Genomic DNA, 45195 nt, shown 5'->3' on the forward strand with positions numbered 1-45195 from the left:
CCCACACCCCGACGGCACCACCCTCATCACCGGCGGAACCGGCGGCCTGGGCAGCATCCTGGCCCGCCACCTGGCCACCCACCACCACACCCGACACCTCCTGCTGGCCTCCCGGCGCGGCCCCCACGCCCCCGGCGCCGACCAACTACGCCAAGACCTCCACACCGCAGGCGCCCACGTCGACATCATCGCCTGCGACCTGTCCGACCCCACCCAAATCGCCGCGCTCCTCCAACGCATCCCGGCCCGGCACCCGCTGACCGCGATCTACCACACCGCCGGCATCCTCAACGACGCCACCCTCACCACCCTCAACCCCGCCCAGACCGACCAGGTCCTGCAACCCAAAGCCGACGCCGCCTGGCACCTGCACCAAGCCACCACCAGCCTCGGCTTGGACCTGGCCCAGTTCGTCCTGTATTCCTCCTCCGCCGCCACCCTCGACAGCGCCGGCCAGGGCAACTACTCAGCCGCCAACGCCTTCCTGGACGCCCTGGCCGTCCACCGCACCCGCCTGGGCCTACCCGCCCAATCCCTGGCCTGGGGCATGTGGGACCCCCGAACCGGCGGCATGACCCACCAACTGGCCACCCACGACCTGCAACGCCTGACCCGCTCAGGCTTCACCGCCATGGACGCCCACCACGGCATGAACCTGCTGGACACCGCACAAGCCACCCCAGAACCCTTCCTGATCCCGCTCCCCATAGACCGACGAGCCCTCGCCACACGACCAGACGGCGTCCCCGCGATCCTCCGAGCCCTGACACCCGCCCCCAAACGCCGTACCGCCGAGGCTGCGCCCGCCCCTGAGACCCGCACACCACTGGAACAGCGGCTGGCGGGGTTGCCGGTGGCCGAACAGGAACAGATCGTGCTCTCCGTGGTGCGCTCGGAGGTCGCCGCCGTGGTCGGGCACGCCTCCGGAGACCAGGTGGACCTGGACAAGTCCCTCAGCGAACTCGGCTTCGACTCGCTGACCTCGGTCGAGCTCCGCAACCGCCTCAGCCAGGTCACCGGACTACGACTGTCGGCGACGCTGGTCTTCGACCATCCCACCGCGGCCGCCATCGCCGAGCACGTCGGCGACCAGGTGCTTCCCAAGAAGGAATCGGTCGAGTCGCGGGCCATGCACAACCTGGATGAGCTGGGCCGGCTGCTGAAGGAGATCTCCGCCGACGGAGAGGCGGCGACCGCTCTCACGGTGCGCCTCCAGAAGCTCATGGACGACTGGCGCGGAGGCCGTCCCCAGGCGAACAAGGACGGCGATGTGCGTACGGCCGATGCGGACGAGCTCTTCACGATGATCGACGAGGGCCTGTGAGGTCTCACGACTCCGCCGGCACTCAGAGGCCGCACCCCGGCACCATCCATCCGGCAGAAGCGGGAGTCCTAGTGAGCGGCTTGAATCCAACGGTGGCCCCTCCGGCGCCGCGGCTCGTGCACCACCTGCTGGACGACGCCGAGGCCGCGAACCCCGACGGCATCGCGGTGCGCGACGCGAAGGGCGGCTGGAGCTACCGGCAGGTGGCCGAGCTCAGTCACGCCGTCGCCGCCTGGCTGGCGGACGCGGGTGTGGAACCGAGTGACCGGATCATCGTGCGGCTGCCCAACGTGCGCGAGGTGGTCCCGCTGCTCTATGGCGCCTCCCGCCGTGGCGCCGTCTTCGTGCCGCTGAATCCCGGGATGAAGGCGTATCACCTGCGCTCGGTCCTGGAGGACTCCGAGCCCAAGCTGGTCATCGGGGGCGGGGAGGCCATGCGCGCGATCACCGACCTGCCGGTGTACGAGATCGACGACCTCTGGCAGAAGGTGCGGACGCTCGCGGACCAGGGCGGGTCGGCCGAGTCCGCGCAGGTCCGCGCGCAGGACGTCGCCGTCCTGATGTACACCTCGGGCAGCACGGCCGCGCCCAAGGCGGTGGTGTGCCCGCACGCGCAGGTGACGTTCGCGGCCTCGGCCATCAACGCGATGCTCGGCTACGGGCCGGACGACGTGGTCTTCTGCCGGTCGCCGATGTCCTTCGACTACGGGCTCTACCAGATCTTCCTGTCCGCCCTCGGGAACGCCGAGCTGGTGCTGGCCGGCGACGGGCCCGACCTGACGGTGCTGAGGCGGATCCAGGAGTGCGGCGCGACCGTCGTGCCCGTCGTCCCTTCGCTGGGCTCCATGCTCGCCACCCTCGGCAGGCGCGCTCCCGGCGCCGCGTCGGCGGTGCGCATGGTCACCAGCACTGGCGCCGCGCTTCCCGCCGCCACGATCGAGGGGCTGCGCGAGTGTTTCCCCGGCGCGCGCGTGGTGCGGATGTACGGCGTCACCGAATGCAAACGGGTCACGATCATGGAGCCCGAGCTGGACCGGGAACGCCCCGACTCGGTCGGCCGCGCCCTGCCCGGAACGCGCGTGCTGATCCTCGGCGAGGACGGCACGCCGTGCCCTCCCGGCACGACGGGGGAGATCGTGGTGATCGGGCCCAACGTGATGGCGGGTTACTGGCGCGCCCCCACGCTGACCGCCCGCACCTACCGGCCGGACGGGTCCGGCGGGACGCGCCTGCACACCGGCGACTACGGGCACCTCGACGAGGACGGTTACCTCTACTTCGAGGGCCGGCGCGACGACACGTTCAAGCGCAGGGGAACGCGGATGAGCACCACCGAGATCGAGGCCGCCGCGCTGGACATCCCGGGCGTCCGGGCCGCCGCGGCACTGCCTCCACACGGCCGGCACGATCTGGCGCTCCTCGTCGAAGGCGATCTGGAGCCGCACATCGTCCTGCGCGAGCTGGCGGAGCGGCTGGAGTCCGCGAAGGTGCCCGCGCTCTGCCGCGTCCTGCCCGCCCTACCGCTGACGCTCAACGGCAAGAACGAGCGCACGAAGCTCGCCCGGCTCCTGGAGGAGGGGCGGGAGTAGATCAAGAAAGCGGCGGCAGGGCCAGGCGAGCGCGCACGGGTTCCAGCGAAGCCAGGCTGACGGGTGCGGCCGACCAGGGGCGGTGCAGATGGTCGGCGTCTTCGCGGGGGACGAGATGAAGATGGAAGTGGAAGACGTCCTGCCAGCCGGCGGCGCGATTGGCCTGGAAGAGGGTCATGCCGTCGGGAGCGAGCACCTGCTTGATGCGCGCGGCCATCCGGTGGGCGGTCCGCATCACCGCCGCCGCGTCCTCCGGTGAGATGTCCCAGATGTCGGCTGCGTGGGCTTTGGGGATGACGAGGGTGTGGCCCTCCGTCACCGCGGTGATGTCGAGGAAGGCCATGGTCGACTCGTCCTCGTACAACAGGGCTGCCGGGAGGCGGCGGCCGGCGATGTCACAGAAGACACATCCGGCACCGGAAAGGGTACTCGTCACCGGCCGGCCTTCCGCAGCAGCTGATCGGACAGCTCCCGCAACGCCCGCGCGGTCCTCGACAACGGGAACCGCGCGGCGTTACGGAACCCGGCCGCACGCAGCTCGTCCAAGGCCGAGCCGTCCTTCGCCAGCCGCATGACGGCCTCCGGCAGCGCGGAGCGGTCCGAGAAGGTGAGAGCCGAGTCGCCCAGCACCTCCGCCAGCCCCGGGACCGGCTGATGGAGCACCGGAAGACCGCACGCCTGAGCCTCCACGGCGACCAGCCCGAACGCCTCCAGCCTCGTGGAGGGGACGACCAGCAGGTCCTGCTGCGCGAAGGCCCGCCACAGCTCCGGGCGGGTCAGCCAGCCGAGGTATCGCACGCCGGACATGTCCGTGACGCGCTCCAACGCCCGGTACTCCGCCACAGGTGCGGCGACACTCAACCGAACGCCCTCGACGCCCGCGACCGCTTCCAGGAGCGCCCCGCCCTTCTCGTCCGTGAGACGCCCCGCGTAGAGCACGCGGAACTCCTCTCCTCCGTACGGCGTGCGCTCGGGAGGGGCCGTGAGCAGGTGATCGGGAATGCCCCACGGGATGTGCACGACGCGGGAGCCGTCGCAGGGGAGCAGCCCGGCCATGGCCGCCGTGGGCACCACGATCGCGTGAGCGGCGGCGACGGCCTCGCGGAGAACGGCCTCCTGGCTCGGATGGTCCATGGCGAACAGCAGATCCGTCCCGTGCACCAGCGCGACCGACGGCAGATCGGGAAACGCGCGCAGCAGTGCGGGCGTCGCCCCGAACGCCAGATGTTGCAGGTGCAACAAGCCGTGCTCGCCCGCCGGGAACCGTTTCCGGATCGCGTCGGCCAGGTCGTCGACGTACGCCCAGAACCCCGGACCGTCCAGCTGCTTGCCGGGGACGTCGAGCAGGACGGGCGACCGCGCGCCCGGGTCGCCGCCGAGCATGAACACGTCGGCCGCGATGAGCGGCTCCGGCCCCAGATAGAGGTCGTGCAGCAGTTCGACGCTCCCGCCCGGGCTGCCGTGCGGCAGGTCCAGCCCGGTCAGGATCGCACCGCCGCCGCGGGCGGCCGTGCCCTGGGTCACTGGAACTCCTGGTACAGGTGCGAGATGTCGATCCCCCGGGTCTGCCGGTACTTCGTTCCCATGTGCTGATAGCTGGCCATGGCCCCGTGCGCCACCAGAAAGATGATCTTACCGAACGTCATGTACGGGTAGACGCGCACCGGCCGGGCCACGCGGATCTCAAGGGTCCAGTTGATGGAGTGGCCGGCGTGCCCCAGCGGCGCGGAGACGTGCACCCAGACGCCCAGCCCGCCCACGGTGTGGTTCCCGTTGATCATCTGCGCGTAGCGTTCGGAGGAGGTCCGCTCGTAGGTGACCCCCAGGTAGAGCCGTTCCGGCCGCAGGACCATGCCCTCGGGCGGTATCGGCTCCTCCACGTACGTGGTGACGGCGGCGGCGTCGAACTCCCGGTCGCAGACCCGGATGCGGTCGCCCAGCCGCCAGTCGTAGGCGTTGGGGGACAGGCGCCCGGGGTCGAACGGCTCGATGACGATGTCACCGCAGCGCACGGCGGCGGCGATCGCCTGCCCGGTGAGGATCACAGCGGAGCCATCCGGTCGTGCCAGTAACGGGAGGCCTGAGGGCCCGAGGCCGCCTGGTACTTGCCCGCGTAGAGATCGATCTCCCCGCAGGACACGAAGAACATGATCTGACCGATCTTCATGCCGGGGTACACGCGCAGCGGGCGGACCGGGGACAGCATGAGCGTCCACTGACCGTGGAACCCGATGTCCCCGATGGGGGCGGTGATCTCCACGAAGAGGCCGAGCCGCCCGACGGAGGAGCGACCGAACAGCAGCGGGACGTAGACGTCGGAGCCGACCCGCTCCACGGTGTGCCCGAGGTAGAGCTCGTCGGGCTGGAGGACGAACCCCTTCTCGTCGATCGAGACGGCCTGGGTGCGATTGGCCTCATGGGCGTCGACGACCACGTCCGGGTAGGTCAGCAACGTGTCGCCGAGCCGTACGTTGTAGCTGTTCGGATTGACCTGGTCGAGGCTGAAGGGCGAGATGTCGATGCGCCCGTCCCCGGTCGCCTGGATGATCTCCGGGCCGGTGAGGATCACGTCGTGATCCGGTTCGTCGCGAAGTCGAACTCGACGCGATCCTCGATCTCCAGCTCGCGCACCAGCCGATGCACGCCGGAGAAGTCGGTGACGAGCAGGTCGTTGCCGGGAAGGGACCGGCAGTCCTCGATGATGTCCCTGGCCTTCGGGATGTCGGCGAACTCCAGCAGCTGCGGCCACATGTCGTAGTCCTCGGCGCCGAAGGCGATGATCCCCTGCGGGAGGTTCCTGATGAAGAGGTCCTGCTGCTTCCTGTCGAGCTTGCGGAAGACCTCGCGCATGATCTCCAGCATCACCGGCCCGTGCGCGGCCTCGTCCCTCGAATGCAGCCGGGCGACGAGCGCGTGCATCGGCTGGATCGTCTTGTCCGAGGCCATGAGGTCGAGGAACGCGTTGACGCTGATCTCGCCGACGGCCGTCCACAGCAGGTAGAGCAGGTCGCGCTCCCATCGCTCGCCGGCCTGCGCCTCCAGGGCGTACAACGTCCGGTTGGTGATCGCGTGGGAGTACCGCTCGGGCTCGCCGGTGAGCTTTCTCGCCTGCCGGGTCCGGCGCATGGCGAGCATGTGCATGTAGGTGTGCCACACCTCGTCGACATGCGATTGCTGCACCGATTCCCTGGCCGCGGCGCTCTCCACTCCGGGAAAGACGCCATGGGCCAGCATCTCGAATGTCGGATTGGCCACGAACTCCTCGGCGGCGATGACGCGTTCGTTCCACATCAGCCAGGCCAGCGTGTTCACCAGCCTTTGCCGGTGCTCGTCGGCCGCCAGGAAATCAGGATGCTCACCGAACGGCAACAGCGACACGGGATAGTCGAACAGTTCCGGATCATATGCCTCGGGGTGAGTCACGTTGTTCAGGTCCGTACGGATGGTCGCCCGCCTCGGCCAGGCGGCGGCCAGGCGGTGGAGCGTGGTGGGGTTTATCGCGCCGAGTTCATCGATTCGGGTCGTCACGTCGACCTCTCCCTGGGCTGCCCGCCCTCTTCGTGGACGATTAGCGCTGGTTCCGGGGTGCTGCTGGACATGGTGCCGGGCGCATTTATTCAGCCCCTGTTGCTATGTGAACAATCCGCGAGCCGAGCTCGCCGAAGGGCCGCACGGCGGAATATCGATGAATTGTCGCGGCGTTCGCGACGCGTGCTCCATGCTCTTCGCGCCCGCAATACCTGTCAAGTCGGGGTGTGCCTTCGAGAAGCGGCTGTGTATCGTTTCGCGAGTATTCGAGCGGGAGCGACATGCGGGAGTTGCGTTGACGCAATCAGGTGGCGAAAATGAAAACCACGATTCGACGACCCGCTCGATTCCGGGTGCCCGCCGGCTCGTTCAGCGGGGGTTGTTCGCCGGCCCCTCGGACGTCGTCGCCGCCGACCTGTACGCCGCCGTCGTCCGCGGACCCGTCACCCGAACCCGCACGACGCTGAGTCTGGGACCGTCCGCGAAGGTCTCCGGCGACACCTACTTCGGCCGGTTCCCGGCGAGCTACTGGCAACGCTGGACGGACGTGACGGAGGTCCGCGTCGAAGCGCGGGTCTCCGGCGAGGGACGCCTGTCGATCGGCGCCTCCGACACGAAGGGGCCCGCCAGGGTCGTCGCCACCTGCACGGTGCAGCCGGGCATGCGCGACGTCGTGCTGGTCGCGCCGCTGGACAGGTTCGTCGACGGCGGCTCCCTCTGGGCCGAGCTGGAGACCGACCCCGGCCGGCGGCTGACCGTCGAACACCTGCGCTGGACGGTCGGGACGCCGCCCGCACGACGCCCGGCGGCACTGGTCATCTGCACGACCGATCGCCCCCTCGACTGCCTGGCCACCCTGAACGCGCTGACCTCCGACGAGACCGCGCTGGAGGCGCTCGGCAGGGTGTACGTCGTCGACCACGGCGCCGACCGGCTGGGGGAGTGCGCGGGCTTCCAGGAGGTCGCCCGTCGACTCGGCGAACGTCTGCACTATCTCGTCCAGGCCAACCTCGGCGGGGCGGGCGGCTTCACCCGCGGTCTCGTGGAGCTGGCGGGCGATCCCGCGACCGAGACGATGAGCGCCCTGTTCATGGACGACGACGTGCTGCTGGAGCCGGACGTGATCATCCGGCTCACCGCGTTCGGCGACCACACGGCGCACCCGATGATCGTCGGCGGGCAGATGCTCAACCTCTTCCATCCCGGGATCCTGCTCGCCGACTCCCAGCAGTGCGACATCGACGGGCTCCAGCCCGGGCTGCCGATGCCGTACGGCATGCAGGACGTGGATCTCCTCCACGACGCCCTGCAGGAACGCCGGCTCGACGCCGGCGCCAACGGCTGGTGGGCGTGCCTGATCCCGCGCGAGGTGGTCGACGGCATCGGATATCCCCTGCCGTTCTTCTTCCAGGCGGACGACGCCGAGTACTCCTACCGCGCCCGCGCGCACGGCTTCCCCACGATCACCCTGCCGGGCGCCGGCCTGTGGCACGCCGACTTCGCGGCCAAGGACCTGGACGAGCTGAACCGCTACTTCCTGCTGCGCAACTACCTGATCATCTCGGCGCTGCACGGCAGGTTCGGCCGACGCCGGCTGCTGACCAAGCTCGGCGGCGAGCTGGTCCAGCACCTGCTGTCCATGCGGTACGGCCTGGCCGCCACGCTCCTGAAGGCCGTCGAGGACTTCCTGACCGGACCCGAGGTCCTGGCCGACGGCGGCGTCACCGCCCTGTCCGAGGTCCGCGAGCTGCGGGCGGCCTTCCCCGAGACGAGGCCGCATCCGGCCACCCGCCTGCCCGGCGTCGCCTCCGACGAGCTCCGCATCGTCAACGCCGGCCCGAGGCCGCGCCTGGTGACGATCAGGCGCATGGTGGCCGGGCTGTGCGGGCGTCATCGACACGCGCTCGGCGCGATCCCGCACGACGAGGCGTACTGGTGGCATGTGGCGCTCTTCAGGGTCGCGGTCGTGACCGACGCCTCCCAGCGAGGCATGCGGGTCAGGCGGTACGACCGGCGGCGCATGCTCTCCCTCGCCGCGCACGGCGGCAAGGTGCTGTTCAGGCTCCTGACGCACGGCGCGGCCGTCCGGGAGCGGTACCGGCGGGCGTTGCCGGAGCTGTCCAGCCGCGAGAGCTGGGCGCGCATCTACGGTCTGCCCAGGTCGGAGCCGGCCCCGGCGGCCCGTTGACCTGCCGGGAGCCGCGCGGCCCAGGTCAGCGGTAGAGCCTGGCCTGCAGCCCGAACAGCTCCGCGTACAGGCCGCCCGCTTCCATGAGACCCGCGTGGTCACCCGTCTCCGCCGCCCTGCCCTGATGCAGGACGACGATCATGTCGGCCAGCCGGACGGTCGAGAACCGGTGCGACATGAAGATCGTGATGGTGCCCGACTTCCGCGCGGTCTCGCGGGAGGACGCGGCGTACTGCTCGAACAGCGCGTGCTCGGCCGCCGCGTCGAGCGCCGACGCGGGTTCGTCGAGCAGCAGGAGCAGCGGATCCTCGCGCAGATGGCACCGGCTCAGGCCCAGACGCTGCCACTGGCCCTCGGAGAGCCCGACGCCGTCGCCGTAGCCGTGGCCGAGGAGACCGTCGAGCCCGCCGGGCACCGTGTCGAGGATGCCCTCGATGCCCACTCGGCGCAGCGCTCCGGTGAGCGCCTGGTCGTCCTGGATCAGGTCCGGGCGGCCGAGGCCGACGTTCTCCCGCAGGCGCAGCTCGAACCTGGCGAAGTCCTGGAAATGCGTGGCCAGACGGGCTCGCCACAGTTCGGGGGAGAACTCCCGCAGGTCCACGCCGTCGATGAGGATTCTGCCCGCGGTGGGCTCGTAGAGGCCGCACAACAGCTTGATCAAGGTGCTCTTGCCCGACCCGTTCTCGCCCACGACCCCCACGGTGCCGCCGTGCGGGATGTCGAGCGTCACGTCCCGCAGGACGAGGCGATCGGTGCCCGGGTAGGCGAAGCTCACGTTCTCCAGCCGGATGCCGCGCGTCAGGCGGCGGGGGAGCGGGCGCCGGGCCGGCCGGGTCTCCGTCCGGCCGCCCAGCCTCGCGCGCAGCGTGGCCAGCCGGTCCTGGGTGAGCCCGCTGGTCTGGAGCAGGACCAGCAACGCGAGCGCGCTGGAGACCTGCACGCTGACCTGCACGGCGAGCGTGATCACGAGCACCACCTGCCCGAGGTCGGCCCGGCCGGCGAGCGCGCTGGAGATCACGGTGACGATCGCCCCGCCGTAGGCCAGGGCGAACAGCAACTGAGCCAGGGCGCGCACCAGCGCGCTCTTGAGCTGAGCCCGGGCCAGCAGGGCGGACACCCGCGACCAGCTGCTGCCCTGCCGGTCGAGAAGTTCCCGCTCCGACCCGAAGATCCGCACTTCCTTGACGCTGGCCGGCGAGGTGGCGACGGCCAGGAGATGCGCGGCCAGCCGCGTGCTCTGGCTGCTCTGCTCCTTGGCCGCGTCGACCAGGCGTTGCGCGTGGCCGCCCAGCAGGACCGGCGGCAGCGCGGCGGGCAGCAGCAGGATCAGCCAGGGGTTCAGCCACCCGAGCACGACGGCGGTGACGGCGACCTGGAGCGCCAGGCCGCAGAACTGGAGGAGCGCCTCGATGCCCGCGCGGGTCTGCGCGATCCCCTCACGGATCAGCGCGACGGACCCCGTCACCTGCGGATCGTCGAAGTGGTCGAGCCCCCGAACGCCATGGACGAGCTCGCCGAGCTCCGCGCTGAGCTCGATCTCGACGAGCTCTCCGACCTCGAAGTACGCCAGATGCGCGAAGTGCACGGCCATCAGCTCGACGACCAGCAGGACGCTCACGGCCAGCGCGAACCGGGTGGCCGTCGCGACATCCCCGCCGATCACGGCGTTGGTGAAGGCCATGAGCGTCAGAGCGATCAGTGGCGTGGACAGGTAGCCGAGGAGCACCAGCACCGCCGCCCGCGTCAGCCGCCCACGATCGGCTCGCGCGGACAGGGCGAACAGCGCCCCGGCCGTGCGCACCAGGGATCTCATCGGGTCGCCTCCAGCGAGGGGTCGTGGTCACCGAAGCGCTGAGCCTGCAGGCGGAAGAGGCCGGCATACCGGCCGTCCAGCCGCATGAGGCCGTCATGAGAGCCGCACTCCACGACCTGGCCGCCCTCCAGGACGACGATCTGGTCGGCACGCCGGACCGTCGAGAACCGGTGCGAGATGACGACCGTCGTCAGGCCCTGGGTCAAGGTCAGGAACCGGTCGTAGAACTCGGCCTCGGCCCGGACGTCGAGCTGCGCGGTCGGTTCGTCGAGAATGAGCACGGACGCGCCCCGGTCGACGGCCAGCAGCGCGCGGGCCAGCGAGATGCGCTGCCACTCCCCGCCGGACAGGTCACGGCCGCCGGAATAGGCCCTGGACAGAGGCGTGGACAGCCCGCCGGGAAGGGAGCGCAGCAGCTCGCCCGCGCCCGCGCGCTCGGCCGCCGCCAGCAACGCGGCCTCGTCGTGGATCAGGTCGGGGGCGCCGAGGCCGATGTTGTCGGCCGCGCCGAGCTCGTACCTGACGAAGTCCTGGAAGATCACCGAGAGCGATCGCTGCCATGCCCGAGGGTCGATGTCCCGCAGGTCGACGCCGTCGACGAGCACCCGGCCGGCATCCGGGTCGTAGAAGCGCGCCAGCAGTTTCACCAGCGTGGTCTTGCCCGCGCCGTTGAGGCCGACCACCGCCGTCGAGCGCCCCACGGGGATCTCCAGATCGAGCCCCCGCAGGACGGTCTTCTCGCCGTAGCCGAACACCACGTCGTCGAACCGGATGGCCCGCCGCGGCGGCTCCAGGACGGCCCGGGCCGTCGTCCGCACGCCGGCGGCCCGGGCGGCGGCCCGCTCGAACTCGACCATCGCGTGATACGCCTGCAGCCCGACCTGCGTCTTGACGTCGCTCTCCGGGAAGTAGACGCCGTACCGGATCGGCACGAGCGCGGCCTGGATCGCCAGGGAGAGATCCAGCAGGCTCAACCCGCCGCCCGCCGCCTCCCGGGCCAGGATGACCATCGTGAGGGCGCCGCCGACCAGCGCGACCAGCGCATACCTGAGGAAGGGCGCGAAGCAGATCCGCCGGCGGCCCGACCACAGCAGCGCCAGGTAGCCGCCCGAGTCGCCGTCGTGCCGGTTCCGCAGCCAGGGCAGGATCCGCAGGACCCGGATGTCCTTGGCCCACTGCGGGGTGGTCAGCAGGCCCCGGAGGTAGACCGCCATGCGCCGCTCGCCGGCCAGGCCGTCCCACAGCTGGGAGAAACGCGCCAACGACCTGCGCTGGCCGGTCCTGATGACGATCGCGGTGGCCGTCGCGATGACGCCGGGGAGGATCCCGAGCACGACGCCGATGAGCACGGCGGCGGTCGCCAGATGCGTGTAGCGGGCGATCAGCGCGAGGGTTCCGGCGACGGCGTCCCCCGGGGTCGGCTGCACCCGGTCGAACCCGTCCCGCGCGTCCGCCAGCCTGTTGGCCGTCTTCTGCTCGTCGAGGGCGCTCATGGGCGCGTCCACCAGCGCGGACAGCATCACGCGCCGGATGCAGCGGCCGTCGACGCGCCGCGTCACCATCTCGGCCAGGGCCAGCTGGAAGGGGACGAGGAGCTGCTGGAGCACGAAGCTGCCGATCGCCAGCGCGATGGCCACGGCCAGGGCCTGGGTGTCGGCCTGCACCAGGCGCTGGAACATGACGCCGGTCCAGAGGATGAACGCGGCAGGCAGCGCCCCGATCAGCACGTTGAGCCCGATCGAGGCCCCGAGCAGGCCGGCACCGGCCTTGGGGGCGAGCTCCAGGATGGCGGCCGCGTCGGCGGTGGCTCTCCCGAACCTCACAGGAGGTCTCTCACCGCGGCCAGGCGCGCCCCCAGGTACCGGCGGTTGAGCTGGTCGACGAGCGGTCCGGAGACGTGAGCGGTGAGGAAGTGCAGGCTCTCGGCGAGGCCGGGGAGCCTGCTGGAGACGGGCAGTACTCGATCCATGCTTTCGTCCTCGTCGAGTGCGGTGAGTGCGCGTCGGATCTCGTCGTCGCCGAGCGGGCCGGCCGCGTTCGCGGTGTACTCGGCCCAGAAGGCCGCGCGGGTGCGCAGCCGCGTCCCCGGGGGCCTGCCGCGCAGCGCCAGCAGGTGCCTGGCGGAGATCTCCTCACAGCTGAGGAGCGCCAGCACGGGCAGCGGGGAGGAGCCGTCGCGGTACGGCGTCACCGACCGCGTCGGCATCCTCGTGCGCGGCTCCGCCCGGCACCACGGGCACGGAAGCACGTCGAACAGGATCTCCGCCTTGAGGACGTCCATCCTGATCTCGCAGGGCGGCACCGCCGTGACGACCGCCGCCTCGCGCCTGGCCATCCTGCCGATCAGCTCACCGCTGCCCGCGGCGGCGCTGCTCGCCCGGAACCCCGCCAGGCACGTGTCGATCAAGGCAGCTCTGCCCGGTTCGTCGACCTCGTCCTGAGGGGACACGCCGGACTCGACCCACGAGGCCACCGCCGCGCGCAACGCCGGACGGTCCCTTCCGTCCTTCGCGGGGAAGCGGGAGACGTCGGCTCCCAGGAGATATCCGGCGGCCCAGAACTCCAGGCTCACCCGGTCCCGGTCGCCGGCGTGCGCGCGCCAGCTCTCGACGACGTGTTCGGCCTCGACGTCCAGCAGGCGGCACCAGTCGCGCCAGTACCAGCCGTAGAGATGGTCGACGGGCTCGCCGGTGCCGGGCCTCGTGAAGCGGATCAGGCAGCGGGAGTCGTAGACGTCCACGGTGAACGGCGGGACGCCCGCGTCGGGCGGCGGCTCGTCCGTCCCGTCGTCCCAGTAGCCCTCGGGCAGCTCCAGGGCGTCCGCGAACACGGTCGCGTGCCGGGAACCGTGGTTGTCGTTGCCGGCGATGCTCGGCAGGTCCGCGTGGTCCAGCAGGTTCGGGACGGCGGCGGTCACCGGTATGCCCTGCTTCCGGCAGAAGACGGTGACGGCCTCGTCGTCGGCCCGGAACTCGTCGGGAAGCGTCCGGAGATACGTCGCGAGGGCCCGCGCGTGGTGCGCCGGGAGCACGAACCCGAGGGTGGGGGTGTACTCGTGCCGCGACACGGGCGCCCAGCACGAGCCGAGGGCCGCCGCCCGCCGTACGCGGTAGGAGTTGCGCAGGCTGACGTGGTTGACGTACAGGGCGATCCCGTGGTCCGGGCGCTGGGCGACCACGGAGCGCAGCTGTGCGACGAACTCCTCGGCGATCACCGCGTCGTCCTGGAGGACCAGGTGATGGGTCGCGTCGGGGGGAGCGGCGGCCCAGGCGAGCTTCGCGGTCCGCAGCGGGCTGGGGGCGGCGTCCGGGTCCGGATCGCGTACGAGGACCGGTGTGAGGGGCCCGCACCGCTCGGCCAGGGCTTCGGCCCGGCGCGTCCGGCTGGGGTGGTACATGACGGCGAGGCTGATCTTCAGCACATGGAGCTCCTCACGGGCTCAGCCGGAAGACCGAACGAACCCGGTCCCGGCGCCTGCCGGGCGAGCTCGAAGACGGGGTGGACGGCGCGGCGCTCGTTCCGGGCCGCTTCCGTCCTCGCGGCCTGCGCCTGCTCCGGACGGGGGGCGACCGAGAAGGCGGTGCTCGGCGTGGGGTTCGGCGACCGGTCAGAGGGCAATCTGCCACAGCGGTCACCAGGACGTCTACATCGCCGGGCTCAACCGCCGAAGAACACCTGCTCGCGTGCCTGCTCGACCGCGACGAGCAAGGCGCCACGCACGACGGGATTGTGCGGGATCCTGCTGGCCTCCACCCGAGGACGGGCCAGGCACATCCCGGCGACGGCCGTCTGCACGCGGCCGGCCAGCTCGTCGCCTCCGGCGGTGCCGACGTCGCTGCCCAGCACCACCAGCTCGGGATCGAGCACGGTGCAGATCGAGGTGACGCCGAGCGCGATCCGCTGCGCCAGCTCGTCGAGGAAGGCGGCCCCCGCGGGCGTGGCGGCCGCCGTGCCGGCCGCCACGGCGACGGCCCCCGCGGCGCTCTCGGCCACGATCCCGTGCTCGGCGGCCAGCTTCTGGACCGCCCGCCAGCCCACCAGTGACTGGAAGGCGGCGCCCACCTCGTGGCGGTTGCGGTCGAACTCGCCGTCGCTCAGGGGCGCGCCGGGGACGGGCATCCAGCCGAGCTCCCCGGCCGCGCCCACCGTCCCGCGCAACAACTGGTCGTCCACCATGGCGGCCGATCCGGGACCGCGCCCGATCCAGACCAGGATGAAGCTGCGGACGTCGCTCGCGGTTCCCAGTGCCCGTTCGGCGATGGCGGCGAGATTGACGTCGTTGTCGATGGTGATGGGCATCCGCAGCTTCTGGCGCAGGACCTCGTTCACGTCACCCCGCCAGGCGGGCATGTCATAGCAGAAGCGGATGTGGCTGGTCGTCGGGTCGATGACGGCCGGGAGGGAGATCACGCACACCTGGACCTGGGCGACGTCGATCCGGGCGGCCTTCGTGAGGTAGGTGACGATCGACTGGATCGTCCTGGTGGGATCGACGGTGGGGTCGGTCGCCACCGCCGTCTCCGCCAGCACGTCTCCCGAGATGTCGGCGAGAACGGCGGTCGTGGCGTCCAGGTAGACCACGATCCCGACGACGTAGCCGCAGGACGGGTTGAGCCCGTAGAGAGCCGCCGAGGGGCCTCGTCCGCCCTCCTGCACGCCGACCTTGATGAGGAAGCCCCGATCCTCCAGGCGCGACAGGACGTTGCTGGCCGTCACCTTCGACAGCCCGGTCATCTCGCTCACCTGCGCCCGGGTCATCGCTCCCGACGAGCCCAGCAGCTTCAGCGCGGCACGATCGTTGAGCTCACGTAATAGACGCGGACGCCCGGGCTGTGCCTTTATATGATCCAACCTGCCCCGCAAAGCACTCCCTCGGTCGGCCGAAGCAAGGCGACCATCTCCAGGATGGAATCTTCCCCAAGGGGCCGAGGCGGGAAACGATCACCAGTCGTTCAGGAAAGCGATCTTCGAACTCTATCCCAATCACCTGGCCGTGCCCGGGGGATTCGTGCACGGCGCAGCGCCGGTTCCGGCGCCGGTTCTGTCGGGCCCCGGACGGCCGGCGGCCGGAAGCCGTCGAGTGGCCACTTTTGCCACTTGAACGCCCGCCGGTCCGGTCCGGCGGGGCGTTCACGGCTGATCCCCGGCCCCGGTGCATAACAGCGTGATCGGTAAGACCGGTAGGTGCCGCATTTCGCCGGCCGCCGTTATGCTGATCTCTGTCGGAGACCGCCGCGCACAAGCGTCCATTCAATGGAATGTCCAAAGGCCGCGCGAATTCTTGGCCGAATTTGCCGCCCAGGGGGCGTGGTAACGAATCCAGGGGTTGTTCGCGCGTGGCGGCCGTCGATATCCATGACGCAATGAGGTCGGTCAGATGTGGAGGTAGTTCATGACGCTCAACGTGAACGAGCAGCCGAACAGCACCTGGCTCGCGGCAATCGACGGCAAATGGGATGACCTGGTAGAGATCATGAAACAGGACGATCTGGAGGCGATGGAGGTCGCCGGCATCCACGCCTGCTGACGTCCGCCGACCGTGCGTCGTTCAGGCGGTGAACGCGGAACGCCCTCCTCGCGGCCCGGCGTGGTGTTCCTGACCCGAGGACACGGGTTCGGTCACGCGGCGCGGGATCTGCGCATCCTGGAATCCGTCCGCGGAATGCTGCCGGACGCCGACATCAGCCTGGCGTCGTCCGGTTCGGGCTGCAGGTATTACGGCTTGCACGGTGTCCCGTTCGTGGATCTCGGGATCCCGGACGACGCCGACATGACCCACGCGGCGGGCCGGCGGGTGTTCGAGTTCCTGACGAGCGCCGGCCGGCCCGACCTGGTGATCGCCGACGAGGTGGTCTGGGCGCTGCCGATCTGCAAGGACGCGCTCGACGTGCCCTGCGTGCTGATCACGGACTGGTTCTTCTCCCAGTGGGGACGCCCGCGGGCCAACGCCCTGCTGAACAAGGCCACGGCCATCGTCGTGCCGGACTTCCGGGACGCGCACGAGGAGCTTCCGTACATCACGGTGCCGGTGCACTTCACCGGGCCGCTGGTGAACAGGTTCGGGAACGACGGGAATTCGGCACGCCACGACCTGGGAGTCCCGCCGGACGCGTTCATGGCCGTCGTCACCCTCGGCGGCATGACGGATCGGCCGGAGGCCCGTCAGATCGCGGCACTCGCGCTGGAGGCGTGGCGGTCGCACGCCGGCCCGCGGGATCGCCTCTTCGTCCTGGCCGGACCGGACGCCGATGATCCCTTCCCGCGCGGCGGCGTCACCTGGGTGGGCGTCACACAGGATCCGGAACCGTACTTCTCCGCCGCGGACGTGGTGGTGGCGGACGCCGCCGGGTTCACCGTCTGCGAGCTGAGCCGGAGCGACATCGCGGTCGTGACGGTGGAGGCGGGCGTGTTGAACGACGCCACCCGCAGACGCCTGCGGCTGCTCGCCGACGCCGGTGCGACGACGGGCGTGACCGTCCGGGCGAGCCCGGACGACCTGTGGCGGCACATGAGGGCTGCCAGGGCGCCGCGTCCGGCCGGTGACGAACCGGTGTGGGCGACCGCCGACGACGTGGCGGCCCGCATCCTGGCCTACCTCGGCGGGACCTGAGGATCGGCCTGTCGCCGGCCGAGTCGTTCCTCCAGGCAGCGGACGAGCGTGGGGAGCGGCACGGCGGCGCCGCCGTCCCGGCGGTCGGTGGTCAGGCTGATGCCGGGCCGGGGAGGCAGGACGACGACGTTCGGGCGTTCGGTGAGCGTTCGGACATGGGCGCGCAGCGCGGGACTCTCCCATCCGCCAGGAGGCAGGGAGAGCGCGAGACCGACGGGAACGGTGGTGCATTGCAGAGCCAGCAGCGACGGGGTGTCCGCCAGGCCCAGCGCCAGGCGCGCGAGAAACTGAAAGGTGGCCGGCCACACGATGACGGCGTCCGGCCATTGCGCCCATTCGACGTGCCGGGCGCCCGTCTCCGCGTCGTCGGACCACTGGTCGGACCACTGGTCGGACAACGCCTCGTGGCCGGAAAGGGCGGTGAGCGCGGCGCGCGTGACGAATTTCTCCGCACTTCTCGTCACCACGGTCCGGCAATCGAGACGCGGATAGGAGACGCGCAGCCAGCTGAGCCAGAATGGCAGGTTGGCCACGCCGATGGAGCCCGTGCCGATCAACAGCAGCCTGGCGCAGCTGAAAGCGGGAGGCCGGGCGGGCGCGGCCGTTTCCCGTGGATTCACGGCATCAGCCGTCACGGCTTCTCCCCGGATCGGCGGACTTTTCAGTGAGGGTACACGTCGTCGAAGGAGAATCGATGGGAGAGCGGTACGCGGGCCAGGCGGTACTCGTGACCGGAGGCGCGTCCGGCATCGGCCGCGCGGTCGCGGCGGCATTCGCCGACGAGGGCGCCGGCGTGATAATCGTGGATCGTGATGAATCGGCTCTCGCCACGACCCTGGCGCAGTTCCGGGAAAAGGGAAAACCGGTCGCCGGAGTGAGCGCCGACATCAGCGCCGAGGCGGATGTCGCCCGTGCCGTGAAAAGCGCGGCGGCCGAGTTCGGGCGTTTCCACGTCGCGGTGAACGCGGCGGGAATTCTGCACGGACGCGGCGAACTGGCGGACCTGCCGGAGAATGACTGGCAGACGGTGCTGAACAACAATCTGACCGGCACCTGGCTGTCGATGAAGCACGAGATCGCGCACCTGCGGTCGCACGACGGCGGGGTCGTCATCAACATCGGGTCGGTCGTGGGCACGCGCGTGACGATCCCCGGCCTGGGCGCCTACGCCGCGACGAAGGCGGGCATCGCCGCGCTGACCCGTACGGCGGCCCTCGAATGCATCGCCGACGGGATCCGCGTCGCGCTCATCGTGCCCGGCCCCATCGACACGGCCATGTCCCGGCTCCCGGGCGAGGGGGACGCGCAGCGGGACGCCCGGACGGCCAGGGAACTGCCGATCGGCCGGATCGGCCGCACCGGCGAGGTGGCGGGCGCGGCCCTGTGGCTGGCGTCGCCGCAGGCCGAGCTCTTCGTCGGTCACGAACTCGTCCTGGACGGGGGCAGCACGGTCTGACGGCGGCGTGGATCGGGAAGGAGGCGGCCTTGGCCGCGGACGTGGTGCTGTCGGCAACCATCATGGCTCATCCGCGCAGAAGGGCGGACGCGCTGGCCCTGCGCGCCCGCCATCCGGAGATGGGCTTCACCCTCGCGCTCGATCCCGACCCCGGAGGGCCGTCCTCGGCGCTGCGGACCGCGCGGGTCGCGTGGGGCATGGCCCGCGCCGACGCGACCCACCACCTGGTGGTCCAGGACGACGCGCGGTTGTGCGCGGGATTCCTGCCGCTCGTGCGCCAGGCGATCGGGCTGCGCCCTCGGGACGCGATCTGCCTGTTCACCGAATGGGGGTCCGACAGCTCGTACAACGTCCGGCTGGCGGCCCTGGGCGGGAGCACCTTCGCGCAGGTCGTCGATCACTACATCCCCACCGTGGCGCTGGTGCTGCCCGCGGACGCGGCCCGCGAGTTCGCCGGCCGGAGCCTGCCGGACATCCCCGAGGACGACATCGCCCTCCGTCACTTCCTGGACGAGAAGGGCGTCTCGCAGGTGGTGCTCGTGCCCAACCTGGTGGACCACCTGGGCGGGGAGAGCCTGCGGGGCAACGCCGCGATGGGGGAGCGCCGGGCCGCCTGCTTCCTCCCGGCCCCCCGGGGCACGGGCTGGTCCGGGCACGTCGTCGCCCCGGCGGTGCTTCCCGTGCTGTCCACCATGGACGGGGGCATCCCCCGCTGCCTGGTGCGAGGTGACCACGGAGGCTGGGCGCGCCGGGACGCCTTCCACGTACTCAGGTCGCACGGAGTGGACGCGCAGGCGGTCATCTCCCAGGGCAAGGACGTCGTCGAAGGTCACGCCGGACTGGGGCAGAAGGAGCGGAACCTCTTCTTCGGGCTGTGGCTCACCGGCTACAGCCTGGGCCTGATCGCGCGAACCGCCGCGCACGCCCGGTCCGGTCCGCCCGCCGGGCCGGAGGTGACCCGATCCCTGGAGTCGGCCTCCTCCGGGATCCTTCGGACCGCCGGAGACCAGGCCGTTCCGCAGGCGCTGCGCACCGCCATGGCCGACGGTGTGCGCCGGGCCTGGGAGGCCGGCCATGCCTGACGCGGACGCGGTCGAAGGGAACGGCGGCCATGCCTGACGCGGACGCCGCTCCACCGAGGGTCGCCGTCGTCTCGCCGCACCTCGACGACGCGGTCCTGTCCATCGGCGCCTCCATCGCGGACTGGACGAGCCGGGGAGCCGAGGTGCGGGTCATCACGGCATTCGCCGGGGACGCGCCGAGCCTCCTGTCACCGGTGGCCCGCGCGTACCACGACTCCAGCGGCCTGGGCGCGGACGCGATGGCGACGCGACGGGCGGAGGACGAGGCGGCGGCCGCGGCGGTGGGCGCGTCCACCTGTCACCTGCCCTTCCCGGACGCCGTCTACCGGAGACGCGAGGACGGGTCGTGGCTGTGTGACGGCATGCGCTCGATGTTCGACTCCCGGCTGCCCGAGGACGGACGGCTGGGTCCGGACCTGGCGAACGCGATCACCGAGCACTGCCGAGGGGACGCCGCTCCGCACGTGCTGGTCACCTGCGCGGGCTTCGGCGGACACGTGGATCACCGGCTGACCCGGCGAGCGGTCCTGGCGGCGGCCCGCGCGACGGGGCTGCCCGCGATGTTGTGGGAGGACCTGCCGTACATGCTGGGGTCGAGGAGGCGGGGGATCGCGGGATCGGCCTGGCCGTACGCCGCCGCCCCGGCCGCCTGGGAGCACAAGTGGCGGGCCGTGGAGGCGTACGGTTCCCAGCTCAGGCTCCACTGGCACGACGACCGATGGCGGACCCAGCTGCACGAGCACGCGGTCGATCGCGGGGACGGGGTCGCCGTGGAGCTCTTCTGGCCGGAGGCGGCGGGAGCGGCCGAGGGGACGGACCGTCCGCCCCCGTGGCTGCGACAGCGCGACGACCGGCCCCGCTGAGCGGGCGGGAGCGGATCAGGGCGCGGGCGCGCTCGTCCCCTCCACCGCCGGGGCGGGCCAGCGGATCCAGGTGGCGCAGACGCACACCAGCAGGGCCGCGACGACGACCGCTCCCATGCCCCACACCAGGCTGCTCGCGCCGGCGATGAACCCGATGATCGGCGGCCCCGCCAGCAGCCCCGTCGTCCCCATGGACGCCACCAGGGCCAGGGCGTCGGTGCCCTGCCGCGCGGCGGCCACGTAGATGCACGGCGTCACAGCCGCGATGCCGATCCCGACGCAGGCGAAGCCGAGCAGGGTGGGGATCAGCCCGCCGGTCAGGAGGGCGAGCCCGAGCCCGACGCCGGCCAGGACGCTTCCGGCGCGGACGACGAGGCCGTCGCCCCACCGGCTGCGCCAGCCGTCGGCGAACACGCGCGCCGTCACCATCGTGACCGAGGCCACGGCCACGCCCATGGGCACCAGCTGCGGCGGCGCGCTGACCACGTCCTTGAGGTACAGGGCCGACCAGTCGGTGATGGAGGCCTCGGTCACGGTGCCGAACACCATCGCGCAGCCCATCCAGACGGTGAGGCGGGTCGGCACGGGCAACCCGCGGCGGGCCTTGGCCGGTGCCGGCTCCTCGGGCGGGGGCGCGTCGGCCAGGAGACCCCTTCGGGCGTACGTCGTGAGCAGGAGGATGAGCGCGGCGGCCAGCACGAAGTGAACGAGGACGGCCGGCGTCAGCGAGGTGGCGCCCGAGGCGAGGACCGCGCCGAGCAGGGCCCCGCCGCTGAAGGTGGCGTGCAGCCTGCTCATGGTGGTGCGCCGGAAGCGGGATTCGAGCGCGGCTCCCTGGGCGTTCATGGCGACGTTCAACGCGCCGGCGCCGATCCCGTCACCGCACATGATGACCAGCGCGGTCGGGTAGTTCGGCGCCACGGCCAGGGCGATCAGGAGGACGCCCATGTACAGGGCCGAGAACAGCGCCAGACGTCGTGACCCGAGACGCTTGGTCAGCACCGGGACGAGGGAGAAGGACAGGACGCCCCCGACCCCGCAGGCCATCAGCAGCAGGCCCACCTCGGCCTCGCTCAGCCCGAGCCGCGCCTTGATGTCGGGCAGCCGGGCCGCCCAGGTGGCGTACTGGAACCCCAGCGTGCAGAACAGGGCGGCGACGGCCAGTTGTGCCCGTCGAAAGTCATGGGGCGCACGCGACATGCGTTTCAGTCCCTCCCGTTGCGGTGACCGGCGTGGACATGTACCTCGAACGCCGGCCGTAGCAGCTCGGGACGGCGATCTCTCGATGGGCGTCGTAGCCCTGCGCGGACCAGAAGGGCTCCGTGCCCTCGACGGCGACCAGGGAGATGTGTTCGAACCCCGCCCGTTCCGCGTGCGCGCTCAGGTGGCGCAGGAGCAGCCGGGCCAGCCCCCTGCCGCGGAAGTCCTCGGCGATGACGAGGTCGTGCAGGTGCAGGTTGGCCGAACGGAAACGTTCCCGCTCCGGCCTGGTCAGGTCCGGGAAGCGGAACATCGGGTACGGCAGGGCGATCACGTAGCCGGCCGGCCTCCGCCCGCACTCCAGGAGGAAGCAGGTGTCCGGCGAGACCTCGGCCCGGGATCGGAGCGCGGCCCGGCCCTCCGACAGGCCCGCGTCGCCGTACACAACGGACTCAAGAGCCGCGATGTCGTCCCAGTCGCCGTCGGAGATGCCCCTGATGCGCACGTCCTGGCTCATCTGCCCTCACCTTCCGGCGGGAGGTCGCGCTCGCGATCGACGCAGACATAGGGGAGTGGGCTGAAGCCGTTGAAGCCCTGCGTCGTGTAGCTGGTGGCGTAGGCGCCGCAGGACAGCAGCCAGACCGGATCTCCCGACGCGACGGCCCTGGGCACGGGGACCGTGACGCGGCCCTCGTTGAACGTGTCGTGGTTGTCGCAGGTGGGGCCCGCGACGATCGCCTGGACGTGGTCCCTGCCGGGATGGGTGGGAAAGATCATCGGGTACTGCACCGCGTCCATCTCGTACAAGCCGTTGAACTTGCCGCAGCTGAGGTACAGCCAGTACTGGCGCTCGCCGTCGGCCCGGCGTCGTGTGGACAGCCGGCACACGTGCGCTCGCAGGGCGCCGTGGTCGGCGACCAGATGCCGTCCCGGCTCCATGACGAAGTCCAGCGCGTGGTCCGAGATCTCCCGCAGCCGCTGCATCCCTTCCCGGATCACCGCGAACATCTTGTCCAGCGGCGGATTCAGCGGCCTGCCCCCGTGGTCCAGGTAGCCGAGCGCGGGCAGTCCACCGCCGAGGTTGACCCGGTCGAGGGGGATCCCGCGCCGGTTCAGGGCGGCGAGGACGTCCGCCAGACCGGCCAGGGCGCTGATCCACGCCTCGGCCGTCATCTGCTGGGAGCCGACGTGGAGGGAGAGGCCCGCGGGGATCAGGCCCGCCGCCAGCGCGGCCTCCAGGACGATGGGCACGTCGGCGGCCGAGCAGCCGAACTTGTCGCTCAGGCTCCACATCGCGCCCCGGCCGTCGGTGGCCAGCCTGCAGAACACCCGGGCGCCGGGAGCGTGGGCCGCGATCGCCCGCACGTCCTCCACGCTGTCGGTGGCGAAGTCCCGGACGCCGAGCCGGTACGCCTCGGCGATGTTCCGGTCGGACTTGACGGTGTTGCCGTAATGGATCCGGTCGAGGGGGGCGCCTGCCGCGATCGCCTGCGCCACCTCGTTGGGGCTCGCCGCGTCGAAGCCGGAGCCCTTGCGCGCCAGGCAGGACAGCACCTCGGCGACCGGGCACGCCTTGATCGCGAATCGCACCGAGACGCCGGGCAGCTCGCGCAGCAGCGCCGCGTACCGTTCCTCGATGCCCGGGAGATCGAAGACGAACCTGTCCTCGGTGGCGGCCTCCAGTGCGGCCAGCAGGCGGGCCGTGACGTGCATGACGGTTCCTCTTCCGGCTACCGGCTCAGCTGGTGGAAGCCGGCGGTCGAGGCGGCCCGCATCAGCCCGTCCCAGGAGTCGATCAGCAGCGCGAAGTCCTCCATGTCCCGGCGGGCCTCCTCCAGCAACCGCGGGCGGAGGCCGGTCAGCCGGTCGGCGATCGTGGCGTAGCGGCCCCCGAGCCGCTGGAAGGACCGTTCTAGGACGTCAAGGCGTGCCACGTTCTCCGACACGTCCAGCGCGGTGGACTCCCGGACGAGCTCGGCGACGAGGGAGGCGCGGACGGCGCCGTCCTGGTCGAGCAGCGTCGTGCCGGCCGCACCCATCCTCGTGTAGATCCAGTTCAGGTACAGCATCGACAGGAGGAACTTCACGAACGCCATCTGGTAGGACGTGAAGCCGGAATCCGTCCGCCGTTCCCCGGTGTGGAAGTTCACGATGTTGCGATTGTGCAGAACGCCCGGCAATCCCGCGGCGTGGACCAGGTGGATCAGGAAGTAGTCGCTGCCGATGGTGTCGGTCGCGGGCAGCAGCGGGACACGTTCGTGCACCTGGAAGAAGCTGATGTTGCACATGTCGACCCGCATGGGATCGACGCGGCCGAGGACGGACCGGTCGTGGGTGAACGCCTCCGTCCCGGCGCCCTTGAACGACTCGTCGACCAGCTCGCGCTTCTTCTCCTCGGGCCAGGTCAGGGGAGCCCAGAGGGCGACGATGTCGTGGTAGAGGCCCTGGTGGAGCCGGTGCATCTCACCGAGGTCCACGGACATCTCCCCGATGAAGGAGCCGCCGACCATCACCACCCGCCTGTCCTCGTGGCAGGGCTCCAGCGCCGTCCGCGACACGTGACGCGCGGCGTCGGACGTGCGTTTCCCGAGGGACAGGAGCTCCTGGTGGACGGGGAAGACGGGCCGGCCGTTCCGGAGCTGGTAGCGGCTGTCGGAGTCCCGGCGGTGGACCGACTCGCACCCGAGCGCGCGGGCGATCAGGAAGGCCCTGTTGGTGCAGGAGCCGTACGAGACCCCTTCGGGCAGCATGAGCGCGAGGACACGTTCGGCCTGCGCCTGCTCGGAGCGGCGGATGATCTCCCGTAGGAAACCGCGCTGCTCCGCCTCGTCCAGGTGATGCACGGTCACGTCGGGCGCCTGGCGGGTGTCGCGTACGGTTCGTGCGTGCTCCGCGAAGGCCTCCCGGCCGGAGGAGTCCAGGATCAGCACGTGGACGTCCACGTCGAAGTGCTCCGCCGCGTGGGCGGCCTCCTGGCTCAGCGCCGACACCATGGCGGTGCAGGCCCTGTTGGTGGGCAGGGTCAGGCAGATCCTCCTGCGCATGCGCTTCCTCCAGTCGAGCGTAGAGCCGGTCCCGCGGTCCAAGAGGTGAGCCCCAGCAGCCGTTCGCCGAGCTCGTTGAGCTTCGCCGGGCCGTACCTGAGCGACTCGTGCAACGTCGCGTCGCCGACCAGCGTCCTGTTCCATTCCGGCGTGCTGAGGGTCCGCCAGGACTTCACCCTGGAAGTCCTCAGGGCGTGGTGCGACTCCAGGGCGGGCATCATGGCCAGGTACTGGACCGCCCGGACGCCGCACTGGGAGCGGTTGGGCGCGACACCGTGTGCCAGCATGCCGTCCCAGATCAGCAGGTCGCCGGCCATGAGCTCGGGCCTGGCCAGGGGGAACCTGTTCCGGTCGGCGTTGGGCCGGTAGGGGTCGCGGTCGTCCGGCTGGTCGAGCTTCCACGCGTCGAACTGGCGGAACAGGTCCGGCATGCAGTGGAAGCCGCCGAGCAGCTGCTCGGTGTCGGTGAGCGCGATGAGCCCCTGGACCCTCTGGGGCGGCACGCTGCGGGTGGAGTCCACGTCCCAGTGGAGCTCTATGTCGAACCCCCTGGTCGTGGGGGCGACCAGCCTGCGGTCACGGTTCTTGACGTTGGGCGGGTTGAGGTTGAGCCGGTCGAGGGTGACCCAGAGCTCCAGGCAGTCCCACACGTCGACGAACGCGTCGTAGACCCGCTGGGTCTGGCGGCTGTCCCACATGAGCTGGTGATGGTAGGCCTCGACGAAACCGTAGACGTACAGGTCCCGTTCCAGGTCCGAGCGGAACTCCCGGTAGGCGTACCAGCTCTCCGGCTTGTCGGGGTCGAGGCCCTGGAAGTCCCAGGCGAACCCCAGCAGGCGGAGGGCGGCCTCGGTGGTGATCGCCCGATTGACCACCACATAGCCGTTCGCCTGCCAGAAGGCGAAGTCCTCGGCCGAGAGCACACGAAGCGGCAGGGATTTCTTGAGGTCCTTCAGCGGCGTGGGCGCGACATATGTCTCACCGTCCGTGCTGAGGTACGCGATTTCCGAAACGGCTCGGTACGGCTGTTCTTCTGGCGCGGGCATGTGGCGACTCCAAGGTGTGCGTCGTCTTATGAACCGAATCGTGTTGAACGACGTGCCCTCGACGCTTGTTCGAGAAATTCGGCGCTTCCGCCACCGGAGGAGCGGCCGGCCGGCTTTCGTTTCCGGCTGTCCGGTGTCGCTGCTGCGCATTTCGTGCGTGCGCAAAGTTAACTACGCATCCAGGTCCTGGACACCCCTACGTGCCGTGCTCACCCCTACATGGGACGGGTGTATCCGGCCAGGGACGGCCCCTCGGACTTTCGGCGCCGTCGCCGGGCGGGGTGGGCCTGTCAATTCACCGGCTTCTTGGAAATCGGTGCACATAAGGAAAGAGCGGGAGAACGGAAGTTGCGCACACGGTACACACCGGATCGCGGGGTGTGATCAGGGCGTCGGGGGCTCGTCGGTGCGTCCCGGGCCGGCGTCCCTGATCTGTCCCGGCTATCACCGCCCGCCGCGGCCCGCACGTCCACGCGACCGTCGCGTTCGCCCATATCAAGGACCCGGCCGTACCCGATGGGAGCGTCCACGATCGGCCGAAATCCGCAGGCGGCGCCGTTCAAGATCTTTAAAGATCGGTGTTGTGGATTGTGACCGGGTCCGTTGACAAGGCGAGCGATAGCTTGAAATATCAATCTGGTGTTTGAGTTGACGGGGTCGGCTTGGCTGCGGCTCGGCGGTGGAGCATGAAGGACTGCCATCAAGGGGGACAACCTTGCACGTGGGACGCTCAGCGCACTATGCACTCCGCTTGACGTACCTCATTCGCCCCCGTATTTCGCGGTGAGCGTGTGAAATCATGCATTTAATCGAACGCGAGTACGAGGTCGAACTGCTCAAATATGCCTTGGCCGAGAGCGACGAAAGACGGGGGCATTTCGCTCTCATCGTCGCTCCGACGGGCTTCGGGAAGACGCGCCTGTTGCACGCCCTGAACGACCTGGCGATGGAGTCGGACATCACCTGCATCAGCGCCACGTGCCTGCGGGACGAGCGCGCTGTGCCGTTCGGCCTGGTCAACCAGCTCTACCAGGAGCTGCGCCTGCTGGGCCTGACGGAAGGGTCGACCTCGCAGCGGGGCGGCGGCGAGGCCGAGGAGTCGGGCTCGCTGGACCTGGCCTACGAGTTGTGGAATGCGATGGCCGGTTATGCGCGGAACCGGACCCTGCTGATCGCGGTGGACGACGTGCAATACGCGGATTCGCCGTCGCTGCGAATCCTGCATCATTTCGTGGGACGTATGCACAACGCCAGGATTTTCCTCGCCTTGACCGCGAACGAGGACGCGACCGGTGTGGCCAGCCGGGTGGAGACCAATTTCCTGTACCACCCGCTGTGTGTGCGCGTCCGGCTGAACCCGCTTTCTCCGGCCGGCGCTTCCCTGATGCTCGTCCAGGACGCCGAAGGGAAATCGGATGAACAATTCGTGGCCGACATGCATCAGCTCACCGGCGGAAATCCGCTGCTCATTCGCGCGCTGATCGAGCAACGGCAGCACGTCGACGGGGACATCTTCGCCGGATCGCTGAGGACGCTGCTGCACCGCAGCGGGCCCACGGCGTTGAGAACGGCGCAGGGAGTCGCCGTCCTGGGCAGCGCGTCCACGCCCCATCTGCTGGCCGAGATGCTGGAGATCGAGATCGCGACGGTCGAACGCATCCTGCAGTGGCTGGAGACCGTCGGCGTGCTGGAGTCGACCCGGTTCCGACATCCCGTCGCCAGGACGGCCGTCCTCGCCTCGCTCGAACGCGCGGCCTCCCAGGATCTGCACTGGCGGGCGGCGAAGGTGCTGTACTCGGCCGGCTGCCACGCCGGCCTGGTGGCCGAGTACCTGCTCGAAGGCGGCGGCCAGCGCGCCGGCTGGGCGCTGGACGTCCTGCGCGAGGCCGCCGACCAGGCCATGGCGAGCCACGAGTTCAACCTCGCGGTGAAGTACTTCCGGGTGGCCGCCGAGCTGTGCGGCGACGGCGACCAGCGCGTGCCGATCACGATGTCGCTGGCCAAGGCCGAATGGCTGCTGAACCCCGCCAGGGCCATCAGCCACACTCCGCTGCTCCTCCAGGCCGCCGAGGACGGGCTGCTGCGGGAGAGCGAGATCCATTGGCTGCTCATGTGCATGCTCTGGCACGGCCGCACGGCCGAGGCGGCGCAGCTCTACGAGCGGCTGAGGGCGATGTTCCAGGAGTCGGAGGGGAGTCAGGCGCGCGTCGGGGTCTGGTACCGATCGGCGAGCGCATGGCTGGCCAGCACGTACCCGCCCCTGCTCCGGATGGTGCGAGGGGCTCACGACCCGGCGTACCCGGCCGGCGTCCCCCAGGCGCAGCACGGCGAGGACCTGCACGAGCGCGCGGTCGTGGCGCTCAGGAGCAACCTGCGGCACGAAGAGGGCGAGACGGCGCTGAAGACGGCGGAACGCATCCTGCAATCCGTGCAGCTGGACGAATGCATGGTGGAGACCGTCGAGTCGGCGCTGTTCTCGCTCGTCTACACCAACCAGGCCGAGCAGGCCGACGCCTGGGCCGAGGCCCTGTACGGCCGCGCCGAGCGACATCGCGCGCCGACCTGGATCAGCGCGCTCGCCGCCTTCCGCGCCCACATCGCCATCACCATGGAGGACCTGCCGCTGGCGGTCGAGCACGCCCTGAACTCCCTCCAGATGTTGCCGGCCCACTGCCTGGGCGTCCGCGCGGCGCTGCCGCTGGCCAGCCTCATCGAGGCGAACCGGCAGATGGGCAGGCCCGACCAGGTCGAGCGCTACATCCACCGCCCCCTCGCCAAGTCCGTCTTCCAGACCAGGTACGGGCTGCACTACCTGACGGCGCGGGCGAGATACCTGGCCAGCATCGATCAGCCCGACGCGGCCCGCCGCGACATTCTGAAGTGCGGCAAGCTGATGTGCGACTGGGGGCTGGACAATCCGCTGCTGTCCCCGTGGCGTCTGGACGCGGCGGCGATCTCGGTCGAGCTGAAGGACAACGCCTACGCGCTCGCTCTGCTGGACGAGCACGGCTCCCGGCGGCATGCCGAGACGCCGTGGATCAAGGCGGCGTCGTTGACCGTCCTGGCCTCGACGGAGGAGGTCAGCAGGCGGCCGCGGCTGCTACGCCAGGCCATCGACATCCTGCTGGACGCCGGCCGCGACGTGCAGCTGGTGAACGCGCTGATGCAGCTCGGCTACTCGCTCGCCGTGCTGGGCGAGGCGGACCAGGCCAGCCTGGTGATCCGGGAGGCCGACAGCCTCGCCAAGAAATGCAAGGCCGCGCCGGTCAGGAACGAGGTGTCAGTGATCGCCGAGAACAGCTTCAACGTCGTGAAGAACACCTTGACCCCGTCGGAACACCGGGTCGCCCTGATGGCGGCGCTGGGATACACCAATCGGGAGATCTCCAGCCGGATGCACATCACCGCCAGCACGGTCGAACAGCACCTCACGAGCACGTACCGGAAGCTCAACGTGAAGGGCCGCAAGGACCTGCCGCTCCTGCTCTCCAGCCCGTAGGGGGCATGCGCCCGGGGCCGGTCGAGAGGTCAGGCGGAGGTCCTGTGATCGGGGACGGGGTTCTCGCGCTTCTCGATCGCCTGGGCGAAGTGCAGCCAGGCTTCGGCGCTCGCCCGCGCGACCCGCGCCAGCCGGGTCGCGCAGTGCGGCGGCACGCTGTCGCTGAGCATGGTCCAGTCGCTCGTCCGTGAGGCCATCTGCGCGATGTCCAGCAGGCGGAGGATCGTGCGTCCCCTCTCGCTCATCCGCAGCGACGGGTCGCGTCTGAGCTGTTCGAGCACGGTGGCGATCTCCTCCGGCGGCGCGCTCTGGGGCGCCTTGCGCGGCTGGTCGGCCTGCTGGACGTCGTCGTCGCGCAGCTTGCCGGGGACCGGGTCCTCACCGCGGCGCACCCGTTCGCGGACGTCCCTCGCCGTGGCGAGCGCGATCCCCGCCGCCTCGGCGATCTCGCGGAGGGGGGCCGAGGGCCGCTCGGCCATCAGCCGTCCGGCCAGCTGACGCCCTTCCGACGTGCTCAGGGGACGGGTGCGCCCGTCGCGACCCGTGCGGGCGTTCAACTGCTGGGAATTGCCAGTTGAACGCCTGCGGATGGAGGCGACGGTCGTGTGCGACAGGCCGCTCAGCTTGGCCACCAGCCGATCCGACCAGTCCGAGTGGGAGACGAGGATGCGAGCGGCCGCGGCCGTGCGGTCGGCCCGCGACAGGGGCAGGCCGTGCGCCGAGTTCAGCTTCACCGCCAGCACGAAGGCGTCGTGGTCACTGCCGTCGAAGAATCTGGCCCTGATCGTGGTGCCGCCACGCAGGCGCACCGCGTTCAGCCGATGCATGCCGTCGATGACCCGCATGGTGGGACGATGGACCACGATCGACGGCAACTCGATGTCGAGCTGGGCCAGCGCGCGCACGTGCAGCGGATCCTGGCCGGCGATCCTGGGCGAGTCTCCCGGCCGCAGGACGGTGACGGGGACGAGCTCGGACTCCTCCGACAGGCTGCCGAGGAACGGATCCGTCTGCTGCGTCACCTGAATTTCACGTTCCGTGTCCGCCGGCGAGCCTGGTTCCGCGCCTTCCTGCAACGCCGCGATGGTGTTCTCGCTCGACGCCGCCAGAGGGTCGAACGCTATCCGTTGCACACGTTCGGAGCAGAAATCGACCCTCTCGGCGAACGTATGCATTTGCCGAATCCTCCCCGTATGAAGACGCTGTGGAGTAGGCGCGTCACCGGCTGGAAGCCGGCCACAGGGGAGAGCGAGGCGGAGGTCGGCCGCTCCCCGGGCCGGTCCAACCATGTGAGGTGACTATTCGATCAGTATAGTTAAGACGCGCAATTTGCCCAGTCAATCGCCGAACTTTCTTCGGCGGCCTGCCGTGCCAAGGCGCGCGACATAACTGACACCCTACTTTGGGGTGTAAACAGTGGTCAGGACGATGTCCGCGGAATAAACACGCGACTTACACAATATGAAGGTCCGTGACCCGCCGGAGTTTTGGTTGAGCCGAAATGCGTCAGGCTTTTCCGCTGCTTCACCGGGCCCCGTAGTCGGCCTTCTTCCGGCGCAGCCCGATGATGACCAGAACGCCCGCCAGCACAGATATGGCCATGCTGGAGACGGCGGCAATGTGCATGCCGTCGACATACGCCGCACGCGCGGCGGTCCGTAAAATCTCGCCGGATTCTCCGGACAGCTTTTCCGCCGTCGCCAACGCGCCGCCGAGGGTTTCCCGCACCGCCGCCGGCGGCACTTCCGGCATTCCCGTCAGGTCGGACCCGAGCAGCGAGCTGCGATAGACCGCCAGCCCGATGCTGCCCAGCACGGCCGCACCGAGCGCGGCTCCGAACTCGGTGCTGAACTGGAACGTCCCCGAGACGGCGCCGGCCTTGGAGCGCGGCGCCAGCGCGACGACCATGTCGGAGGTCACCGCCGAGGCCGAGCCGATGCCCCAGCCCAGCAGCGCCGTCGCCGCGACGAGCGTCACCGGGTCCGGTTGCGCGTCCAACCGCACGACCTGCAGGAACCCCACCGCCATCGAGAGCATGCCCTGGCCGATGATGAACCCCGGCCTGACCTGCCGGGCGATGCGGGCGGCGAGCGTGGCCCCCAGGATGGAGGTGACGGCCGCGGGCGAGGTCGCCAGGCCCGCCACGACCGGCCGCAGGTCCAGCACCAGCATCAGGTACTGGGTGAGGAACAGCGTCGTCCCGACGAGGGAGAACATCGCCACTGCCGCGGAGGTCAGGGAGAGGCTGAACCCGACGTTGCGGAACAGGCTCAGATCCACCATCGGCGCCGCCAGCCGCCGCTGCCGGCGCAGGAAGAGCGTCAGGAAGACCGACCCCACCGCGGCGCCGGCCACACAGGCGCGCAGGTCCCCGCCGGACGAGAGCTGCTTGATCGCGTACACGAGCGGCAGGGCCGCCAGCAGGAAGAGTGTGCCGCTCGCGATGTCGAAGGACTTGCTCGCATCGAGATCGGGGCTCTCGGGAATCAGGAACGGCCCGACGACCAGCACCAGCGCGACCAGGGGAACGTTGATGAGGAAGATGGATCCCCACCAGAACCTCTCCAGCATCCAGCCGCCGACGATCGGGCCCACCACACTGCCGACGGAGAGCGTGGCCGCCCACAGCGCGATGGCCATCTGGCGTTTGCGGGTGTCGGTGAACATGACCCGGATCAGGGCGAGCGTTCCCGGCATCAGACTGGCCGCGGCAAGGCCCTGCAACCCGCGCGCGACGATGAGGAACTCCGCGCTGGGGGCGAAGGCGGCGCCGGCCGAGGTGATGCCCAGCACCGCCGATCCGGCCAGCAGCAGGCGCCGCTGCCCGATCCGGTCACCCAGGTTCCCCATGGGGAGCAGCAGCCCGGCCAGCGCGAACGTGTAGATGTCCACGATCCACAGCTGCTCGACCCCGCTCAGTCGCAGGTCGGCCGTGATGGCCGGGAGCGCGAAGAACAGGACGGTGACGGTGGTGGAGGTGATCAGCAAAGGCAGCATGAGGACGGCCAGCCCGGCCCACTGCTTTCCTGCCTTCTTGCCTTCGCCAACGACGTTCACGTTTTGTCTCCGAGCACGGTGATGTCAGGGAAGCGCTGTCGTGAGGGGCGCCTGTGGCGGCGTCGCATGAATCAGATCACAAAGCCGCCCGAAAGTCGCTACCCGCCCAGCGACCTGAGCCAGTCGTCGATCGCCGCAGCCGTGGTCGGGGCCTCGCTTTCGAGAACCGTGAAATGGTCACCTCTGACTTCGCACAAGGTGTGTTCGCCCGGCCAGGTGGCCCGCCACTGCCCTGTCCGGCGTCGTTGTCCGTCGGGGCCCGACGGCAGCGGAGTGTCGGGGGCGAGGCAGAGAACCGGCGTCTTGACCGGTGCCGGGCCGGTGTGCTCGAAGAGCTCCTTGGTCAGGCGGTAATAACGGCCCATCGCGGCCATCCTGGCGTCGGTGAACGGACCGAAACGATCCTCGCGCTCGAACATGCCCTCCGTCATCGCGTCGCCTATCTCGTCGACGACGGTGAGATCGGGGAACGTGTCCAGCAGCACGAGCCCCTCCGGATGGAGGCCGATGCCCTCCAGGTGGGCCGCCGCCGCATAGGCGAAGTTCCCGCCGGCGCAGTAGCCCAGCAGCGCGAACGGTCGCCCGCCGGCCGCCTCGGCCGCGCACTGCGCCCAGAAGCGGACCACGGCGTCCACGCTGTCGGGCAGCGGCTCCTCCGGCGCGAATCCCGGCACGGGAAGCGCGTAGAGATCGCGGACGCCCTGGAACCCGGCCGCCAGCCGCGCGAACTGCGCCGCCCCTCCCAGCGCCACCGGGGTGCTGAAGCAGAACAGCCGGGGCGACCCGGGCCCGGACGCCAGCAGCAGCGGCGCCGGGGCCTTGGCGGGCGTTTCCCCGGCCCGGAAGGAGGGACGCAGCTTCGCCACGGCCTCCAGCATCGCGATCGCCTCGTGCAGCTTGCCGCCGGCGGTCGCCTCGTGCAGCAGCGTGCTGAGCGAGCCGTTGCCGTTAAGGGCGGAACCGGCACCGTCCTGCCCGTAGAGCTCCGCCAGGAGATACCGCGCCAGGTTGGCGGGGGTGCGCTGGTCGAAGACCAGGGTGGCCGGCAGGCGCAGCCCGGTGATCCGGTTCAGGACGTTGCGCAGCTCCACCGCGCCCAGCGAGTCGAAGCCGACTTCGAGGAAGTTCTTGTCCGGCCCCACCGCTTCGACACCGGCCAGCCCGCGGATCTTCACGGCCTCCGCCCGGATGTGGGCGACCAGGGCGTCCTGCCGTGCGGCGGGGGACAGCGGGTCGAGTCTCCTGCGGAGGTCGGTGTCCTGGGCGCCGGCGGCGGCGGCGGTGGTGTCGGTCGCCAGGGCCTGCGCGTACTCAGGGACGGCCGACACCAGAGGGCGGGGACGCGACAGGGAGTAGGCGGGGGCGAAACGGTCCCACTCGATGTCGGTGACGACGTGCTGCCGATCGGGCGCGGCCAGGGCATGGGAGAGGGCCTCGGCGGCCAGGTCGGGCGGCATGATCCGGACGCCGATCCTGGCCAGCCGATCGCCGACGGCGGCGTCGACCATGCCGCCGCCGCCCCAGGCGCCCCAGGCGATGGACGTGGCGGGCAGCCCGGCGGCGCGCCGGTGCGCCGCGAAGGCGTCCAGGAAGGCGTTGGCGGCGGCGTAGGGGGCCTGGCCGTGCTGGCCCCAGACGGCGGCGCCGGAGGAGAACAGGACGACGACCTCCGGGGAGTGATCGCGCAGCACCTCGTGCAGGGCGAGCGTGCCCGAGACCTTCGGGTGCGCGATGCGGGCGACGTCGGCCAGGGTCTGCTCGGTGATGAGGCGGTCGGGGGCGGCGACCCCGGCGGTGTGGATCACGGCCGTCAGCGGATGAGGCAGGCGGTCCAGGGCGGCGCGCAGAGCGTCGGGATCGGTGATGTCGCAGGCGACGACGCTCACCGTGCTGCCTGTGGCGGCCAGTTCCGCCTGGAGGTCGCCTGCGCCTTCGGCGTCGGGGCCGCGCCGGCTGAGCAGGATCAGGTGGTCGGCGCCCTGAAGGGCCAGCCGGCGGGCCAGCTGCCGCCCGATGCCCCCGGTGCCGCCGGTGATCAGGACGGTGCCGTGCGGACGCCAGGGAGCGGAGTCCCGGTCGTCGGGCAGCGCGCGGATCATGCGGCGGGCGTGGGAGGCATGGGCGCGGACGGCGATCTGGTCCTCGCCGCCGGCGCCGGCGATCGCCGCCCGCAGGCACGCCAGGTCCTCGGGGTCGGGCAGGGCGGGCACGTCGACGAGGCCGCCCCACGTGGCAGGCTGTTCCAGGGCGGCGACCGTGCCCAGGCCCCACAACCACGCCTGGCCCGGGTCTCTCACCTCGTCGGAGGCGTGGACGGCCACCGCCCCGGAGGTCACCACCCACAGGGGCGCGGTCGTGCCGGCGTCGGACAGGGCCTGCATCAGCGTGACGGTCGCGGCCGCTCCGCGGGTCAGGGGCGGGAAGTCCGGATGTGCGTCCTGGTCGAGGCCGAGGAGGGAGAGCACGCCGGTCACGGGGGCGTCGGAGCAGGCGTGCCGGATCTGCTCGGCGAGCCGCGTGCGATCGGCGTCGGCCAGCTCGACGGTGACGAGCTGGGCGCCATGGGCGGTCAGGTCGTCGGCGATCCGGCCGGGCAGCGGGTCGCCCGCGGTTGCGGCGGTGACGGCGACGAGCCATCGGCCCAGGCCGGACGGGTCGCCGACGGGAGAAGGGGGCAGCGGGTGCCAGGCCATCTCGTAGCGCCAGCGTCGCAGCACGCTCTCGTCGTGCCGGCGCTGCCGCAGCCGGGTCAGCGCGGGAACGACCGCGTCCACGGCGGAGGCGTCCACGTCCAGGCGCCGGGCCAGGTCGCCGGGGGAGGCGTCCCGCAGCATGGACCAGAACCCGTCGTCGTCCGCGGCCCTGGCCGCGGCGGAAGGCCGCAGCCAGTAGCTCTGGTGGCGGAAGGCGTAGGTCGGCAGGTCGGCCACGCCGCCATCGGGCGGCAGGACGGCCGGCCAGTCGACGAACGTGCCATGGGCGTGCAGTTCACCCATCGACAGCAGGAACCGGCGCCCGCCGCCCTCGTGACGGCGCAGCGACGAGTGCGCGCGAGCGTCGGCGCCGCTCTGCTCGATGGTCTGCTGGACGCTCATGGTGAGCACGGGATGAGGGCTGACCTCCAGGAAGGTGTGGTGCCCGTCGGCCAGCAGACGCTGGATGACAGGGTGGAACCGCACCGGTTCACGCGCGTTGCGGTACCAGTACTCGGCGGTCAGCTCGGCGCCGTCGATCGGCGCGGCGGTGACGGTGGAGTAGAAGGGCACGCGGGCCGGATGGGCGGCCAGGGGCCCGACGAGGTCCAGGAAGTCCTGCCGCAGCGGCTCGACCTCGGCGGAGTGGGACGGGACCGTCGAGGTCAGCGAGCGGGCCTGGATGCGCGCGGCCCGGCAGCGGGAGACGAAGTCGGCCAGCGCCTGCGGGCTGCCGCACACGGCCGAGGCCGTGGGGCTGTTGGTCGCGCTGACGGTCACCGGGACGCCCCAGTCGGCGATGACCTGACGCACCCGGACCTCGCCCAGCTCGACCGCCGCGATGGCGCCCCGGCCTGCCAGCCGGTCCGCGAACAGGCGGCTCCGCCCCACGATGAGGCGCACGGCGTCGGGCAGGGACAACGCCCCGGCCACGTACGCGGCGGCCAGCTCGCCCTGCGAGTGGCCGACCACCGCCACCGGGCGCACCCCCACCGACTCCCACAACGCCGCCAGCGACACCATCATGGCGAACGTCAGGGGCTGCAGAACCTCGATCCGCTCCAGATCCGGCGCGCCCGGGGCCTGGCGCAGCACGTCCAGCGGTTTCCAGTCGACCAGCTTCTCGATCTCGGCGAAGCAGTCGCGGAGGCGGGCGGCGAAAACGGGGCTGTCCTCCAGCAGCTCCAGGCCCATTCCGGCCCACTGCGAACCCTGTCCGGGAAAGACGAACACCGCGTCGCGCCGCCCTCCGGCGGCGACCCCCTCGACGACCGACGCGTGCGAGCGGCCCTCGGCCAGCGCCGTCAGGCCCGCCAGCAGCTCCGTCCGGTCCCGGCCCACCACGACCGCCCGGTTCTCCCAGTGCGTACGCCGGGTCGCCAGGGCGTGCCCGATCGGCTCCGGCTCCAGCTCCGCGTGCTCGCGCACGTGGGCGGCCAGGCGTCCAGCCTGAGCCCGTAGGGCCCGTTCGCCCCGGCCCGACACCGTCCACGGCACTGTCCACGGCACCCGTCCCGGCGCCATGACACCGGAGGCGGGGGAGTCTGCGGGCGGATCGGGGTCGGGGGCCTGTTCGAGAACCAGGTGGGCGTTGGTGCCGCTGACCCCGAAGGACGACACTCCCGCCCGCCGCGGCCTGCCCCGGTCCGGCCAGGGCCGGCCCTGTTCCAGCAGCCGTACGGGCCCGTCGCCCCACTCCACGTGGTGGGTGGGAGCCGACACGTGCAGGGTTCGCGGCAGGTGGCCTTCCCGCAGGGCCATGACCATCTTGATCACACCGGCGACGCCGGCGGCCGCCTGGGTGTGCCCGATGTTCGACTTGACCGATCCCAGCCACACCGGCTCCGCCGCGTCGCCGTCGTGCCCGTAGGTGGCCAGCAGCGCCTGCGCCTCGATCGGGTCGCCCAGCGCGGTGCCCGTGCCGTGCGCCTCCACCACGTCCACCTCGGACGCCGACAGCCGGGCGTCGGCCAGGGCGCGACGGATGACGCGTTCCTGCGACGGGCCGTTGGGCGCGGTCAGCCCGTTGCTGGCGCCGTCCTGGTTGACCGCCGATCCCCGCACCACCGCCAGCACCGGATGCCCGTTGGCGCGGGCGTCGGTCAGCCGTTCCAGCAGCACCATCCCGACGCCCTCGGAGAAGATCGTGCCGTCGGCGTCGTCGGAGAACGCCTTGCAGCGGCCGTCTCGGGCCAATCCTCCGAGCTGGCGTCCGATGTCCACGATCTGCGTGGTGGACAGGATCGTCACGCCTCCGGCGAGCGCGAGCCTGCTCTCCCCGCGCCGCAGCGACGCGCACGCGAGGTGCATCGCCACCAGCGAGGACGAGCACGCGGTGTCCACCGTCAGAGCCGGCCCTTCCAGTCCCAGCGTGTACGCCACCCGCCCGGACATCACCGAGCTCGACGTCCCCGTGCCCAGGTAGCCTTCGGTGCCCTCGGGGAAGGGGCCGCCGCCGATCCCGTAGTCGTTGCCGAACGCGCCGACGAACACGCCGGTCGCCGTGCGTCGCAGGGTGTGCGGGTCGATCCCGGCCCGCTCCAGGGCCTCCCAGCACACCTCCAGCAGCAGCCGCTGCTGGGGATCCATGGCCAGCGCCTCCCTCGGGGAGATCCCGAAGAACGCCGCGTCGAACCCTCCCGCGTCCCGCAGGAAGCCGCCTTCCAGGACGTAGGGGAGGCCGTCGGGGGAGTCGTCCATCGTGGTCCTGAGGCTCCAGCCCCGGTCCTGCGGGAAAGGCCCGACCCCCTGCCTGCCCTCGCTCACCAGGCGCCACAGGTCCTCGGGGGAGCCGACGTCGCCGGGGAGCCGGCAGGCCATGCCCACGATCGCGATCGGTTCGTGCTCCTTCGCGTCGAGCTCACGCAGGCGCTGGTTGGCGTGCTGGAGTTCCTCGGCCACCTGGCGCAGATACTTGAGGAGTTTTTCTTCGTCAGCCATTTGCCGCCTCCTCCGCGCTCATCGCATGGGGGTCGCCTGCCGATGACGGCTCACGAGATCATCAAGGTCCTTGACGATGTCATGCGGAGTGGGCATGGAGAGCATGTCCTGACGGATCTCCGCCGCGCTCCGGGCGAACGTCTGCTCCTCCAGGACCCGCTGCAGTTCCCGGCGAAGGCTCGCCGCACTCACCTGGTCGGGCGGAAGATGCACGCCCGCGCCGCGGGTGGCGACCCCCTCGGCCAATTGGTGGGCGTCGTAGACGGAATGCGGAATGATGATCTGCGGTACGCCGTTCAGTATCGCCGTCGCCGTGGTTCCCCAGCCGCCATGATGAATGATCGCGGCGCAGCTCTTCAGCAGGAAATTGTTCGGGACGAATCCGGCGAATTTAATATTGTCCGGGATCGCCGTCACGGAATCCCCGAAGGGCGGTTCGCTCAGCACGATGACTTCGACGTTCAGGTCCACGATCGCCTCGTAGAGGTCCTTGAGCGCGAAGGTGGCGCCGGTGCGCCACACTTCCTCCAGCGAGACTCCCATGGTGAGACAGACGCGGGGACGATCCGGAATCGACTCGGACAGCCAGGAGGGGAATGCCCCGGGGTTGTTGTGCGCGACATAGCGCATGGGCAGGTGAGCCGACTCCGTCGGATATCTCAGCCAGGACGGGACGGAATCGAGCGTGGCGTGCCCGAGAATGACGCTCTCGTCGTAATCGCAGCCGTACTTCGCCAGCTTGGCGGCCACCCAGTCGCGGACCGGGTCCTCGTCCCCGGCGCCGGGGCGATCCTTGCGCAGACGCAGGAACAGTTCGCGCATGCGCGCCCAGTGGTCCAGGCCGCAGGTCGTCCGGACGTGCGCCGCGCCGCACACGGTCGCCGCCACCGGCCCGGAGAAGGTGACCGAGTCCCAGACGACCAGGTCGGGCTTCCAGTGCCGGCAGAAGGCCACAAGGTCGTCGTACATCGTGTCGTCGACCATGAGGTCCAGCGACAGCGGGGAGGCGAGCGCCGCGAGGGTGTCGCGCGTGTATTCATAGGTGAGGACGTGGGGCCGGGTCTCGGTGATGTCATATTCGGTGCCGTGAATGGTCTCCTCCGGCTGCAGGTTCGCCATACGCTCGGCGAGCCTCGCCTCCTTGCCGACCGCCACGCCGGTCAACCCCGTATTGTTCACCGCGTTGAGGAGATCCGGCTGTGTGGCCACCACCACGTCGTGCCCTGCCGCCTTGAGCGCCCATCCGATCGGTGCGGTCAGGCAAAGATGACTGGTCGCCGCGATTTGAGTGATCACCACACGCATATTCGGGGTCCTTTCGTGGAGCTGCCGGCGGAGTATCCAGACATGCTTCGCAAACCCTCACTGATTCACCCGACATGGTATGCACCAGACCTGGAGCGATATCCCCCTAAGGCCCCCCTACGGCTCCCCTAGGGGGTGCGGCATTCTGTAATGCGCCGCCGGCCATTTTAATTCAATGAAAGGCGCGGGAATTCCCTTCGATTTCAGCGGCGCGGAGAGCGGCGGACCGTCAAGCCAGGAAGAACGCGGCCAGCGTGCGGGCGACCATCGCGGGATCGTTCTCCATGGGGATGTGGCCGGCCTTCGCGACCCGCACCAGCGTGGTGTTCGGCACCTCGTCGGCGAACCGCTGCGCGTAGCCGACCTTCTGGAAGGTGTCGTCCTCGCCCCACACCAGCAGCTTCGGCGCGTCGCAGGCGAGCAGGGCGGGCATGAGGTCGAGGGTGTGGCGGCTGTCGGCGGCGCCGGCCAGCGCCATCCAGGACCGCGCCACGCGTGGTTCGCGCCACGGGTCGAGATAGTCGGCCAGCTCCCCTTCGGCGACAGGCCGGGCCAGGGCGGTGGAAACGGCCACGCGCCGGGCGGCGAGCAACTCCTCCACGGTGGTGGCGGCGACCACGGCGGGGTCGCGGTAACGCGCCACGCCGGGCACCGGCCAGGAGTCGTAGCTCACCGAGTTCACCAGCGCCAGCCGGGGCACCGCCAGTTCGCCGCCCACCAGCAACCGCTGGGCGATCGCACCGCCGATGTCGTGGCCGGCCACGCCCGCCGGCGCGTCCATGCCGAGCGCCGCCGCGAACCGCGCCACCCAGGCGGCCAGTGCCGGCACGGTGGCCGTCTCCGGCGTCAGCTCCCCCTCCGAGCGGCCCAGGCCGGGGAGGTCGACGGCGACCGGCCGCAACCCGGCCGCGGCCAGGTCGTCGAGCACCGGCAGCCAGACCCGGCTCCAGTAGGTGCCGTGGAGCAACAGGACCTGCGGGCCGTGCTCGCCCGCCGTCAGATAACTGGCCATGCGGCCGTCGACCTCGATCGTCATGCGTGTGGACATGGCCATAACCATGGGGGAATGGAGCAGCGCCGGTCAAATACCGTTTAGGGTATGGCCCCATGACGTTGACGCAGCTCCGAGTGCTGATCGCGGTCGCCGAGCAAGGCGGCTTCACCGCGGCGGCGGACCTGATCGGCATGTCCCAGCCCGCTGTCAGCCGCGCCGTCGCCGCCCTCGAACGTGAGCTCGGCGCCCCCCTGTTCGTCCGGCACGCCGACGGCATCGCCCTCACCGAGGCCGGACGGCGGGCCCATCTCCGGGCTCGCGAGGCTCTGCGCCACTTCGACCTGATCCGCGCGGAGGTGGCGGCCGCCGCCGGTGAGGTCACCGGGCCGCTCCGGCTGGCCAGCCTGCCCAGCGCCACCGGCACCCTCATCGCCCCCCGGCTGCGGACCTTCACCGACCGCTACCCCCAGGTCCAGGTGCGCCTGTTCGAGGGGGCCGACGACGACGTCCGCGGCTGGCTGCGCGGGGGCGCGGCCGAGGTCGGCGTGGTCACGCTCCCCGCCCCCGGCCTGCACACGATCCCGCTCAGCACCCACGAGATGGTCGCCGTGGTGCCGGACGGCCATCGCCTGGCCGGGCAGCAGAGCGTCCACATCGCCGACCTGGCCGGGCAGCCGTTCATCCTCACCACGGCGGGCTGCCGCCCGCTCATCACCGAAGCGGCACGCCAGGCCGGCGTCCAGCTGGACGTCGCCTACGAGGCCGGCGGCCAGTCGGCCATCCTCGAAATGGTGGCCGCGGGCCTGGGCGTCAGCATCGTGCCCACGCTCGGCCTGCCGGCCGAGCTCGGACCGGTCGTCACCAGGCCGCTCGAACCACGCCTCACCCGCACGCTCGCCCTGGCCGTCGTGTCGCCGAGCGACCGCGGGCCCGCCGTACGAGCCTTCCTCGACCTGGCCGAACCCGGCTGATCCGGCCTTCGTCGGGGCGCGGAGGTTGTCAGTCCGGCACGTCCAGGCCCGCGCTGCGGGCCGCGATCATCGCCGCGGTGACGAACTGCTCGTACGTTCCCATGCCGTTCTTCAGGCCGAAGAGGTCGGTCTGCCGGTACTCCACGACCACGTGCGAGGCCCGGTACGGCGTCGTCTTCTGCCCCATGGAGTACGTGAACCATTCCGCCGGCCGCCCGGGGAAGGGCTCGTGCGCGGGGTAACCGCGAGGCGGGGACATCGCGTCGTAGGCGACGCCGCGCGGGCCGTCGCCGCTCATGTGGACGGCCAGCGTCTCGTCGCCCTGGCCGGGGTCGCCGACCTGGATCGACCGCAGCCACCAGAAGAGGGTGAGCCGGTTGTCGCACGTGTGCCGCCCGCCGAGACCGTACGGCCGAGGGCACACCCGGGAATTCTGCTCGTCCTCGGGCAGGGCGTTGACCATGGCGTCGAAGGCGGACCGTTCCACCTCCGTCAGCGCGTTCATGTAGACCGAGCGCAGGTTCGTCCGCGGCAGCAGCGCGAAGCCCGCCTTCGGTCCGTCGTCGGAGGTGAGCTTCTGATGGGCGAAGACCCACAGCATGTACTGGATCAGCGTGACGAACCCGATGAGGTTGTCCGTCTGATGGCGTCCCGCCAGCCATGCGTGCACCCGCTCGCTCGGATCGAAGTCGAGCACCCTCAGCCGGTCGGGCAGCTGCACCAGCGGCACGTCGATGGTGGCCTGGACCGTTCCGTGGACGAGGTTCCCACCGGCGGTCAAGGCCAGGACGTCGCCCGCGGCACAGGCGGTCGTCATCACCGGGTTGCCGGCGGAGTCGAATTCGCACCTCTTGATGGGCGCCGCCAGCGCGACGGTGACGATGTTGCCCACGTTGGTGCCCGGCACGAAGCGCAGGCCGTCGGTCTGCTGGACGTCGTCGTGGGTCCTCAGGTGCCCCTGGGCCACCCGCACGGCCTGCGTCTTGTTGCTCGTCCGGCTCCTGCTCGATCGCCTGGGGCCGGTCGCCGTGTCGGCCTCCTCCTCGTCGGCCTGGAGGAACGCGGCAGGAAGCGCGGCGGGGTCGGGTGAACGGCTCGTCAGCAGGCTCAGCAGCTCGCCGATGAAGACGAGCTGACGGCGCAGGGCCGCCCACGTCGTCACCGAGTCGGTGATGATCTCGACGTCGCCGCCGTCGGACTCGATGGCCACCCCGGGGTCCTGCCAGTAGCAGACCCGTCCCTTGGACGGCAGGGCTTCCTCGGCCTGCCAGCCGTCCCTGGAATTCTTCAGAAACCTCAGCTCAGTACGCTGGAACTGCCATTCGAACCCGACCCTGGGCATGGGCGCCTCCATGGGATGTGTGTGGCCGCCCCTCCGGAGAGTGCCCGGCGCGTCCCAGATACGTGCCCGATGCTCGTCAATCGTGGAAGCGGTCCAGTTTCCTGGCCGCCGGTGTGCTCCTCGCGGTGACGGCGGCGGCAACGGTGCTCGTAGGCTACGTGGGTGCAAACGTGGGCAAAGTGGACCGTCCTTCTGGTGCTGGCCGGGTTAGCCGGCGTCTACGCGATAGCCGGGTCACCCCTGGCCCTGGCGGTACTCGGCTTACAGGTGCTCTTCACCCGGCGCCGGTCCTGGTGGTTGATCGCGCTGCAGGCCGCCGCCGCCTACGGTTCCGTGTTCGTGTTCGACACTTCGGTCGGTATCCTCGGCTTCGTCGCCGGTTCCCTGCTGCTGACCAGGTCCTGGCCGCTCGCCCTCGTGGTGACGGGCAGCGCGCTGCTGCTGGGACCGGCCGACCCGGTGATCAGCATGGTCCTGATCGCCCTGATCGTCTACGGCCTGGCCACGATGCTGGACCGGATCCAGGAAGTGACCGCCGCTCGCCTGTCGCTGGCGATGACCGCGGCGGCCGAGGAACAGCTCCGCATCGCGGCGGAACTCAACCAGAGCCTGGGCGCCGCGCTCGACACGATCGCGGCCAGCGCCCGGAAGGGCACGCCTGACGTGGAATCGGCCCGGCACTCGCTGAGCGAGGCCAGAGCCGCCGCCGTCGGCTACCGCGCGATGTCGCTGGCCCCCGAACTCACCACCGCCAAGGGCATGCTGATCGCCGCAGGAATCGCCACCGAGGTGCGGATGCGGCACGCGGAACCGCTCGGCCCGGCCGGCGCGCTGCTGGCCACCGTCCTGCGCGAGGCTGTGACCGAGATCGTCCGGCGCCGCGCCGCCTCCCGCTGCGTGATCGAGTCCGCCACAGAAGACGGCACCGTCCGGCTGAGCATCGCCCACGACGGCACTCCCAGTGCCACGGACGAATTCCTGGCCGATCTCCCCGCCCAGGTCGCGGCGGCCGGTGGCACGCTCACCACTGGCGTCGACGACAACGCCCAGGTCTTCGTGGAGGTGGCGTTGCCCGGCACCACGCTGCCTGACCCGCCCGCCCTGTCCAGCAGGCTGTCGACGGCGGTGCTCGCGGCGGTGCTGGTCGGGTTCTCGGCCAAGGCGTTGCTGCTGGCCGGCTCGTGGTGGCCCCTTCCTCTGCTGGTCGTCATCATCGTCATCCACCTGCGCTCGATCGAGGGCAGGCATCCGATCGCGCTGATCGTCATGGGTGTGCTGACGCTCGCCCCGATCCCGGTGTTCGAGCAGGCCTGGCTGGTGACGACCGGGTTCCTGACCGGGCCGCTGCTGCTGGCCCTGCGGCTGAGAGCGGCGGTGCCGCTGGTGGCCGCCGTCATGGCGCTGGTGGGGGGCACCGGGCTGGTGATCGGTCTGCCGTACCCGCTGGTGGTGAACTACACGGTCAGCACGCTCGTGACGGGGCTGGTCATCTACGGGCTGTTCACGCTGGCGCGGCTGGACCGGGAGCTGAGCGCGGCCAAGGACGGGCTGGCCAGGTCGGTGGTGGTGGAGGAGCGGCTGCGGGCCGCGCGTGACCTGCACGACCTGCTCGGGCACACGCTGGCGGCGATCCTGCTCAAGAGCGAGCTGGCCAGGCGGCTGGAACCCGAACGCGCCCGCGCCGAACTGGACGACGTGCTGGCCATGACCGAGCAGGCCATGGGCGACCTGCGGACCGTCTCCGGCGAGCGGGGGAGGCTGTCACTGGCGGGCGAGGCGGAATCGGCACGTTCGGTGCTGGCGGCCGCGGGCATCGAGGTCACGCTGGAACTCGGTCACGGCATGCTCGGCACCGAGGTGGAGACCACGCTCGGCGCCGTGCTGCGCGAGGCGGTCACCAACGTGCTGCGGCACAGCTCCGCCCGCCACTGCGCGATCAGCACGAACGCGCGCGACGGCGAAGTACGAATGACCGTACGCAACGACGGCGCGCAGGCCAAGCCGATCCGCCGCGGCTCGGCCGGGATGGGCAACCTGACCACGCGCCTGGCCGAGCTGGACGGGCGGCTGGACCTGGCCCGGGACGGCGAGTGGTTCGAGCTGGCCGCGACGGTGCCGACGCGCTCCTGGGTCCCCGCCTAGATCCAGAGTACGAGCGCCCACGTGGGTGGGAGCGGACGACTTACCGGTTTCTCCTGCCCGCACTCCTCATCAGTGCATCGAGGGCGGCGCGGCCCTCTTCGACGCGATGTGGGATCAGCAGGAGGGTATGGGCTCGTTCCAGCCGGGCGTCGATGCCCTCCCACTGGGCGACCGAGGCCGCCAGCGCGTCCGGGTCCGCGTGGAGCCTGCCGCCGGCGCGAGCCAGGCATGCCGAGGCCCAGTGGTTCTCACCGGCTGTCAGGAGTGCGGTCGCGAGCCGGTCCGGGGCGTCGGGCAGCCCGGCGACGACGGCCAGCTCGGCTCCCGCCGCCTGCGCGTACGCCACGTAACGTCCCATGGAGAACGAGTCGAAAGCCCGCTCCACCAGGGCGGTGGCGTCGCTCAGGTCGCCGCAGTGCAGCGCGGCCCGGGCATCGACGAACGCGCCGAAGGAAGTCAGCCGGGCATGCCCGGCCTGCGCGTGGTCGACCACCACGCCGGCTCTGTGA

The 45195-nt window shown here is 70.7% G+C and carries 33 protein-coding genes; 11 read left to right on the plus strand and 22 right to left on the minus strand.

Features of this window, described 5'->3' with window-relative positions; translation table 11 throughout:
- Both ABZ815_RS49460 and ABZ815_RS49465 read left to right on the plus strand, forming a co-directional pair.
- On the plus strand, positions 1-1324 hold a 1324-nt coding region (locus tag ABZ815_RS49460), incomplete at its 5' end, for a beta-ketoacyl reductase (RefSeq protein ID WP_357709549.1).
- A gap of 92 nt (positions 1325-1416) precedes the next feature.
- Positions 1417-2913, plus strand: a complete 1497-nt coding sequence (locus ABZ815_RS49465) for an AMP-binding protein (protein ID WP_357709552.1) — start codon at positions 1417-1419, stop codon at positions 2911-2913.
- A gap of 1 nt (position 2914) precedes the next feature.
- On the opposite strand, the gene ABZ815_RS49470 is transcribed toward ABZ815_RS49465, so the two are convergent.
- Genes ABZ815_RS49470 through ABZ815_RS49490 form a run of 5 tightly spaced genes read right to left on the minus strand, consistent with a single transcriptional unit; the run spans position 2915 to position 6441 of the window.
- Positions 2915-3349 carry an HIT domain-containing protein gene (locus tag ABZ815_RS49470; RefSeq protein ID WP_357709554.1) on the minus strand — a complete coding sequence of 145 codons (435 nt, stop codon included), beginning with the start codon at positions 3347-3349 and terminating at the stop codon, positions 2915-2917.
- Entirely contained in the window at positions 3346-4437 is a 1092-nt protein-coding gene (locus ABZ815_RS49475; protein ID WP_357709558.1) for a glycosyltransferase family 4 protein, read from the minus strand. The genes ABZ815_RS49470 and ABZ815_RS49475 overlap by 4 nt, the downstream gene beginning before the upstream one ends.
- Positions 4434-4958, minus strand: coding sequence for a hypothetical protein (locus ABZ815_RS49480; RefSeq protein WP_357709561.1), 525 nt, complete (start codon positions 4956-4958; stop codon positions 4434-4436). The genes ABZ815_RS49475 and ABZ815_RS49480 overlap by 4 nt, the downstream gene beginning before the upstream one ends.
- On the minus strand, positions 4955-5482 hold the full coding sequence (gene dcd, locus ABZ815_RS49485) for a dCTP deaminase (protein ID WP_357709564.1): 528 nt from the start codon (positions 5480-5482) through the stop codon (positions 4955-4957). The genes ABZ815_RS49480 and dcd overlap by 4 nt, the downstream gene beginning before the upstream one ends.
- Entirely contained in the window at positions 5479-6441 is a 963-nt protein-coding gene (locus ABZ815_RS49490) for a diiron oxygenase (RefSeq protein WP_357709567.1), read from the minus strand. Before ABZ815_RS49490 ends, dcd begins: the two co-directional genes overlap by 4 nt.
- Before the next feature lie 379 nt (positions 6442-6820).
- Between ABZ815_RS49490 and ABZ815_RS49495 the strand changes: the two genes are divergently transcribed.
- Positions 6821-8629: a glycosyltransferase gene (locus ABZ815_RS49495; protein ID WP_357709570.1), complete on the plus strand. Its 1809-nt coding sequence runs from the start codon at positions 6821-6823 to the stop codon at positions 8627-8629.
- Between the two features lie 25 nt (positions 8630-8654).
- On the opposite strand, the gene ABZ815_RS49500 is transcribed toward ABZ815_RS49495, so the two are convergent.
- The 4 genes from ABZ815_RS49500 to ABZ815_RS49515 all read right to left on the minus strand — a co-directional run bounded on the left by ABZ815_RS49500 (position 8655) and on the right by ABZ815_RS49515 (position 15305).
- Positions 8655-10442 (minus strand): ABC transporter ATP-binding protein, encoded by a 1788-nt coding sequence (locus ABZ815_RS49500; RefSeq protein WP_357709573.1) that lies wholly within the window; start codon positions 10440-10442, stop codon positions 8655-8657.
- Positions 10439-12265 (minus strand): ATP-binding cassette domain-containing protein, encoded by a 1827-nt coding sequence (locus ABZ815_RS49505; RefSeq protein ID WP_357709576.1) that lies wholly within the window; start codon positions 12263-12265, stop codon positions 10439-10441. The genes ABZ815_RS49500 and ABZ815_RS49505 overlap by 4 nt, the downstream gene beginning before the upstream one ends.
- Positions 12262-13863 (minus strand): hypothetical protein, encoded by a 1602-nt coding sequence (locus ABZ815_RS49510; RefSeq protein WP_357709579.1) that lies wholly within the window; start codon positions 13861-13863, stop codon positions 12262-12264. The genes ABZ815_RS49505 and ABZ815_RS49510 overlap by 4 nt, the downstream gene beginning before the upstream one ends.
- Positions 13864-14099: 236 nt before the next feature.
- On the minus strand, positions 14100-15305 hold the full coding sequence (locus ABZ815_RS49515; protein ID WP_357709582.1) for an ROK family transcriptional regulator: 1206 nt from the start codon (positions 15303-15305) through the stop codon (positions 14100-14102).
- Positions 15306-15834: 529 nt separating this feature from the next.
- Here ABZ815_RS49515 and ABZ815_RS49520 point away from each other — a divergent pair.
- Positions 15835-15969: a hypothetical protein gene (locus ABZ815_RS49520; RefSeq protein WP_357709585.1), complete on the plus strand. Its 135-nt coding sequence runs from the start codon at positions 15835-15837 to the stop codon at positions 15967-15969.
- Between the two features lie 213 nt (positions 15970-16182).
- A complete protein-coding gene (locus ABZ815_RS49525) occupies positions 16183-17052 on the plus strand; it encodes a hypothetical protein (RefSeq protein WP_357709588.1) in 870 nt (289 codons plus the stop codon).
- Here ABZ815_RS49525 and ABZ815_RS49530 read toward each other — a convergent pair.
- On the minus strand, positions 17034-17687 hold the full coding sequence (locus tag ABZ815_RS49530; protein ID WP_357709591.1) for a flavoprotein: 654 nt from the start codon (positions 17685-17687) through the stop codon (positions 17034-17036). The two genes, ABZ815_RS49525 and ABZ815_RS49530, sit on opposite strands and share 19 nt — an antisense overlap.
- A gap of 59 nt (positions 17688-17746) precedes the next feature.
- On the opposite strand from ABZ815_RS49530, the gene ABZ815_RS49535 reads away from it, so the two are divergent.
- Genes ABZ815_RS49535 through ABZ815_RS49545 form a run of 3 tightly spaced genes read left to right on the plus strand, consistent with a single transcriptional unit; the run spans position 17747 to position 20453 of the window.
- Positions 17747-18508, plus strand: coding sequence for an SDR family NAD(P)-dependent oxidoreductase (locus ABZ815_RS49535; RefSeq protein WP_357709594.1), 762 nt, complete (start codon positions 17747-17749; stop codon positions 18506-18508).
- Positions 18509-18537: 29 nt separating this feature from the next.
- A complete protein-coding gene (locus tag ABZ815_RS49540; RefSeq protein ID WP_357709597.1) occupies positions 18538-19590 on the plus strand; it encodes a hypothetical protein in 1053 nt (350 codons plus the stop codon).
- A gap of 29 nt (positions 19591-19619) precedes the next feature.
- Positions 19620-20453, plus strand: coding sequence for a PIG-L family deacetylase (locus ABZ815_RS49545; RefSeq protein WP_357709600.1), 834 nt, complete (start codon positions 19620-19622; stop codon positions 20451-20453).
- 15 nt (positions 20454-20468) lie between these two features.
- Here the strand turns inward: ABZ815_RS49545 and ABZ815_RS49550 are convergent, their stop codons facing one another.
- Genes ABZ815_RS49550 through ABZ815_RS49570 form a run of 5 tightly spaced genes read right to left on the minus strand, consistent with a single transcriptional unit; the run spans position 20469 to position 25743 of the window.
- Positions 20469-21653, minus strand: a complete 1185-nt coding sequence (locus ABZ815_RS49550) for an MFS transporter (RefSeq protein WP_357709603.1) — start codon at positions 21651-21653, stop codon at positions 20469-20471.
- Positions 21634-22170 (minus strand): GNAT family N-acetyltransferase, encoded by a 537-nt coding sequence (locus tag ABZ815_RS49555; RefSeq protein WP_357709606.1) that lies wholly within the window; start codon positions 22168-22170, stop codon positions 21634-21636. Before ABZ815_RS49555 ends, ABZ815_RS49550 begins: the two co-directional genes overlap by 20 nt.
- Positions 22167-23366 carry a type III PLP-dependent enzyme gene (locus ABZ815_RS49560; RefSeq protein WP_357709609.1) on the minus strand — a complete coding sequence of 400 codons (1200 nt, stop codon included), beginning with the start codon at positions 23364-23366 and terminating at the stop codon, positions 22167-22169. Before ABZ815_RS49560 ends, ABZ815_RS49555 begins: the two co-directional genes overlap by 4 nt.
- Positions 23367-23383: 17 nt before the next feature.
- On the minus strand, positions 23384-24697 hold the full coding sequence (locus ABZ815_RS49565; protein ID WP_357709612.1) for a DUF6271 family protein: 1314 nt from the start codon (positions 24695-24697) through the stop codon (positions 23384-23386).
- The gene (locus tag ABZ815_RS49570; protein ID WP_357709615.1) at positions 24676-25743 is read right to left on the minus strand and encodes a phytanoyl-CoA dioxygenase family protein; all 1068 of its coding nucleotides are present in this window, start codon (positions 25741-25743) and stop codon (positions 24676-24678) included. Before ABZ815_RS49570 ends, ABZ815_RS49565 begins: the two co-directional genes overlap by 22 nt.
- A gap of 799 nt (positions 25744-26542) precedes the next feature.
- Here ABZ815_RS49570 and ABZ815_RS49575 point away from each other — a divergent pair.
- Positions 26543-29242: an AAA family ATPase gene (locus ABZ815_RS49575; protein ID WP_357709618.1), complete on the plus strand. Its 2700-nt coding sequence runs from the start codon at positions 26543-26545 to the stop codon at positions 29240-29242.
- 29 nt (positions 29243-29271) lie between these two features.
- Here ABZ815_RS49575 and ABZ815_RS49580 read toward each other — a convergent pair whose 3' ends face one another.
- From ABZ815_RS49580 to ABZ815_RS49600, 5 genes are all read right to left on the minus strand, one after another.
- A complete protein-coding gene (locus tag ABZ815_RS49580; protein WP_357709621.1) occupies positions 29272-30264 on the minus strand; it encodes a cell cycle transcriptional regulator TrcR in 993 nt (330 codons plus the stop codon).
- Between the two features lie 502 nt (positions 30265-30766).
- Positions 30767-32299, minus strand: a complete 1533-nt coding sequence (locus ABZ815_RS49585) for an MFS transporter (protein ID WP_357709624.1) — start codon at positions 32297-32299, stop codon at positions 30767-30769.
- Positions 32300-32397: 98 nt separating this feature from the next.
- The gene (locus ABZ815_RS49590) at positions 32398-37932 is read right to left on the minus strand and encodes a type I polyketide synthase (RefSeq protein WP_357709627.1); all 5535 of its coding nucleotides are present in this window, start codon (positions 37930-37932) and stop codon (positions 32398-32400) included.
- 18 nt (positions 37933-37950) lie between these two features.
- The gene (locus tag ABZ815_RS49595) at positions 37951-39237 is read right to left on the minus strand and encodes an activator-dependent family glycosyltransferase (protein WP_357709630.1); all 1287 of its coding nucleotides are present in this window, start codon (positions 39235-39237) and stop codon (positions 37951-37953) included.
- Positions 39238-39466: 229 nt separating this feature from the next.
- Positions 39467-40285: an alpha/beta hydrolase gene (locus ABZ815_RS49600; RefSeq protein WP_357709633.1), complete on the minus strand. Its 819-nt coding sequence runs from the start codon at positions 40283-40285 to the stop codon at positions 39467-39469.
- Between the two features lie 59 nt (positions 40286-40344).
- On the opposite strand from ABZ815_RS49600, the gene ABZ815_RS49605 reads away from it, so the two are divergent.
- Positions 40345-41202 carry a LysR family transcriptional regulator gene (locus tag ABZ815_RS49605; RefSeq protein WP_357709636.1) on the plus strand — a complete coding sequence of 286 codons (858 nt, stop codon included), beginning with the start codon at positions 40345-40347 and terminating at the stop codon, positions 41200-41202.
- A 28-nt stretch (positions 41203-41230) separates the two neighbouring features.
- On the opposite strand, the gene ABZ815_RS49610 is transcribed toward ABZ815_RS49605, so the two are convergent.
- Complete coding sequence (locus ABZ815_RS49610; RefSeq protein ID WP_357709639.1) at positions 41231-42544, minus strand: hypothetical protein; 1314 nt, start codon at positions 42542-42544, stop codon at positions 41231-41233.
- 162 nt (positions 42545-42706) lie between these two features.
- Between ABZ815_RS49610 and ABZ815_RS49615 the strand changes: the two genes are divergently transcribed.
- Positions 42707-44686, plus strand: coding sequence for a histidine kinase (locus ABZ815_RS49615; protein ID WP_357709642.1), 1980 nt, complete (start codon positions 42707-42709; stop codon positions 44684-44686).
- A 40-nt stretch (positions 44687-44726) separates the two neighbouring features.
- On the opposite strand, the gene ABZ815_RS49620 is transcribed toward ABZ815_RS49615, so the two are convergent.
- A partial coding sequence (locus tag ABZ815_RS49620; protein WP_357709645.1) for a hypothetical protein occupies positions 44727-45195 on the minus strand: 469 nt, incomplete at its 5' end.

The sequence above is a fragment of the Nonomuraea sp. NPDC047529 genome (assembly GCF_040642995.1).
Taxonomy (GTDB): Bacteria; Actinomycetota; Actinomycetes; order Streptosporangiales; family Streptosporangiaceae; genus Nonomuraea.

Coding starts and splice junctions, on each gene's coding strand:
- ABZ815_RS49575 (WP_357709618.1), top strand. CDS start 26,543: ATGCATTTAATCGAACGCGAGTACGAGGTCGAACTGCTCAAATATGCC.
- ABZ815_RS49600 (WP_357709633.1), bottom strand. CDS start 40,285: ATGTCCACACGCATGACGATCGAGGTCGACGGCCGCATGGCCAGTTAT.
- ABZ815_RS49565 (WP_357709612.1), bottom strand. CDS start 24,697: ATGCGCAGGAGGATCTGCCTGACCCTGCCCACCAACAGGGCCTGCACC.
- ABZ815_RS49545 (WP_357709600.1), top strand. CDS start 19,620: ATGCCTGACGCGGACGCCGCTCCACCGAGGGTCGCCGTCGTCTCGCCG.
- ABZ815_RS49500 (WP_357709573.1), bottom strand. CDS start 10,442: ATGAGATCCCTGGTGCGCACGGCCGGGGCGCTGTTCGCCCTGTCCGCG.
- ABZ815_RS49570 (WP_357709615.1), bottom strand. CDS start 25,743: ATGCCCGCGCCAGAAGAACAGCCGTACCGAGCCGTTTCGGAAATCGCG.
- ABZ815_RS49610 (WP_357709639.1), bottom strand. CDS start 42,544: ATGCCCAGGGTCGGGTTCGAATGGCAGTTCCAGCGTACTGAGCTGAGG.
- ABZ815_RS49555 (WP_357709606.1), bottom strand. CDS start 22,170: ATGAGCCAGGACGTGCGCATCAGGGGCATCTCCGACGGCGACTGGGAC.
- ABZ815_RS49560 (WP_357709609.1), bottom strand. CDS start 23,366: ATGCACGTCACGGCCCGCCTGCTGGCCGCACTGGAGGCCGCCACCGAG.
- ABZ815_RS49605 (WP_357709636.1), top strand. CDS start 40,345: ATGACGTTGACGCAGCTCCGAGTGCTGATCGCGGTCGCCGAGCAAGGC.
- ABZ815_RS49595 (WP_357709630.1), bottom strand. CDS start 39,237: ATGCGTGTGGTGATCACTCAAATCGCGGCGACCAGTCATCTTTGCCTG.
- ABZ815_RS49550 (WP_357709603.1), bottom strand. CDS start 21,653: ATGTCGCGTGCGCCCCATGACTTTCGACGGGCACAACTGGCCGTCGCC.
- ABZ815_RS49590 (WP_357709627.1), bottom strand. CDS start 37,932: ATGGCTGACGAAGAAAAACTCCTCAAGTATCTGCGCCAGGTGGCCGAG.
- ABZ815_RS49535 (WP_357709594.1), top strand. CDS start 17,747: ATGGGAGAGCGGTACGCGGGCCAGGCGGTACTCGTGACCGGAGGCGCG.
- ABZ815_RS49520 (WP_357709585.1), top strand. CDS start 15,835: ATGACGCTCAACGTGAACGAGCAGCCGAACAGCACCTGGCTCGCGGCA.